Origin of the sequence: Agrobacterium sp. CFBP 3001 (genome assembly GCF_027871605.1) — a bacterium.
Lineage (GTDB): Bacteria > Pseudomonadota > Alphaproteobacteria > Rhizobiales > Rhizobiaceae > Agrobacterium > Agrobacterium leguminum.
On the sequence record NZ_JAQAHD010000004.1, the window covers coordinates 1 to 57,671 of the forward strand.

The 57,671-nt window shown below is 60.3% G+C and carries 44 protein-coding genes and 1 riboswitch (1 of these 45 running past the window's edge); of the genes, 21 read left to right on the forward strand and 23 right to left on the reverse strand.

Annotation, left to right across the window (positions count from 1 at the left end; translation table 11 throughout):
• The first annotated feature begins 541 nt into the window (after window positions 1-541).
• The 5 genes from bcsN (at window position 542) to PH605_RS07040 (ending at window position 9,614) form a co-directional block, all read left to right on the forward strand.
• Entirely contained in the window at window positions 542-1,444 is a 903-nt protein-coding gene (bcsN, locus tag PH605_RS07020; protein WP_065655645.1) for a cellulose biosynthesis protein BcsN, read from the forward strand.
• A 94-nt stretch (window positions 1,445-1,538) separates the two neighbouring features.
• Entirely contained in the window at window positions 1,539-3,728 is a 2,190-nt protein-coding gene (bcsA, locus tag PH605_RS07025; RefSeq protein WP_271040140.1) for a UDP-forming cellulose synthase catalytic subunit, read from the forward strand.
• A complete protein-coding gene (locus PH605_RS07030; RefSeq protein ID WP_142844621.1) occupies window positions 3,725-6,238 on the forward strand; it encodes a cellulose biosynthesis cyclic di-GMP-binding regulatory protein BcsB in 2,514 nt (837 codons plus the stop codon). Before bcsA ends, PH605_RS07030 begins: the two co-directional genes overlap by 4 nt.
• Window positions 6,235-7,290 (forward strand): glycosyl hydrolase family 8, encoded by a 1,056-nt coding sequence (locus PH605_RS07035; protein WP_065655598.1) that lies wholly within the window; start codon window positions 6,235-6,237, stop codon window positions 7,288-7,290. The genes PH605_RS07030 and PH605_RS07035 overlap by 4 nt, the downstream gene beginning before the upstream one ends.
• Complete coding sequence (locus tag PH605_RS07040) at window positions 7,281-9,614, forward strand: cellulose synthase (RefSeq protein WP_271040141.1); 2,334 nt, start codon at window positions 7,281-7,283, stop codon at window positions 9,612-9,614. Before PH605_RS07035 ends, PH605_RS07040 begins: the two co-directional genes overlap by 10 nt.
• A 39-nt stretch (window positions 9,615-9,653) precedes the next feature.
• Here the strand turns inward: PH605_RS07040 and PH605_RS07045 are convergent, their stop codons facing one another.
• Complete coding sequence (locus PH605_RS07045; RefSeq protein ID WP_142844620.1) at window positions 9,654-10,808, reverse strand: amidohydrolase; 1,155 nt, start codon at window positions 10,806-10,808, stop codon at window positions 9,654-9,656.
• Between the two features lie 60 nt (window positions 10,809-10,868).
• Window positions 10,869-12,515 (reverse strand): GNAT family N-acetyltransferase, encoded by a 1,647-nt coding sequence (locus tag PH605_RS07050; RefSeq protein ID WP_142844619.1) that lies wholly within the window; start codon window positions 12,513-12,515, stop codon window positions 10,869-10,871.
• 234 nt (window positions 12,516-12,749) lie between these two features.
• Here PH605_RS07050 and PH605_RS07055 point away from each other — a divergent pair, with 234 nt between their 5' ends.
• Together PH605_RS07055 and PH605_RS07060 are read left to right on the forward strand one after the other, a co-directional pair.
• Entirely contained in the window at window positions 12,750-13,484 is a 735-nt protein-coding gene (locus tag PH605_RS07055) for an SDR family NAD(P)-dependent oxidoreductase (protein WP_065655602.1), read from the forward strand.
• Window positions 13,485-13,520: 36 nt separating this feature from the next.
• Window positions 13,521-14,873, forward strand: coding sequence for an aspartate aminotransferase family protein (locus PH605_RS07060; protein ID WP_142844618.1), 1,353 nt, complete (start codon window positions 13,521-13,523; stop codon window positions 14,871-14,873).
• A gap of 39 nt (window positions 14,874-14,912) precedes the next feature.
• Here PH605_RS07060 and PH605_RS07065 read toward each other — a convergent pair whose 3' ends face one another.
• Window positions 14,913-15,350 carry an EamA family transporter gene (locus PH605_RS07065; protein WP_065655604.1) on the reverse strand — a complete coding sequence of 146 codons (438 nt, stop codon included), beginning with the start codon at window positions 15,348-15,350 and terminating at the stop codon, window positions 14,913-14,915.
• Window positions 15,351-15,533: 183 nt separating this feature from the next.
• A complete protein-coding gene (locus PH605_RS07070; RefSeq protein WP_003519920.1) occupies window positions 15,534-16,880 on the reverse strand; it encodes a dicarboxylate/amino acid:cation symporter in 1,347 nt (448 codons plus the stop codon).
• Window positions 16,881-17,116: 236 nt separating this feature from the next.
• Between PH605_RS07070 and PH605_RS07075 the strand changes: the two genes are divergently transcribed.
• Together PH605_RS07075 and PH605_RS07080 are read left to right on the forward strand one after the other, a co-directional pair.
• Window positions 17,117-18,958: a sensor histidine kinase gene (locus PH605_RS07075; RefSeq protein WP_142844617.1), complete on the forward strand. Its 1,842-nt coding sequence runs from the start codon at window positions 17,117-17,119 to the stop codon at window positions 18,956-18,958.
• A 1-nt stretch (window position 18,959) separates the two neighbouring features.
• On the forward strand, window positions 18,960-20,324 hold the full coding sequence (locus PH605_RS07080; protein WP_142844616.1) for a sigma-54-dependent transcriptional regulator: 1,365 nt from the start codon (window positions 18,960-18,962) through the stop codon (window positions 20,322-20,324).
• 89 nt (window positions 20,325-20,413) lie between these two features.
• Here the strand turns inward: PH605_RS07080 and PH605_RS07085 are convergent, their stop codons facing one another.
• Window positions 20,414-20,890, reverse strand: coding sequence for a BA14K family protein (locus PH605_RS07085; protein ID WP_078052553.1), 477 nt, complete (start codon window positions 20,888-20,890; stop codon window positions 20,414-20,416).
• A gap of 179 nt (window positions 20,891-21,069) precedes the next feature.
• Here PH605_RS07085 and PH605_RS07090 point away from each other — a divergent pair, with 179 nt between their 5' ends.
• A complete protein-coding gene (locus PH605_RS07090) occupies window positions 21,070-21,780 on the forward strand; it encodes a GntR family transcriptional regulator (protein ID WP_142844615.1) in 711 nt (236 codons plus the stop codon).
• Between the two features lie 48 nt (window positions 21,781-21,828).
• Here the strand turns inward: PH605_RS07090 and PH605_RS07095 are convergent, their stop codons facing one another.
• Both PH605_RS07095 and alr read right to left on the reverse strand, forming a co-directional pair.
• Window positions 21,829-23,085 (reverse strand): D-amino acid dehydrogenase, encoded by a 1,257-nt coding sequence (locus PH605_RS07095; RefSeq protein WP_142844614.1) that lies wholly within the window; start codon window positions 23,083-23,085, stop codon window positions 21,829-21,831.
• A 7-nt stretch (window positions 23,086-23,092) separates the two neighbouring features.
• On the reverse strand, window positions 23,093-24,259 hold the full coding sequence (alr, locus tag PH605_RS07100) for an alanine racemase (protein ID WP_142844613.1): 1,167 nt from the start codon (window positions 24,257-24,259) through the stop codon (window positions 23,093-23,095).
• A gap of 127 nt (window positions 24,260-24,386) precedes the next feature.
• Between alr and PH605_RS07105 the strand changes: the two genes are divergently transcribed.
• Entirely contained in the window at window positions 24,387-24,845 is a 459-nt protein-coding gene (locus PH605_RS07105) for an Lrp/AsnC family transcriptional regulator (protein WP_003500727.1), read from the forward strand.
• A 217-nt stretch (window positions 24,846-25,062) separates the two neighbouring features.
• On the opposite strand, the gene thiD is transcribed toward PH605_RS07105, so the two are convergent.
• The 5 genes from thiD to PH605_RS07130 are packed head-to-tail and all read right to left on the reverse strand — an operon-like array spanning window position 25,063 to window position 28,975.
• On the reverse strand, window positions 25,063-25,860 hold the full coding sequence (gene thiD / locus PH605_RS07110) for a bifunctional hydroxymethylpyrimidine kinase/phosphomethylpyrimidine kinase (RefSeq protein WP_142844612.1): 798 nt from the start codon (window positions 25,858-25,860) through the stop codon (window positions 25,063-25,065).
• Complete coding sequence (thiE, locus tag PH605_RS07115) at window positions 25,857-26,519, reverse strand: thiamine phosphate synthase (RefSeq protein ID WP_078052557.1); 663 nt, start codon at window positions 26,517-26,519, stop codon at window positions 25,857-25,859. Before thiE ends, thiD begins: the two co-directional genes overlap by 4 nt.
• Window positions 26,506-27,246: a hydroxyethylthiazole kinase gene (locus PH605_RS07120; RefSeq protein WP_078052558.1), complete on the reverse strand. Its 741-nt coding sequence runs from the start codon at window positions 27,244-27,246 to the stop codon at window positions 26,506-26,508. Before PH605_RS07120 ends, thiE begins: the two co-directional genes overlap by 14 nt.
• Window positions 27,243-28,193 carry an ABC transporter substrate-binding protein gene (locus PH605_RS07125; RefSeq protein ID WP_161987809.1) on the reverse strand — a complete coding sequence of 317 codons (951 nt, stop codon included), beginning with the start codon at window positions 28,191-28,193 and terminating at the stop codon, window positions 27,243-27,245. The genes PH605_RS07120 and PH605_RS07125 overlap by 4 nt, the downstream gene beginning before the upstream one ends.
• Complete coding sequence (locus tag PH605_RS07130; RefSeq protein WP_065655614.1) at window positions 28,190-28,975, reverse strand: ABC transporter permease; 786 nt, start codon at window positions 28,973-28,975, stop codon at window positions 28,190-28,192. Before PH605_RS07130 ends, PH605_RS07125 begins: the two co-directional genes overlap by 4 nt.
• Window positions 28,976-29,099: 124 nt before the next feature.
• A riboswitch (TPP riboswitch) is annotated at window positions 29,100-29,202 on the reverse strand.
• 219 nt (window positions 29,203-29,421) lie between these two features.
• On the opposite strand from PH605_RS07130, the gene PH605_RS07135 reads away from it, so the two are divergent.
• Window positions 29,422-30,711 carry a pilus assembly protein TadG-related protein gene (locus PH605_RS07135; RefSeq protein ID WP_080857262.1) on the forward strand — a complete coding sequence of 430 codons (1,290 nt, stop codon included), beginning with the start codon at window positions 29,422-29,424 and terminating at the stop codon, window positions 30,709-30,711.
• Window positions 30,712-30,736: 25 nt separating this feature from the next.
• Here PH605_RS07135 and PH605_RS07140 read toward each other — a convergent pair whose 3' ends face one another.
• The 6 genes from PH605_RS07140 to PH605_RS07165 form a co-directional block, all read right to left on the reverse strand.
• Complete coding sequence (locus PH605_RS07140) at window positions 30,737-32,731, reverse strand: alpha-glucosidase (protein ID WP_142844611.1); 1,995 nt, start codon at window positions 32,729-32,731, stop codon at window positions 30,737-30,739.
• A 12-nt stretch (window positions 32,732-32,743) separates the two neighbouring features.
• Entirely contained in the window at window positions 32,744-33,598 is an 855-nt protein-coding gene (locus PH605_RS07145; RefSeq protein WP_065655617.1) for a carbohydrate ABC transporter permease, read from the reverse strand.
• 4 nt (window positions 33,599-33,602) lie between these two features.
• A complete protein-coding gene (locus PH605_RS07150) occupies window positions 33,603-34,514 on the reverse strand; it encodes a carbohydrate ABC transporter permease (protein WP_020810525.1) in 912 nt (303 codons plus the stop codon).
• Window positions 34,515-34,688: 174 nt separating this feature from the next.
• Window positions 34,689-35,939 (reverse strand): ABC transporter substrate-binding protein, encoded by a 1,251-nt coding sequence (locus tag PH605_RS07155; protein ID WP_142844610.1) that lies wholly within the window; start codon window positions 35,937-35,939, stop codon window positions 34,689-34,691.
• Between the two features lie 52 nt (window positions 35,940-35,991).
• Window positions 35,992-37,068 carry an ABC transporter ATP-binding protein gene (locus PH605_RS07160; protein ID WP_080857259.1) on the reverse strand — a complete coding sequence of 359 codons (1,077 nt, stop codon included), beginning with the start codon at window positions 37,066-37,068 and terminating at the stop codon, window positions 35,992-35,994.
• A gap of 335 nt (window positions 37,069-37,403) precedes the next feature.
• Window positions 37,404-38,108, reverse strand: a complete 705-nt coding sequence (locus PH605_RS07165) for a GntR family transcriptional regulator (protein WP_065655620.1) — start codon at window positions 38,106-38,108, stop codon at window positions 37,404-37,406.
• Between the two features lie 100 nt (window positions 38,109-38,208).
• Between PH605_RS07165 and PH605_RS07170 the strand changes: the two genes are divergently transcribed.
• The 5 genes from PH605_RS07170 to PH605_RS07190 all read left to right on the forward strand — a co-directional run bounded on the left by PH605_RS07170 (window position 38,209) and on the right by PH605_RS07190 (window position 45,530).
• Window positions 38,209-39,366, forward strand: coding sequence for an LLM class flavin-dependent oxidoreductase (locus PH605_RS07170; protein ID WP_003519880.1), 1,158 nt, complete (start codon window positions 38,209-38,211; stop codon window positions 39,364-39,366).
• A complete protein-coding gene (locus PH605_RS07175) occupies window positions 39,366-40,259 on the forward strand; it encodes an aldo/keto reductase (protein ID WP_065655621.1) in 894 nt (297 codons plus the stop codon). The genes PH605_RS07170 and PH605_RS07175 overlap by 1 nt, the downstream gene beginning before the upstream one ends.
• The gene (locus tag PH605_RS07180; protein WP_065655622.1) at window positions 40,259-40,783 is read left to right on the forward strand and encodes a flavin reductase family protein; all 525 of its coding nucleotides are present in this window, start codon (window positions 40,259-40,261) and stop codon (window positions 40,781-40,783) included. The genes PH605_RS07175 and PH605_RS07180 overlap by 1 nt, the downstream gene beginning before the upstream one ends.
• A gap of 236 nt (window positions 40,784-41,019) precedes the next feature.
• Window positions 41,020-44,955, forward strand: coding sequence for an autotransporter domain-containing protein (locus PH605_RS07185; protein WP_142844609.1), 3,936 nt, complete (start codon window positions 41,020-41,022; stop codon window positions 44,953-44,955).
• Window positions 44,955-45,530, forward strand: coding sequence for an invasion associated locus B family protein (locus tag PH605_RS07190; RefSeq protein ID WP_142844608.1), 576 nt, complete (start codon window positions 44,955-44,957; stop codon window positions 45,528-45,530). The genes PH605_RS07185 and PH605_RS07190 overlap by 1 nt, the downstream gene beginning before the upstream one ends.
• Window positions 45,531-45,591: 61 nt before the next feature.
• Here PH605_RS07190 and PH605_RS07195 read toward each other — a convergent pair whose 3' ends face one another.
• From PH605_RS07195 to PH605_RS07215, 5 genes are all read right to left on the reverse strand, one after another.
• Window positions 45,592-48,732 carry an efflux RND transporter permease subunit gene (locus tag PH605_RS07195; RefSeq protein ID WP_142844607.1) on the reverse strand — a complete coding sequence of 1,047 codons (3,141 nt, stop codon included), beginning with the start codon at window positions 48,730-48,732 and terminating at the stop codon, window positions 45,592-45,594.
• Window positions 48,729-50,006 carry an efflux RND transporter periplasmic adaptor subunit gene (locus PH605_RS07200; RefSeq protein ID WP_142844606.1) on the reverse strand — a complete coding sequence of 426 codons (1,278 nt, stop codon included), beginning with the start codon at window positions 50,004-50,006 and terminating at the stop codon, window positions 48,729-48,731. The genes PH605_RS07195 and PH605_RS07200 overlap by 4 nt, the downstream gene beginning before the upstream one ends.
• A 289-nt stretch (window positions 50,007-50,295) precedes the next feature.
• Complete coding sequence (locus PH605_RS07205; RefSeq protein WP_003519875.1) at window positions 50,296-51,492, reverse strand: polysaccharide biosynthesis/export family protein; 1,197 nt, start codon at window positions 51,490-51,492, stop codon at window positions 50,296-50,298.
• 414 nt (window positions 51,493-51,906) lie between these two features.
• Window positions 51,907-53,031, reverse strand: coding sequence for a glycosyltransferase family 4 protein (locus tag PH605_RS07210; RefSeq protein ID WP_003519874.1), 1,125 nt, complete (start codon window positions 53,029-53,031; stop codon window positions 51,907-51,909).
• A gap of 179 nt (window positions 53,032-53,210) precedes the next feature.
• Window positions 53,211-53,423 carry a hypothetical protein gene (locus PH605_RS07215; RefSeq protein WP_125146320.1) on the reverse strand — a complete coding sequence of 71 codons (213 nt, stop codon included), beginning with the start codon at window positions 53,421-53,423 and terminating at the stop codon, window positions 53,211-53,213.
• 112 nt (window positions 53,424-53,535) lie between these two features.
• On the opposite strand from PH605_RS07215, the gene PH605_RS07220 reads away from it, so the two are divergent.
• The 4 genes from PH605_RS07220 to PH605_RS07235 all read left to right on the forward strand — a co-directional run.
• Entirely contained in the window at window positions 53,536-55,062 is a 1,527-nt protein-coding gene (locus tag PH605_RS07220) for an ABC transporter substrate-binding protein (protein ID WP_142844605.1), read from the forward strand.
• A gap of 208 nt (window positions 55,063-55,270) precedes the next feature.
• Window positions 55,271-56,212: an ABC transporter permease gene (locus tag PH605_RS07225; protein WP_161987808.1), complete on the forward strand. Its 942-nt coding sequence runs from the start codon at window positions 55,271-55,273 to the stop codon at window positions 56,210-56,212.
• Window positions 56,212-57,087, forward strand: coding sequence for an ABC transporter permease (locus tag PH605_RS07230; RefSeq protein ID WP_125146319.1), 876 nt, complete (start codon window positions 56,212-56,214; stop codon window positions 57,085-57,087). Before PH605_RS07225 ends, PH605_RS07230 begins: the two co-directional genes overlap by 1 nt.
• 1 nt (window position 57,088) lies before the next feature.
• Window positions 57,089-57,671 carry the beginning of an amidohydrolase/deacetylase family metallohydrolase gene (locus PH605_RS07235; protein WP_142844604.1) on the forward strand. Its footprint extends 641 nt past the window's final position, so 583 of the gene's 1,224 nt are visible here — the first part of the coding sequence; its start codon is at window positions 57,089-57,091; the stop codon falls past the right edge of the window.

Consider the following 57,671-nt stretch of genomic DNA (forward strand, 5'->3'; position numbering starts at 1 on the left):
CCGAACCCGCCTCCCACCACAGGGGCAGGGCGTCCTCATCCAGCCATTTGCGTAATCTTCCGATCTCTTCGGCAAGCGTCTGCGCGATGCTCGGAAATTGCAATGTCATGCGTCAACTCTCTGTTTTTACAGTTGAATAAAAAGCGGACCAATAAAAATACGTCATTATGCAGGCAAGTAGACCATGGGACATATTGCGCTGCAACCGTAAAATTATCGACCTGACAGAAAGCCAACCCCCGGCAGCGCGATTGGTTCCACCTTGTTCCATGGCGAACATGGGCGGCAATGGCGATTCGCCAGCCATAAAGTGTCAGAAATTACAACGCAAATTTGAGATTGCTTATTCGTAGTCCTCACGTATTTCGTAACAATGGTCTGCTCATTAGTGATTCGGTCTCCTTGTAACCTGGGCGGCGTTGGGGAAATAAAGGGGCGTAAGGCAGTGAATTTTTCTGCCTATACTTTATTGCTGTTCTCCATTGCGGTTCTATCGGGCTGCAATACTCCCGCGGGCGTTCGGTCCTTCGGGGGATCCCAGATGCTGTCTCCTTCCGAGGCGCTGGTTTTCCCGCCGCCCGGTGGTCCTGAAATCGTGACCGTGGTCAACCGCACCTATTCCAACGCCGTGGCGCAGCAGGTCATCTTGCGCTCCGAGGCCACCACCCCCGGGCAGAACTATATCAAGGCGGAGTTTTTCGGCCCGCAACAGGCCGGCGATACCGGTGGCGACGCTTTGGCTTTTTCCGGTTTCAGGGCATCTTCCGTCGCGCGGGAAATCCGCGCCGAGTTTCCGGGCGAAAATATCGCCATGTCGGCAAATTACCTGCAGAACGGTTATGGCGCGTTCTCCTATGCCGCCGGCAGCGGCCGTGGCGATGATACCTGCCTTTATGGCTGGCAGGACATACGCTCGCCGGAAAGCATGCGGCAGGATTTCCGCAATCTCGGGCGCATCAAGGTGAGGCTGCGCCTTTGCCAGTCGGGCGCCAGCGTCGAGCGGCTGCTGGCGGTCATGTATAATTACACGATCACCGGCACCTATGCCTCGCCCAGCTGGAACCCTTACGGCACGCCGCAGGCGGTGGATAAAAATCTCGGGCGTCCGGGCCATCCGGTCTATCCCATAAAGGCGGATGAGGTGCCGATGCGGCCCGGCAGCGAGGTGACCGCGAGCGTGCCGCCCCGGCCCGTTCGTCGCACGGCTGCCGTTGCACCGCCCGCCCAGCCGGAACCGCAGCCGCTTCCACCCGTTGCTGCAGTCAGTATCCCGTCGCCCGCATCGGCTGGCGCACCCCTCCAGCCTGCAAGGCCCACGGTGGCGGGCAGGCGCCTGGATGGTGTGCCGGCAGATAGTGGCCGGCAACCGTCGCAGGTCCCGCAGGTTTCCATTCCGTCGCCCGCATGTCTGTCCGGTTCGGGGGTGGCGTCAGGATGCAGGTGATTGCCGGAACCAGCGGGAAAGAGCACGCCAAGGCGCAGATCGCAAAAATTCCGGACCAAAATTCCGGGTGGGGAAGACAACGGAAAGTTTCTGGATGAGCAAGGCCATCACAATCATTGTCTGGTTACTTGTGTCGCTTTGCGTTCTGGCCATCGTCACGATGCCGGTCAGCCTGCAGACGCATCTGGTCGCTACGGCGATTTCGCTCATCCTGCTGGCGACGATCAAGAGCTTCAATGGGCAGGGGGCCTGGCGTCTGGTAGCGCTCGGTTTCGGCACGGCCATCGTGCTGCGCTATGTCTACTGGCGCACCACCAGCACGTTGCCGCCCGTCAACCAGCTCGAGAACTTCATTCCCGGTTTTCTGCTCTATCTGGCGGAAATGTACAGCGTTGTGATGCTGGCGCTCAGTCTCGTCATCGTGTCGATGCCGCTGCCGTCGCGCAAGACGAGGCCCGGTTCACCCGATTACCGGCCGACGGTCGACGTCTTCGTGCCGAGCTATAACGAGGACGCTGAGCTTCTCGCCAACACGCTCGCAGCGGCCAAGAACATGGATTATCCGGCCGACCGGTTCACCGTCTGGCTGCTGGACGATGGCGGCTCGGTGCAGAAGCGCAACGCCAGCAATATCGTCGAGGCGCAGGCAGCGCAGCGCCGCCACGAGGAGTTGAAGAAGCTCTGCGAGGACCTCGACGTGCGCTATCTGACGCGCGAGCGTAACGTCCACGCCAAGGCCGGAAATCTCAATAACGGTCTCGCCCATTCGACCGGCGAGCTCGTGACCGTGTTCGACGCCGACCACGCGCCTGCCCGCGACTTCCTTCTGGAAACGGTTGGTTATTTCGAAGAGGATCCACGGCTCTTTTTGGTGCAGACACCACATTTCTTCGTCAATCCCGATCCCATCGAGCGCAATTTGCGCACCTTCGAGACGATGCCGAGCGAAAACGAGATGTTTTACGGTATCATCCAGCGCGGCCTCGACAAGTGGAACGGTGCATTCTTCTGCGGTTCGGCCGCCGTGCTGCGGCGTGAGGCATTGCAGGATACCGAAGGTTTCAGCGGCGTCAGCATCACGGAAGATTGCGAAACGGCGCTGGCGCTGCATTCGCGCGGCTGGAACAGTATCTATGTCGACAAGCCGCTGATCGCCGGGTTGCAGCCGGCCACCTTCGCAAGCTTCATCGGCCAGCGCAGCCGTTGGGCGCAGGGCATGATGCAGATCCTGATCTTCCGCCAGCCCCTTTTCCGGCGCGGTCTCTCGTTTACGCAGCGTCTCTGCTACATGTCGTCGACGCTGTTCTGGCTGTTTCCGTTCCCGCGCACCATCTTCCTGTTCGCACCGCTGTTCTACCTGTTCTTCGACCTTCAGATTTTCGTGGCCTCGGGCGGCGAGTTTTTGGCCTATACGGCGGCCTATATGCTCGTGAACCTGATGATGCAGAACTATCTCTATGGCAGCTTCCGCTGGCCGTGGATTTCGGAACTTTACGAATATGTGCAGACGGTTCACCTCCTGCCTGCCGTCGTTTCGGTGATTTTCAATCCCAGCAAGCCCACCTTCAAGGTGACGGCGAAGGATGAATCCATTGCCGAGGCACGGCTTTCGGAAATCAGCCGGCCGTTCTTCGTCATTTTCGCGCTGCTGCTGGTGGCGATGGCCTTTGCCGCCTGGCGCATCTACAGCGAGCCCTACAAGGCGGATGTCACGCTTGTGGTCGGCGGCTGGAACCTACTCAATCTGATCTTTGCGGGCTGTGCGCTCGGTGTCGTTTCCGAGCGTGGCGACAAATCCGCGTCGCGGCGCATCACGGTTAAACGGCGTTGCGAAGTCAAGCTCGAGGGTAGCGACGCCTGGGTGCCGGCTTCCATCGATAACGTCTCGGTGCATGGCCTGCTGATCAATCTCTTCGACAACGCGACAACCATCGAAAAAGGCGCGACGGCCATCGTGAAGGTCAAGCCGCATAGCGAGGGCGTGCCGGAAACCATGCCTGTCAACGTGGTGCGAACGGTGAAGGGCGAGGGTCTCGTCTCGATCGGCTGTACCTTCTCGCCGCAACGCGCCGTCGATCACCGCCTGATTGCGGACCTGATCTTCGCCAATTCGGAACAGTGGAGCGAATTCCAGCGGGTGCGCCGCAAGAACCCCGGCCTGATCCGTGGTACGGCCATCTTCCTGGCCATATCGCTCTTCCAGACGCAGCGCGGCCTTTATTATCTGGTCCGAACGCTTCGGCCTGCTCCCAGAGACGCCAAACCTGTCGGAGCGGTAAAATGACCGGCCGTAAACCCATCCGGGATACTCTGGCAATGTTGGTATGGGGGGCCGTCGCCACGGGCGCGATGGCGCAGTCCTCGCCCTTCGACATGTCGCCGGAACGGCCCGCCCAGACGGCTCCGACACCCGTGCCGCCGTCCGCCGTCGCGCCTGCCGCGCCGCGTCAGCAGCCACCTGCACAGATTCCGGCCCAAATTCCGGCCCAGACGCCGTCTCAGCCATCCGCCTCGCCGCCATTTGCGGTTCAGCCCGCGCCGCAGTCGCAACAGCGCCCAGCCGTTCCGTTGCCGCCGCCGGTTGCGGCTCCTCCGCGTCAGGAAGGTGCGAGACCCGTTCCCGTAACGGCCCCGTCGCTCGACGCCGACAGCCGCCGCCGATACATCCTGCCCTATGAAAAGCTCAGCCTTTCCGGGGAGATGGACCGGCGGCAATGGAGCATCTATCTGACGCCGGAGCAGGTGAACGCCGCCGTTTCGCTCAATATCGGCTATCAAAACGCCATCGTGGTTGCGCCGGAAAGCTCGAATTTTCAGGTCAGCCTGAACAATGTCGCGCTGGATCCGGCGCGTATCGAAGCGCCCGACAGCGAGGGCAATGTCTCCTTGAAGATACCGCCAGGCGTCTTGCAGGTCGGCTCAAATGTCGTGAGACTGGGCGTGCAGCAGCGCCACAGAACCGATTGCACGATCCAGTCCACCTACGATCTGTGGACCGATATAGACCCTGCCAATACCTATATCGGCTTTAATGCGGATGTCGCCGGAAGCTTTGCCAATATCGATGATATTCAGGCAACGGGGCCGGATGGCAAGGCGATGACGTCTATCGAAGTGGTCGCACCGGCGCTCGGCAATCCGGCATTTGCGGATTCTCTCCTGCGTCTTTCACAGGCGCTGGCGCTCAGAACCCAGATGCCGAACCAGACGATCCGTTTTGTGGCCGCTCCTTCCGGTGAACGCAAGGCAGGCACGCTGACGGTCTTCGTCGGAACGGCCCGCGAGATTGCCGGAATTGCCGGAACGCTGCCACCCGAGGCTTCGGCGGGCGCTTTCGCCGGCTTTGGCGTCCCCGCGCCGGGTGGTCTTTCGCCGCTTTTCGTCAGCGGCCCCACCCCGCAGGCGGTTCAGGCGGCAATTGAGACGCTGTTTTCGTCGATATCGCGCACACCCGGTGCGCAGAGAACGACTTTTTCGACCCGCAGCTGGCATGCGCCGGATGTGCCGCTCGTCATGTCGGATCGCCGTATCGCGCTTTCCGAACTTGGTCTCGAAAGCACCGAATTTGGCGGCCGGCGTTTCCGCAACGAATTTTACGTCGGCATGCCAGCCGATTTTTATGCGTCCGCTTATGGTGAGGCGTCGCTTCTTCTCGATGCCGCCTATTCGTCGCAGGTATTGCCGGGCAGCCATGTCGATATCTACGTCAATGACCAGATCGCCTCGACCGTACCGATTTCCAACAATGGCGGCGGCATTTTCCGGCATCTGCCGATCAATGTGACGATGCGTCATTTCAAGCCCGGGCCGAACAAGGTCACCATCGAGGCAGTTTTGATGACGGCGCAGGATCAGGCCTGCGCGCCGGGCGCCCCTGCCAGCACGACGCCGCGTTTTGCATTGTTCGACACGTCTGAACTTCATATTCCGGACTATGCGCAGATCGGCCGCAAGCCGGATCTTGCCGCGATGGCCGGGGCCGGACAGCCCTATCGGACCGGCGGAGCGCCTGTTGCCCTGTCGCTCGACCGTTTCGACACCGATACCATGTCTGCGGCAGCCACGCTGATCAGCCGGCTGGCAAGCGTGGCGGGGCATCCCATCGACATCGAGACTGTCGCCTCGCCGCTGGTGATCGGCGATCGCGACGCGCTGTTCGTCGGTACGATTTCGCAATTCCCGCAGGCATTGATCGGCCAGTTCAATCTTGTTCCCTCCAGCCAGATATCCTGGAAAATGGGAACCGGCGTCCAGCCGCCCGCCCAGAGCAGCGAAACCCTTTTCAACGACTGGCGAGAGCGGGTGGACGGCGGTGTATGGGAGGGGCAGGTGTCTTCTCTCGAGGAATGGATGAAGCGGAATTTCGACCTGAGTTCGGATACGCTACGCTTCCTGCCGGCAGCCGAACAGCTCTATGCGCCGCCAAGCAATGTTTCTTTCATGCTGGCGCAGGGACTGAGCCCCTCCGGCGAAGGGGTGTGGACGCTTGCCACTGCGCCAACGTCCGCGGAACTTCTTGACGGGATGGCGGCGATGACGCGGGAAAACCGCTGGCGCGGTGTCACTGGACGTGTTGCCGCTTACGATGCCGCTGCCGAAAAACTTGAAACGGTGGAGGTGGAACGGCCGTATTTTTACGTCACGCGGGCGTTTTCCTTTTCCAACTGGAGGCTGGTCGCGGCCAACTGGCTTTCTTCCAACGTTCTTTCCTATTCGCTGGCGTTCATCGGCTTCGTATCTCTCCTCGGCCTCGCCACTTTCACGATGCTGCGCATGATGGGACGGCATCGATGAAGAACGGAATCTCGAAACTGGCCGGCATTCTCTTCCTGTCCATGATGACGGTGATTGCAGGTATTTCCGTCAGCCGCGCCGCTTCGGTTTCGCCGGAGGCGTGGTCTGCCTATAAAGGCGCGTTTCTCGATCCCGGCGGCCGCGTCATCGATACCGGCAACGGCAATATCAGCCATAGCGAAGGCCAGGGCTACGGCATGTGGCTTGCCGTGCTTGCCGACAACCTGTCCGACTTCGAGCTGATCTGGAGTTTCACGCGCACCGAGCTTTTGGTGCGTGACGACGGGCTTTCCGCCTGGAAATGGGATCCGCGCACCAGACCGCATGTAACCGATATCAACAACGCTACGGATGGCGATATCCTGATCGCCTATGCGCTGGCGCTGGCGGCAGGGCAATGGAACCGGCAGGATTATGCCGAAGCATCCGCGGCCATCGCATCCGCCATTCTCAGGAAGACGGTGGTGCAACGCGGCGGGCGAACGCTGCTTCTGCCGGCGGCCAGCGGTTTCGACGAGGATGACCGGGAGGATGGGCCAGTGGTCAATCCTTCCTATCTGATTTTCGAGGCCTTTCCGGTGCTCAATCTTGTTGCGCCATCGCCGCTTTGGAAAGCGCTTGCCGATGACGGTGTGGCGCAGATCGGCACATTCGCTTTCAGCGACAGAAAACTGCCGGCTGACTGGGTATCGGTGAAGACGAAGCCGCAGCCGGCATCGGGCTTCCCGCCGGAATTCGGCTATAATGCGGTGCGCATACCACTTTATCTCGCAAGGGCGAATATGGGATCGCCGGAGCTGCTCGCCCGGCTGAAAGGCGGCATGACGCTGGAAAGCGGCGCTGCCGGAACCTTCGACCTGAAGAGCGGAGCGGTCAAGGATGTCCTGTCCGATCCCGGCTATCGCATCATTCCGGCGCTTGCGGCCTGTGTCGGCGGCGGGCCGGCCGTTTCCGCCGAACTCAAAAACTTCCAGCCAACACTTTATTATCCTTCCACATTGCATCTTCTGGCATTGTCGTTTCTGGCAAGGAATAACGGGGAATGCCGATGAACAAGCCACTGTCGACCTCGGCTCTCATTCTGCTTCTGATAGCGCTCGCCGCCTTTCACTGGCGCGATAACATTCTGGGGCGGGTGTCGGACGTGCATACCTCGGCGGTCGGCGACAACCGGGCGGTACAGCGTGTTTTGCCGACGGCGGCCAATCCGGCGCAGATCAACGCTTTCGTCAAGAACCGTGAAATGGCGCAGGTAACGCAGCCCGCGACACCGCCGGTCACGGTGCCGGCGACCGACCCCTTGCCGGTGACACAGGTTGGCGGGCAGGCGCCGCAAACACAGACGGCGCAGGCGCCGGGCCCTCGCGCCACCCAGCCTGCATCGGCTGATATGCCCGAGGTCGATCTGAGTGCGTTGCGCTATTTCGCGGCGAGGGGCGATACGCAGCGTCTTCAGGCCGAAATCGCGCGCCTGCGCGCGCTATATCCCAACTGGACGCCGCCTGCCGATCCTCTCGCCATTCCCGAAAATGGCGATCCACGGCTCGACGCCATGTGGCAGCTTTATACCGACGGCCGTTATGCCGAAGTGAGGAAGGCGATTGCCGACCGCCAGCAGGCGGAACCCGGCTGGCAGCCACCCGACAATCTGACGGGCATGCTTTCCCTTGCCGAAGCGCGCCAACGGCTCGTCAATGCTTCCGATCTCAAGCAATATACGACAGTGGTGGATACAGCCGCCAATAATCCCAGCCTGCTGACATGCGGCGAGGTCGATGTGCTGTGGCGGGTTGCCGATGCCTTCGCCAATACCGACCGGATGGGACGGGCGCGGGACGCCTATCTCTACATCCTCAACAATTGCACGGTCGCCAGCGACAGGCTCGCCACCGTGCAGAAGGCATCCGCGCTTTTGCCGGCGGAAATGATGGACGAACTGCTGGCCAAGGAAAAACCGGGCGCCGACGGTCAGCTGGAATTTGAACCGGTCAAGAACGATCTCGCCCGCCAGTTCGTTGCCAAGGCAGGGGAGAAGGAGGGCATTGCCGTTCCTTCGGCCTATGTGATGCGGCTTCAGCGGCTTGCCGAGACCGATAAGCTTGCAAGCGACGCCCTGCTGCTCGGCTGGTACAATATCCGGCAGAAGAACATGGCGGAGGCGGAAAAATGGTTCCGCAAGGCGCGGGAAGAGGAAGACAGCGCATCGGCTTCGCAGGGGCTGGCGCTGGCGCTGATCGACCGTAACGAGCCGCGTGAGGCCGAGGACGTCATGTATAATTGGCGCAAGGCATCCGACGATGCGCTTGGGACCTATCTCGCCGCAACGGCCAATCTTCTGGCGCTGGAGCCGCCGGTCGTCCTGCCGCCGGAGGTGCTGCAACGTATCGCCGCCGAAACGGTGGCGCAGAAGGATGCAGCGACGGCGCAGCAATTCGGCTGGTATTCGCTTGCCTTCCGGCAGACGCCGCTTGCTTTGCAATGGTTCAGCACGGCCCTTGGCTGGAAACCGGATGATGAGCCGTCGGCCTACGGCATGGCCGTCAGCTATCACGATCTTCGCAATCTCGCCGGCCTGCGTGGCATCCAGCAGGAATGGGGAGGCCGTTCGCAACGTATCGCCGATGTCGGAACGGCGCGCATGGTGGACCAGCCCGGGCAGGCGGTTGCTCCCATAACCGCGCCGCCGGTTGTCGCACAGGTAACGGCGCCGCCCGTGCAGACCAGTGCACCGCAGGGTGAGACGGCGGTGGTTTATAACCCGCCTGTCGTCCAGCAGCTTGAACCTTCGCGCAAGCAGGCGCGCCGCCCCGCGCAGGTGCAAAGGGAAGCCGGTGCTGCATCGCGCCCGCGTTCCTGCGCGGCCTATCCCGATCCGCAACGTCTGCCGCCACAGCAGGCGCTCGATCTCGGCTGGTGCCTGATGGAGACGAACCGGCCGGCGGAGGCTCTGAAAGCTTTCGAATCCGCAATTGAAAGCGGTCAATCCAATGTCAAAAGCGACGCAGCCTACGGCCAGAGCCTTGCCTATCTGCGCATGGGCTTGACGGACCATGCAGCCGTCTCGGCGACGAAATCGCGTATGGATCGCCCACGCGCGACGGAGCTGCAGGTTTCGATCCTTGCCGATCGAGCGGTCTCCGCATTCGGGTCGAAGCGATATGCCGAAACGCTTCTCCTGCTCGACCAGCGGGCGCGGCTGGCGGATGAGCGCACGGACCTGATGGTGCTGCGCGGTTATTCCTACCTCGCCATGCGCCGTTATGGTGAGGCCGCCCAGATTTTCGAAAGCCTCACAGCTATCGGAAACAAGGATGGCATCCGGGGCCTGGCTGCGGTGCGCGCCGCCCGGCCCAGCAACGGTCCACAGGGCGGCTGACGGGCGGCTGATCGCGGCTGGATATAGCAGCAGTCGCTGCTATCTCGCGTCGGTGAGGTTGCGGATGATGCGCATGAAGATGCGCGCGCCGGTGCCGATCAGCGCATCGGGAAAGTCGTAATCCGGATTGTGCAGGTTGGGATAGTCCCGGCCTGCGCCGAGAAAGAACATCGCCGATGACGAAACGGCGCGAAAGCGGCCGAAATCCTCCGAAGCCCGCATGGGCAGCCCCTCCGAACCGTGGGAGATTTTTTCCTCGTCCAGCGCGCGCCGGATATGCCCGACCGCGTCAGGCGCATTTTCGCAATGCAGGAAAATATCGTCATAGGTGATGTCGAGGGTCAGCTGCTGTTCGTCCGCCACCTTTTTAGCCAGAGTTTCCGCAGCCTCGCAGAGTTTTTCCATCCGGTCGTCGGTCAGTGTCCGCAGTGTCGCCCAGATTTCAGCATCGGCCGGGGAAATTCCGAAGGCGGCTTCGCCCATTACGGCATGGGTGATCGTCACCATCGAAAAATCGGGCTCTGGCGGAAAACCGGAGCCCAGTTCGGCCAAGGCCGGCATCAGCCGGGATATTGCCCGCATCGGGGAAATGCCATGTTCAGGTGAAGACGCATGCGCCGTCTTGCCGGAAAGGTGGATTTTGACCCCGCGCGACGCGCAGTTGACCGGTCCTTCCACCACGCTGACATGGCCGAAAGGCAGGCCGGGCAGGTTATGGAGCGAAAAGGAATAATCCGGCTTTATCTGCCCAAAACGCGGGTCGGCGAGGACGGCGGTGGCGCCCGCGCCGGTTTCTTCCGCCGGCTGGTACAGAAGGATGACGCGACCTGTCGCGGGCCGCTGCCGGGAAAGGCCGAGCGCCAGCGCCGTCAGAATGGTGGAGTGGCCGTCATGGCCGCAAAGATGGCCTTTGCCATCAGTGCCGGAGCGGTATTCGGCGTCACTCTTTTCCTGAATGGGCAGGGCATCGAGTTCCGAACGGATGAGGATCGCCGGGCCGCTTTTACCGCTGTCATAGACCGCAGCCACGCCATGGCCGCCGAGATCGGCGAAAAGCCGGTCGGGCTGCGCCTGCTCGAGGAAAGCGCGGATGCGCCGCGCCGTTTCCTTCTCCTCGCCGGAGATTTCCGGATGACGGTGAAGATCATGGCGAAGCTCAATGAGATCGAGCATGTCCTTGTTGGTCAAAAACATCAAAAATCCTTGTAAGTCGTCCGGCCGGTTTTTCCTGCCGCAACTTACAGGGCGTTGCCTTTAATGCAAAACCTTTGGCGGGTGCCAGCGTTTGCCCGTCGCTTTCGGCTTGATGGCGAGCGTGACGACATCGGGTGGCAGCGGAACCTTGGCTTTTGCCAGTTCCAGCCGGGCAAGAGCTGCACGGGCCTTTTCCGCATATTCCAGATGTGCCGCATCGTCCGAATGATAGTGCTGCAGCCTGTCGAGGATTTCCGCACCTTCCATCGTTCTTTCGGCGGCAATCAGCGCCACGGCGCATTTGTAAAGCGCTTCCCGGTGGAAGGGCGCGCGATTGGTCACCTGGCGGAAGGCCTCGGACGCCTCGTGGTAGTGCTGCTGCGCCAGCCGGGCCTCGCCGATACGCAGCCAAAGGACGACGGGTTCCTGCCCGGCGGCCAGAAGGCTGAGAAAGGCGATTTCGGCCTCGCGGAATTCACCCCGGTCGAACAACAGATTGGCGAGCCCGAATTGCGCGCCGAGATGGTCCGGTGCCGCAGTCAGCACCTGGGCGAAGGCAATATTGGCGGCCGCCTTCTGGCCGGTCTTATAGAGTTTGAGGGCTTGTTCGTAGACAAAACGGATGCTGCGCGGGTGAAGCGTGCCGCCGAGATTGTCGCCCGAGCGGGTGCGGAACAGCGTGCAGCTCAGCTTCTGCTCCTCCGGCCCGAAGAAATATTTGTAAGGCTCGTTGCCGCGCAGGAAATCATAGGTTTTGAAACCCTGCTCGATTGCCCTGCGAATGCAATGGCCATGCAGCACGAGCCCGGGGGAAGGGGTCTTCCAGTTCTCGTCGCGGCCGGTAATGTAGAACAGGACCGATTTCTTCTGGCGGTCGATGATATTGGCGAGCGCGCCGAGCGGCTGGTCGCCGAACCACAGTACCGGCACTTCCAGATCGCCACGGATATAGACATCCATCAGCATCTGCCGTGTCGCACCGATCAGGAGTTCCGTGCGTTCCTTGCCCTTGTGCGGCGCCCAGCGGATACGCCAGAAATCGAACAGGATGTCCATGTCCCGCTTGATTGTTTCCCTCGTTGCAAAGGTGATGCGATATTCGTCGCCGCCTTCCACTTTTCTCAGGAAACGCCTCAGCTTCTGCCGGGTCTGGCTGCTCATATGACTGTCGAGATAGCCGTCGAACGTGTCCGGCAGCGTCACCACCGGGCAGATGCAATTGTTGATGTTGTAGGGGTTGGTCGGCATGTTGTCGCGAAACATGACGAGCGGGCCCTGAAGTGCGCGGATCATCGCGTCGCGGCGTTCCGGCGGGCCGGAAAGATAATCGAGCTTCAGCTCGGTCCAGTTCTGCTGGCGGATATAGGAACAGAAACCGGCGACTGCGTGATTTTCATAGTCCGGCAGGGTGATGAAACCGGTGTAATCGGCCGCAGCATTGCCGGCCATGACGATGCTGTCGTGGAAGCGTCCGGTTTTTTTGTCCGGTTCGGTGACGATGCGCAGCGGGAAAAACGCCACATAGGGCGAGCCTTCCGCCCGTTCGCGCAGCGCAAGAATGAACCAGCGCCTGCGGCGCGGCATATAGTCCCTCAGCCACCCCCAGGAGAGGAAATGCCGGGCATGGGGATCGGCCATGAACACCGCATCCCAGTTTTCGCGGATGGCCTCGAAGCCGGCGTCCGTGTCGATGATATCGATACGCATTCGTCCCCCTCCCAATACTGATCACACATTCGGGAGGCTTCATTTTATGGGTAAACGGTCGGCTTCAAATATTCCCTTCGGGTGAAAGCCGTGCATCAAATGGGATTAGCCCGTCGCCGATCCGCCATCGCTGCGCCGCGACAAAAAAGACCTTGTCAGCCGGTGGCAGCGCTCTAACATGTGGGGCTGAATGCGCGGCCGGCTCAACGGTCCGCATGGCACAGGAGTTCTCATATGGCTGTTCCTTATATGCTTCTTACCGGCGCAAGCCGTGGAATAGGGCACGCCACCGTCAAGCTGTTTCAGGAAAAGGGCTGGAGAATTCTCACCGTATCGCGGCAACCCTTCTCCGAGGAATGCCGTTGGCCGTCAGCGCGGGAGAGCCACATTCAGGCCGATCTGGAGGACCTGTCCCGCATTGACGATCTGGCGGACGAGGTGCGTTCACGCCTGCCGGAGGGAAAGCTTGCGGCGCTTGTCAACAATGCCGGAATTTCGCCGAAGGGCGAGGGTGGCAGCCGTCTCGGTGTCATGGATACGACGGCGGAAATCTGGACGCGGGTGCTGAACGTCAATCTTGTTTCGACGGCGCTGCTCGCCCGCGCGCTTTTGCCGGAACTAGAAGCGGCAAAAGGCTCAATCGTCAACGTCACGTCGATTGTCGGCTCACGGGTGCATCCTTTTGCCGGCGTGGCCTATGCCACATCGAAGGCGGCGCTTGCGGCGCTGACGCGCGAGCTGGCGCATGAGTTCGGTCCGCGCGGCGTGCGCGCCAATGCGATTGCGCCGGGCGAGATCAACACCGCCATCCTCTCCCCCGGAACGGCCGAGCTGGTGGAAGCCCAGGTGCCGCTCGGGCGGCTCGGCACCACGGCCGAGGTGGCGCAGACCATCTATTTCCTGTGCTCGGAACAGTCGAGCTACATCAACGGCGCGGAAATTCACATCAATGGCGGACAGCACGTCTGACACGCCGAGCATCAACCGAAAATGGAGCCTTCATCGATGACCATCCTGCCGAATTCCGTCGAGGCACGCGATATCGCCTATCAGATGCATCCGAACGTCAATCTGCGCAAATTCGAAAAGACCGGCGGTCTGGTGATCGAGAGCGGCGAAGGCATCTATGTAACCGACAGCAGCGGCAAGCGCTATATCGAGGCGATGGCGGGGCTGTGGTCGGTGGCGCTCGGCTTCGGTGAACAGCGGCTGGTGGACGCGGCGACGAAGCAGATGCAGAAGCTGCCCTATTACCACACCTTTTCCTACAAGACGCACGGCCCGTCGGTTGATCTCGCCGAGCTGCTGATCGAGCTTTCACCGGTGCCGATGTCCAAGGTGCATTTCACCTCCTCCGGCTCCGAGGCCAACGATCTGGTCGCCAAGATGGTCTGGTATCGCTCGAACGCGCTGGGCAGACGAGACAAGAAGAAGATCATCGGCCGCATCAAGGGGTATCATGGTGTGACGATTGCCTCGGCCTCAATCACCGGCCTGCCGCGTAACCATGAAAGCTTCGACCTGCCGCTGGACCGCATGTTGCATACGGCCTGCCCCTCCTATGTGCATTTTGGAAAGGAAGGGGAAAGCGAGGCGGATTTCACCGCGCGTATCCTGAAAGAGCTGGAGGATTTGATTCTTCGCGAAGGCCCGGAAACCATCGCCGCTTTCTGGGGCGAGCCGGTAATGGGCGCCGGCGGCGTTCTTTTGCCGCCTGAAGGGTATTGGGCAGGCGTACAGGCGATCCTGAAGAAATACGATATTCTGCTTGTGGTGGATGAGGTGATCTGCGGTTTCGGCCGAACCGGCAAGATGTTCGCCTGCGAGACCTATGGCATAAAGCCGGATGTGCTTGTCGTCTCCAAGCAGATTTCGTCGTCCTATATGCCGCTTTCGGCTATCATCATGAATGACAGTTTCTACCAGCCGATTGCCGATGAATCCGACCGTATCGGCTCCTTCGGCCATGGTTACACCGCCTCCGGCCATCCCGTCGCAACAGCTGTGGGACTGGAAAACCTGAAGATCATTCAGGAGCGCGATCTGGTCGGTAACGTCGCCCGGCTGGAAGGCAAGTTTCTCGATCATCTTAAGGCGCTCGCCGATCACCCGCTTATTCATTCCTCGCGCGGTATCGGCCTGATCGGCGCGCTGGAGGTGAAGCCATGGGAGGGCATGAAGCCCGGCGATACGACGCTGGCCCTTGCCGCGGCCATCGAGGAGGAGGGTGTCATCACGCGGCCTATCGGCGAGTCCATCTGCTTCTGCCCGCCGCTCATCATTACGGCCGAACAGCTGGACGAGCTGTTTGCCGGTGTGAAGCGTGGTCTCGACAAGGTTGCGGCTGCCCGAGGCTGATAACTTCAGCGATTGTGCCGGCCGGTTTATCCGGCTGGCCTATCCCCGATAGGCCACAAGCACCGCGCCGCAGGCGATCAGCACCACGCCGAGCCAGTTGGGCAAAGACAGCCTTTCGCCCAGAAACAGCACCGCAAAGATGGCGACAAACACGACGCTCAGCTTGTCGATGGGCGCGACGCGGGCGGCGTCTCCGAGTTTAAGCGCCCGGAAATAACATATCCACGATGCGCCGGTGGCCAGTCCCGAAAGCACGAGGAACAGCCAGGTTTTACCCGAGATGGTGGAAGGCTGCTGCCAGTTGCCGGTGATGTAAACCATCAGGCCGGCGGCGGCGAGAATGACGACGGTGCGGATGAGAGTGGCGAAATCGGAATTGACGTTCTCGATGCCGACCTTCGCAAAGATGGCGGTGAGCGCCGCAAAGGCTGCCGATAGCAGCGCCCAGAATTGCCAGGCCAGAAACAGGTTCTTCATGCCGCCACTCCGCTTATCGCATTTGTTCCGCTTCGGCTCTACCGCATCTTCCGGCCGATAAAAACCCCGTTTAGTGGGCGCGAGCCTGAACAAAGAAAGCCCGGCGCATCCTGTCGATGCGCCGGGCTCTCCATATGTGCCTGCCCGGAGAAACCGGGACAGGCCGGACCTTGGGAGGTCTTATTATTCGGCGGGCTGCACCGAAGCCGGAAGCTGATCCACATCGGCGATGCCGGTGAATTCTTCCTGGCCGCTCAGAACGCGGGCAAGCTGATCCTGATCCAGTTCGCCTTCCCAGCGGGCGACGACGATGGTGGCGACCGCATTGCCGACGAAGTTGGTGAGTGCACGGCATTCCGACATAAAACGGTCGATGCCGAGGATCAGCGCCATGCCGGCGACGGGAACCGAAGGCACAACGGAGAGGGTTGCCGCGAGCGTGATGAAGCCCGCGCCGGTGATGCCGGCGGCACCCTTGGAGGAGAGCATGGCCACCAGCAACAGCAGGATCTGTTCGCCGAAGGAGAGGTGGATACCGGTCGCCTGCGCGATGAAGAGGGCCGCCAGCGTCATGTAGATGTTGGTGCCATCAAGGTTGAAGGAATAACCGGTGGGGATGACGAGACCGACGACGGAGCGCTTGCAGCCGGCCTTTTCCATCTTGCTCATCAGGCCCGGCAGGGCAGCTTCGGAAGAAGAGGTGCCGAGAACCAGAAGCAGTTCTTCCTTGATGTAGCGGATGAGCGCGACGATGGAGAAGCCGTTGTAACGGCATACCGCACCGAGAACCACGAACACGAACAGGAAGGACGTGACGTAGAAGGTACCGATCAGCATCGCAAGGTTGGTGACGGACGAGATGCCGTATTTGCCGATGGTGAAGGCCATCGCGCCGAAAGCGCCGATGGGGGCGGCCTTCATCAGGATCGCGACCAGTTTGAAGATCGGATACATCAGGGCGTGCATGAAATCGGTGACGGGCTTGCCCTTTTCGCCGACGATGCCGAGCGCGATACCGAACAGAACCGAGAAGAACAGCACCTGCAGAATGTCACCGCTGGCGAAAGCGCCGACGATGGTGGTCGGGATGATGTTCATCAGGAAGCCGGTGATGGTCTGCTCATGGGCCTTGTCGGCGTAGGTCGCGACTGCCTTGGCATCCAGCGTGGCGGGATCGATATTCATGCCCGCGCCCGGCTGCACGGTGTTGGCGACGATGAGGCCAACGATGAGCGCGAGCGTGGAGAATACGAGGAAGTAGATCATGGCCTTGCCGGCCACGCGACCCACCTTTTTCATGTCGTTCATGCCGGCGATGCCGGTTGCGACAGTGAGGAAGATGACGGGCGCGATGATCATCTTGACGAGGCGGATGAAGCCGTCGCCAAGCGGCTTCAGCTGTTCGCCGAAGGCCGGATAGAAATGGCCGAGCGCGATACCGGCGATGATGGCCACCAGAACCTGAAAATACAGGTGCTTGTAGAATGGCTGCTTGGCGTGGCCTGCGGCCACGGCTGTCGTATCGATCATGTTTTTTCCTCCTCGGCCTCACCCTGCCTTTATTGGCCTCCCGGGATCGCCGTGACGTTGACGGCTTCGCGCCGATTGCGGAGTCATGTGCAATACGCATGCCAGACTTGCTTATTTGGCGTAACTGGCTGATTTCAAAAGTAGTTTTTATTGGCGCTTCATCGGCCCACATGTATTTGTGCGGAATTCCGGACAAGATCTCTTGCGGTCTGTGTGTAAATCCGCACAATTGCCGCATGACTTATCAGGATCAGGCATCTCATTCCCATGCGACGCGGCGGGCGCAATGGCTGGCGCTGGCGGGCCTGTGGCTGCTCGTCAGTCTTGGCGTTCTGCTGGTGGCCGATGAGTTCGCCCGCAATCAGGCGATGCGCATGGCCGGTTCCGAGGCCGCCACGGATGCGGAACTGAAGATCGCGCTCCTGAATGTCGCGCTGGAGCGGCCGCGCGCCATTCCGCTTGTCCTGTCCGGAGATCCTGATCTTGCCGCCGCGCTGGATGGCGGCGGTGCTCCTGCCCTCGACCGGTTGAACCGCAAGCTGGAGGGGCTGATTGAAGGCACACAATCCTCGGTGATTTATGTGACCGGGCCGACCGGATTGACCATCGCGTCGAGCAACTGGCGGCAGGATGACAGCTTTGTTGGCTCCAATTATGCTTTCCGCGAATATTTCCAGGCGGCGATGAAGACCGGCATGTCCGAACATTATGCTCTCGGCAATGTCAGCCGTCGGCCGGGTCTTTATATATCCCGCCGCATCGATGCCGCCGATGGGCGGCCGCTTGGCGTCGTCATTGCCAAGGTCGAGTTCAACCGGCTGGAGACAGACTGGAACATCGGCGGCAAGCCGGTCTATGTGGTCGACAGAAACGGCGTCGTGCTGATGACCAGTGTGCCGGAGTGGCGCTTCAGGACCGTCGCGCCGATCGATGAGGCGCGGCGGAAAATCATCTCCGAGAGCCTGCAATTCGGCAATGAGGCGCTTTCAACGCTGCCGTTTCGCGCGGCGCGGCGCGCGAGCGAGGATGTTCCGCTCATTCATGTCGATGAGCCGGGGAGGGAACGCGGCGATTATCTGCGGCTGGAAGTGCCGGTGCCGACCACGTCATGGACGCTGCACTATCTCCAACCGGTCGCGCCGGCGCTGAATGCCGCCATCCGCGAGGGCAGGGTGGTGGCGCTGGCGACGCTGATGCCGCTGATGGCGCTTTCGGCCCTGTGGCTCTGGCGCAGGCACAAGGCGCTCAAGGAAAAGGAAGAGGAGCAGCGTGCCCGCGCCGAGCTGGAAATGAAGGTGCAGGAGCGGACCCGCGACCTGACGAAGACCCGCGATCATCTGCAGGCCGAAATCGCCCTGCATGAAAAGACCTCGGGCGAGTTGCGCAATGTGCAGCACGAACTGGTGCAGGCCAACCGCCTTTCCATTCTGGGGCAGGTGGCGGCGGGCGTGGCGCACGAGATCAACCAGCCGGTCGCGACGATCCGCGCCTTTGCCGACAATGCCCGCACCCTGCTGAAACGCGACCGCATGTCCGAGGCCAACGAAAATCTCGAAAACATCGCGGCGCTGACCGAGCGTATCGGCACCATTACCGGCGACCTGAAGATATTGGCGCGCAAGGGCCGCACCGCCGCCGAGCCTGTCAGTGTTCGACTGGTCATCGAAGGTGCAGTCATGCTTTTGCGCAGCCGCTTCTCTGGGCAGATGGATGCGCTTGATATCGTGTTGCCGGATCAGGACCTGAAAGTGCTCGGCAGCCGTATCCGGCTCGAGCAAATTCTCATCAACCTTCTGCAAAACGCGCTGGAAGCCACTGAAGAGACTGGGGCGGCGCGTGTCGAAGTTCGTGTGCGCGAGGAAGGCGACATGGTCGTGCTTTCCGTCAGCGACAATGGCACTGGCATTCCCGAAGCCATTCGCGCCCAGCTTTTTTCGCCCTTCAACACCTCAAAGGAAAGCGGCCTCGGCCTCGGTCTTGTCATCTCCAACGATATTGCCTCGGACTATGGCGGGCGCATCGAGGTGGCGAGCAGCAAGGCGGGCACATGTTTTTCCGTATTTCTGAAGCGAGCATGACATGACGGCGGATGGAACCATATTCCTGGTGGACGACGACTCCCAGCTGCGCAAGGCGATGGTGCAGACGCTGGAACTCGATGGATTGCCGGTCACGTCGTTTTCACGCGCAGAACAGGCGCTTGCGGCTTTGAACGAGGATTTCGACGGCGTCGTCATCACCGATGTACGTATGCCCGGCATGACCGGGCTCGAATTTTTCGACCATGTTCGCAAGATCGATGCCGATCTGCCGGTCATTCTCATCACCGGTCATGGCGATGTGCCGATGGCGGTCGATGCGCTTCACAATGGCGCTTATGATTTCATCGCCAAGCCATTTCCCGCTGAACGCATGGTGGAAAGCGCCCGCCGGGCGCTGGAAAAGCGCCGCCTCGTGCTGGAAAACCGGGCGCTTCGCCGGGCGGCGGGACAGGCTGAGGATGATTTACCGCTGATCGGCCAGACGCCCGCCATGGAGCGCCTGCGCACCACGCTCAGGCACATTGCCGATACGGATGTGGATGTGCTGGTGGCGGGCGAGACCGGCAGCGGCAAGGAAGTGGTGGCGACGGCCCTTCACCGCTGGAGCAAGAAACGCTCAAAGGGCAATTTCGTGGCGCTGAATTGCGGGGCGCTGCCGGAAACGGTGATCGAGAGCGAGCTCTTCGGCCATGAGCCGGGGGCTTTCACCGGCGCGCAGAAAAAGCGCGTCGGCCGCATCGAACATTCGAGTGGCGGCACCCTGTTTCTGGACGAGATCGAAAGCATGCCGCTTGCGGTGCAGGTGAAGATGCTGCGTGTGCTGGAAATGCGTGAGGTCTCGCCGCTGGGGTCGAATGAGGAGCGGCCGGTCGATATTCGCGTGGTCGCGGCGGCCAAGGTCGATCTCGGCGATCCGTCCGAGCGCGGCACGTTTCGTGAGGATCTCTATTACCGGCTGAATGTGGTGACGCTGTCCATTCCGCCGCTGCGCGAACGCAAGGCGGATATTCCGCTGTTGTTTTCCCACTTCGTCACCAAGGCCGCCAACCGTTTCAATATGTCGGTGCCGCAGATCAGCGCCGGTATTTCCCGCCGCCTCAATGAGCATGACTGGCCGGGCAATGTGCGCGAACTCGGACATTTCGCTGAAAGGGTGGTGCTGGGGCTGGAGACGGAACCGGCGACCGCGCCTGCGTTGCAATCCACAATCCCCGCTTCCGGAACGCTGCCGGAGCGCATGGATGAGATCGAGGCGCGCATCATCCGCGAAACGCTGGAACAATCGAATGGCGACGTGGCGGAAACCATCGCCACGCTCGGCATCGCCCGCAAGACCTTTTACGACAAGCTGCAGCGCCACGGCATCAACCGGGCGGATTATGTGAGGAGCGGCACGGCGTAAGATGGCGCGAAGCGCGCATGAAAAAGCCGCGGACGTTTCCATCTGCGGCCTGACAATAACGGTAGTAACCGTGTTGAAGGTCTTCCCGATCAACCTGCTACGCAGAAATGGCGCTGGCCGTCATAATCCGTATAGGTGCCGGTGCGAGTGTTGAAGCTCCGGTAACGCTGCGAGCAATAATCGTACCAGGCGTTGGTCCAGGGCTCGATGGTGCGATAGGTGCGGCGCTGGTTGTAGACCGGGCGGCTGTCGTAAACCGGCTGGGCGCGATAGACGGGTGCCGGGCGGTAAACCGGCTGGGGTGCTGCGCGATAATAACGGTAATCCGGCTCTTCATCGATATAGCTCGGCTCGTCGACATAGACGCGCTCTTCGTAAGCTGGCGCCGGACGCGACATTGCGGAGCCCACGGCGACACCGGCGGCAAGGCCGAGCACGCCACCGAGAATGGCGGCATCGCGACGGTCGCGGCGGTCCCAGTCGCCAGCGGATGCGCTGCTCAAGGGAACAATGGTGGCGGCGGCGACGGCGACGGCCAGAACGGTTTTAGCTGCAAAGGACGACATGGTGTGTTCTTCCATACAGGTGGCAGGGCGCTGCCAGTTGCAAATTCGATGGTTAAGGAAATACAGCCCGGCTGCTGAACGGGCGCTGAATGAATTGTGGCAGACCGGCGGCGGCCCGCAATTCCTGTTTGCGCGCGACGCACTTCGCGCTAGAACTCAAGAACAAACAGGACGCACCGATGAGCCTTTCCCAGATAACCGTCAATTCCGACACCTCGCATGAAGACCGTGCCAAGGCCATTCGCGATACGCTGCGTGACGCCATTGTCGACCGGCGGCTGGCGCCGGGAACCAAACTGTCGGAATCGGAAGTGGGAACGCTGTTCGATGTCAGCCGCACGGTGGTGCGCGCCGCACTTCAGATGCTGGCCTATGAGGGGCTGGTGAAGGCCGAGCGCAACCGGGGCGCCTTCGTCTCCAATCCAACGCCGGATGAAGCGCGGCAGGTGTTCGCGTCGCGACGGTTGATCGAACCCGGCGTCGTGGATGCCGCGATCGAAAAAATCACGCCTGCGGCGGTGAAGCGGCTGCGTGAGCATCTGGTGCAGGAAAGCCGCCACCAGCATGAGCGCGGCCCGAGCGCCAGACGCGCGGAAATCAAGGCATCGGGCGATTTCCACCTGATGCTGGCCTCGCTTGCCGGCAACGCCATTCTGGAAAAATTCATGGACGAGCTGGTCGCCCGCTCGTCGCTGGTCATTGCGCTTTACGGGCGCTCGGGTGTTTCAAGCTGCGGCCACAATGATCACGCCGATCTCCTGGACGCGCTTGAGGCGAAAGATACGGCAAAGGCGCGTGCGCTGATGTTGCAGCATCTCGACCACATCGAAGCCGATCTAGACCTGCGCATGATGGAAGGTCTGGCGCTGAAGGATGCGCTGGCGCTCTGATTGACCGCCATCCCCGTCGCGGGACGGGAATGGCGGGTTGATTGCGCGTCAGGCGGCGTAACGGCTGATCGCCAGATCGTGCGTGTCGATCTCCGGCTTGTTGCCGCTGATGAGATCGGCAAGCACCCGGGCGGAGCCGCAGGACATGGTCCAGCCAAGCGTGCCGTGGCCGGTGTTGAGATATAGATTGCTGTAGCGGGTGGCGCCGATGACAGGCGTGCCGTCCGGCGTCATCGGACGCAGGCCGCACCAGAATTTCGCCTGGGTCTGGTCGCCCGCGCCGCCGAACAGGTCTTCCACCGAGTGGGCCAGCGTTTCCTGCCGGGCCGCTGGCAAATCCTTGCTGAAACCGGCGATTTCCGCCATGCCGCCGGCACGGATGCGTGAGCCGAGGCGGGTAATCGCCACCTTGAACGTCTCGTCCATGACCGTGGAAACGGGCGCGCGCTCCTCATTTACGATCGGAACTGTGATGGAGTAACCCTTGACCGGGTAAACCGGCAGGGTAAGGCCAAGCTGGCGCACGAACTGCGGCGAATAGCTGCCCAGTGCCGCCACGAAAATATCGGCCTCCACCAGCCCGCGGGTGGTCTCCACAGCCTTGACGCGCCCTGCCTCGACGATGGGGCGCATGATGCCGGTATCGTAAAGGAAGGTAACGCCCGCCGCTTCGGCCATGCGGGCAAGTTCTGTCGTGAACATGAAGCAATCGCCGGTCTCGTCGCCGGGCAGGCGCAGGCCGCCGACGATCTTCTCCTTCGAAGGGGAAAGACCGGGTTCGATGGCGGCGCAGCCGTCGCGGTCGAGAATCTCGAAAGGCACGCCGCCCGCCGTCAGCACGTCGACATCCTTGCCGATGGCGTCGAACTGCTTCTGGGTGCGGAACACCTCCAGCGTGCCCTGCATGCGCTGGTCATATTCGATGCCGGTCTCTTCGCGCAGCGCCATCAGACAATCGCGGCTATATTCGGCAACGCGCACCATGCGGCTCTTGTTGATGGCGTAACGCGCCGAGGTGCAGTTGCGCAGCATCTGGCTCATCCAGCGCCAGGCCGCCGGATCGGCCGTCGGGCGAATGATCAGCGGCGCATGTTTCATGAACAGCCATTTCATCGCCTTCACCGGAATGCCGGGGGCAGCCCAGGGCGAGGAATAGCCGGGCGAAACCTCGCCGGCATTGGCGAAGCTGGTTTCGAGCGCTGCGGCCGGCTGGCGGTCGATCACCGTCACCTTGTGTCCGGCTTTGGCCAGATACCAGGCGGATGTCACGCCGACAACGCCGGCTCCGAGGATAGTGACGTTCATGATCGTCTCACTTGTGATTGACTGATGTTGAAGCGGCTGCCGGGGTTTCTCCCGGCTGAATATAAAGGCGTCGATAGCGGCGTCCGAGGCCGGTCAGGATTTCATAGGCGATCGTGCCCGCATCCTCGGCGATGTCTTCCAGCGTCTGGTCCGGACCGATCATCTGCACAAGGCCGCCCTGGGTCAATGTTCCTTCGGGCAGGGCGGATATGTCGAGAATGATGCTGTCCATGGAAACGCGTCCCGCAATCGGCAGACGCACGCCGTTATACCACGCCGCGCCACGATTGCTGAGCGAACGCGGCAGGCCGTCAGCGTAACCGGCGGCGATGGTTGCCAGACGCGTCGGCCCGGCCGCTTCGAACGAGCCGCCGTAACCGACCAGTGAACCGGCGGGAACGGTGCGGGTCTGAATGACGGCGAGATCAAGGCGAACGACCGGCTTCATCGGGTTGGGGCGTGCAACGGAGGGCGCGCCGCCATAAAGCGCGATGCCGGGCCGCAGCAGGTGGCTGTGGTAATCATTGCCCAGAAAGATGCCGCCGGAATTCGAAAAGCAGACGGGCGCTGCAGGAAAGGCAATGGCGGCTCTGCGCATCACCGCAAGCTGCGCGGCATTGGAGGCATGCTCCGGTTCGTCGGCGCAGGCGAGGTGGCTCATGACAAAGGCGATGTCGATACCATCCAGCAATTGCGGCCGGGAGGCTAGGATTTCAAGCTCTTCGGGAGAGAGGCCGAGACGGCACATGCCGGTATCGATCTGCACGGCGGCGGTGAGCGTCTTGCCAAGCTTTTTGGCGTGGGCCGACCATTGGGCGATCTGCTCCAGCGAATTCAGGACCGGGGTGATGGCCATAGCGGCGCAAGAGGTCTCATTGCCGGGCTGAAGACCGTTAAGGACGAAAATCCGCGCTTCTGCCGAAAGCCGCAGTCGCAACGCCAGCGCTTCATCGATATGGGCGACGAAGAAATTGCGGCAGCCCGCCTCCAACAGGACCTGCGAGACGATATCCGCGCCGAGACCATATGCATCGGCCTTGACGACCGCTGCCGTCTGCGATGCGGGCGCCATGGCCGCAAGGGTCAGATAATTGTCGCGCAATGCGCCGAGATCGATGGTCAGATGACCGCTTGCACCACCGGCGGCCTGCTGGCGGCTGATCTGCATGTCCATGGTCGTTCACCCTCATTTTTATCCCATGAAGGTATTGCAACGATTGTCGAATTTCTTGGCGATTGTTCGAAGAAAATGCGATAGAATTCGCGATGGCGCAATTTTCTTTTGCTGATTGGAATCTTCTATGTCGTCACTCGATGCGACCGACCGCCACATTATCCGCCTGCTTCGGCTCAATGCCCGCATCAGCAATGCGAAACTGGCAGCAGAAGTCGGGCTTTCCGCATCCGCCTGCCTTCGCCGGGTCGATATTCTCGAGCGGGAAGGGATTATCCGCGGATATACGGCGCTGACCAGCGGCCTTGCCGGCGGCGAGGTGATTTCGGTTATCGTCCAGATCACCCTCGACCGCCAGACGGAGGATTTTCTCAACCGTTTCGAAAATGCGGTGCGGCGCTATCCGGAAATCCGCGAATGTTATCTGATGACGGGCGGTTCGGATTATTTCCTGCGCTGCGAGGCGGAAAGTGCTGGGGATTTCGAGCGGATTCACAAGGAAATTCTGTCGAAGTTGCCTGGGGTTTCGCGCATTCATTCGAGTTTTGCGATCCGGAATGTGTTGGCGACGCCGAAGGCGCGGTAGCGTCGGAGCTCGCGGCCACCCCCCTCTGTCCTGCCGGACATCTCCCCCTCAAGGGGGGAGATCGGATGGAGCGCCCGCTCGTTCCCTCGCAACTGCCTTGCTATCGATACAGTGGCTTACTCAATGCGGTGGGCAAGCCACTTGTCGATCTCCCCCCTTGAGGGGGAAATGTCCGGCAGGACAGAGGGGGGTAAGCCCACACTCCGCCCTCTCATCGCTAACCCCACCACCGATAAAAATGATGCACCGGCCCCCGCCCATGCCCAACAGCAAGACCCCACCCGGCATCCAGCGCCCCATTCAGATACTCCTTCGCAAGCTCCACCGCCTCCCGCAACTCACGACCCTTTGCAAGATGAGCCGTAATCGCCGCAGCCAATGTGCAGCCGGTGCCATGGTCGTTCTTCGTCTCCACCCGTGGCGCGGAAAGCGCCTGCATGGCGCCATCCGCAAACAGATAATCCGTACTCTCAGGCCCATCACCATGGCCGCCCTTGATGAGCACGGCTTTTGCGCCCGCCTTCAGGATCGCCTCGGCCTGGCGAGCGATCTCCGTCTCCGTTTTCGCCATCGAAGACCCGGTCAGCAGCGCCGCTTCCGGCAGGTTCGGCGTAACGATGGTTGCGAGCGGCAGCAAATCGCGCCGCAATGTCTCGATGGCGTCTTCATGCAGCAGCCTGTCACCCGAGGTCGCTACCATGACCGGGTCCAGCACCACCGGCTGCGATTGCCGCCGGAGCCGTTCCGCGATGGCGGCGATGGTTTCAATCCGCGAGACCATGCCGATCTTCACCGCATTGACGGCGAGATCGGAGAATACCGCATCCATTTGCGCGATAATGGTGGCGACCGAAATATCCTCAACCGCCGTTACGCCTTTGGTGTTCTGGGCGGTGATGGCGGTGATGACGCTGGCGGCGTAGGCGCCGAGCGCGGAGAAGGTCTTGATATCCGCCTGAATACCCGCGCCGCCGCCGCTGTCGGAGCCGGCAATGGTCAATGCAATGGCTGTCATGGCTGTCTCGCTTTCAGCGCCGCGTCAATCTTGGAGCGGAAGTCCTTGGTCGCACTGGCAATATCGCCCGCGCGGAAAATGGCGGAAATGACCGCGACACCATCCGCACCGGCGGCAATGACGGGTGGCACGCGGACAAGATCGATGCCGGCGATAGCGCCGACCGGCATATCCGGTTTCCACTCCTTCAGAAGGGCGCGCAGCGTGGTAAAACCGTCGATACCGACCGGCTTGTCCGGATTGATCTTGGAAACGGTTTCGAACACGCCACCAATACAGGCATAGTCGGCGGGCATGGAAGCTGCCCGTTCGGCATCGGACCGGTTCTTGACGGTAAGGCCGATGATCGCCTTTTCGCCGAGAATGCGCCTTGCGGTTTTGGCGTCCATGTCATCGACGCCGAGATGCACGCCATCCGCGCCCGAGGCGAGGGCCACATCCACCCGGTCGTTGATGACCAGCGGCACGCCTGTGCCGGCGATAGCCTCGTGAATGGCGCGGGCGTTTTCGATCATCTCGCGCGTCGAGCCGTGCTTGTCGCGATATTGCAGAATGGTCGCGCCATTCAGCGCAGCGGCGAGAGCAAGCTCCGGCAGCGGCGCGACATCGCCAAGGCTCGCATCGACCAGCGCGTTGAGGCGGTAATCAACCTTGTTCATGCTCTATCCTTGCGTGATTTGTGATGTCTTCACCGGAAATTTCGGAAAGCGCATCCAAAAATGCCGGTTCGAAGCTGCCGGGGCCTCTGGCGTGCTTGGCCGCAAGTTCGGCGGAAACGCCGGTGACGGCAAGGGCGGAGGCCGCCGCCGTCAGCGCGTCTTTTTCGACAGCCATGAAGGCGGCGATGACGCCGCCCGAAAGGCACCCCGTTCCCGTCACCTTCGCCATCCACGGATGACCGTTGACGATCCTGACGCTGCGGGCGGCATCGCGCAGATGATCGACCGGCCCGGTCTCAATCCGCACAGCATCCGGCACATCGCCGATCAGGCTCATTTCGGCGCGGTTGCCGCGTACGACGGTGGGGGAAAGTGCAATCAGTTCGCGCGCGAATTCCAGCCGCGACGGGGAATAATCGCAATGCACGGGGTCGACGATCCATGGCTTGCCGGATGCATTGGCGATTTTGATCGCCAGCCGGATGACCTTTCGCCGCTCGGCGTCCAGCGTGCCGAGATTGACGGTCAGCGCATCCGCCTTGGTGACAAAACTCTCGATTTCCTCGAGCGAGGTGGTCATGGAGGGGATGCCGCCGACCACGGTGATGCCGTCTGCGGTGAATTTCTGCACCACCGTGTTCATCAGGCAATGCACGCGCGGGCGCGTCTGCCGCACGCGCTCCAGAATCTCGGCGGCCTTTGCCGCTGTCGGAAAAGTCGTCGTCATGGCTGCTGCAGCTCCACGGCGATGTCGTCCGCCGCCGGCGCCTGCTTGATCAGTTGCATTTCCTGCATGAAAGCGCCGAAACGGGCGTAGCGCGCGCGGTCGAGCGCGGCTGGGCGTTTGGCGAAACGCGGCAGCGTGTCGAAGAAGGCCTGCTTGTTCAGCGCATCGTCAAGGTTCGGATAGGCCTTGATGAAAAGCTGCCAGGATTCCTGCGGATGGTTGGTAATGAAGATAGCGGCCTGTTCAACGGCGGAGAGGAAACGCGGCAGGCGGTTGTCTTTTGCGAGATCGCGGTGCGTGACGAAGATCAGCTCGTCATAGGCCGGCACGCCGTGTTCCTCCGGGAAGAAAGAGCGGCCTTCATGTCCCTCGAGCTTCATCTGCGTCAGCTCGAAATTGCGGAAGCCGCCAAGCGTGGCGTCCACCTTGCCGGCGATCAGCGACGGCGAGAGCGAGAAGTTGACGTTGATGAGTTCGACATCATCCTTCGTCAGGCCGTCCTTTTCCAGCATGCGCTTCAGCATGGCATCCTCGAAGCCGGAAACGGAAAAGCCGACCTTCTTGCCCTTCAGGTCCTTCAGGCTCTTGATCGGCCCATCGGCCAGAACGGTGACGGTGTTGAGCGGGGTTTCGACCAGCGTGCCGAAACGCACGAGCGGCAGGCCGGCATCGTGATCGAGATAGAGGTTCGGCTGGTAGTGCACGCCTATATCGGCCTGTTTGGCCGAGACGAGACGCGGCACGGCGGAGGGGTCTGCGGGCGGAACCAGTTCCACCTCTAGCCCCGCATCGGCAAACAGGCCGCGTTCCCTGGCGATCACCATCGGCGCATGATCGGGGTTCACGAACCATTCGAGCAACACGGTCAGCTTGTCTGCCGCATGCGATTGCATGGGTGAAAGCACGCTTGCTGCCGCGACGACGAGGGAAAGAAGAGTTCGTTTCATGGTGCCGAAAGTCTCCGTAAAGATCTGAAAGGAATGGTGTGTTCTGTTTCCTTGGCCCAGGGGGCCAGATTGGCGGTCGCCCGGTCGACAATGAGCCGCAGCAGCACCGCCATGATGGCGAGAATGGCCATGGCGGCGAACATGGTGTCGGTCTGCATGCGGGCATTGGACTGGATCATCACGAACCCAAGCCCCGCCGAAGCGCCCACCCATTCGCCGATGACGGCGCCGAGCGGGGCAAGCGGCGCCGCGACCCTCAAGCCCGAAATCAACGATGGCAATGCCAGCGGCACGCGCAACCGGGTGAGGATCTGCCAGTGGCTCGCCTCAGTCAGCGAGGCGGCGTCGAGGATGGCGCGATCGGTGCGGTTGAGGCCATCCGTGAAAGCGGAGGCAACGGGGAAGAAGATGATGATCGCCGTCATCACTACTTTCGAAGCCATGCCGAAACCGAACCAGAGGACGAGGATGGGGGCGAGCACGAAGACCGGAAAGGCCTGCAACACCAGAACCATGGGCCAGACGAGGCGGCCGAGGCGCGGGATGGCGGCAATGGTGAAAGCGACGAGAATACCGGCGGTGATGCCCGCCGCAAGCCCGAGCGCCATTTCACCGAGCGTTATCAGCGCCTGCCCGAACAGGAAGCCCGGCTGGCGCCAGAAAGCGCCGGCAACATCGGCGGGCGATGGCAGGATGTAGCGGGGCGGTGAAAACAGCCACGTTCCCGCCTGCCAGAAAACCAGCAGAAGACCGACACCGTTCAGCGCATGGGTGGCACGCATGAGCCGGACCTCAGACGCAGACGCACCGTGTGCGAAGGGCGGAAGGGTTCAGCATCATCATTCGTCTCCAGATATGACAATCTCGGAGATCAGGCAAAGCGGAGAAGAGAAAGGGCAGCGCCTCCTGGCGCGGCAGTTCCGTTCCTACGCCGGCATGACCCGGATCAGGTTCAAGGGTCCGGCTCATCGCCATCTCAGCACCGTTCGGTGCTCCCCTCGGAAGAGTTTGTTTTTTAGGTCAAGTTTCATAAATGTCAACGTCCCGCCGGCGATCCGTCGTCAGGCGTGATCGTGAATGCCTGAACGGGCCTGCGCTGGTGCGCATCTCCCATTGGCGTATTAGTTATTAAGGAAATTAGATTTATCGAAAATTAGTTATCTCTTGAAACTGCCTTTCAATATTGTTCGGCTAATTTTCGCTCCGGGGAAAAGTTCCGGGGGCGAATTTGAAGAACATCTGGCAGGATAAATCGGGAAATTTCGGCATTCTCAGCGCCCTGTTGATGGTGCCGCTGATTGGGGCGGCCGGCGTGGCACTCGATGTGACGCATGGCATGGCCGTCAAATCGGACCTGCAGATGGCGGCGGATGCCGCGGCGCTTGCTGTGGTTGCCGATACGTCGGCGAGCGTTCAGAAGGCAAAGGAAATGTCGGGCGACGGTGTCATTTCGCTTGGCAGCAGCGAAGCCTCCGCATTCTTTGAAAGCAATGAGCGGGCCAATCCCGATTATAAACTCCTGTCTCTTGATGTGTCGGTGATCAAACACGGTAACGCCATCGAATCCTCGGTCAGCTTCAAGGCATCCGTCGGCACCACGCTTTCACGGATACTCGGAGAGGATCTCATCACCATTTCGGGCAAGGCGACGGCCAAATACGAGACGGAAACATTCAGCGACTTCTATGTCCTTCTGGATAACACCCCCTCGATGGGGGTTGGCGCGACGCCAACCGACGTTGCTAAGATGGTTGCGAATACGAGCGACAAATGTGCTTTCGCCTGTCACATCGTGAAAGACGGGGTGGTGGATAAGAACAGCTATTACTACAAAGCCAAAAGCCTCGGGGTCACAACGCGCATCAATGTGGTGGCGCAGGCCACGGCAAGCCTGATGGATACGGCGAAGTCCATGCGCAAAAGCAGCAATCAATATCGTATGGCGGTTTACTCCTTCGGAGAGAAAGCGGAAGATACGAAGCTGCTCGAAGTCGTGTCGTTGACATCTGATCTGGCGACCGCGAAGAAGAAAGCCGCGGAAGTCGACCTGATGTCGATCCCCAAGCAGGGTTTCAACAACGACCAGCAGACCGATTTTGACCGGGCACTGACCCAGATTGGAGACAGGATCGGCTCTTCGGGCACCGGTGCGAGTTCGGCGAGCCCGGAAAAGATCGTCTTCTTCGTGTCAGACGGCGTCGGCGACAGCTACAAGCCATCCTCCTGTACCAAAAAAACGACCAGCGGCCGCTGTCAGGAGCCGATCGATATCAAATATTGCACGAAGCTGAAGGAAAAAGGCTTCCGCATCGCCGTGCTTTATACCACCTATCTGCCGCTGCCGACCAATGGCTGGTACAATAGCTGGATCGCGCCATTTCAGCCGGAAATCGGTGCACGCATGCAGCAATGCGCTTCGCCGGGCCTGTTCTTCGAGGTCAGCCCGTCACAGGGCATAAGCGAGGCGATGACCGCCCTTTTCAAAAAGGCCATCACATCACCCCGCCTGACGGGGTGATGGCAGGGGCGAACTCGGCTATCGTTCAGTTGATGGTGCGAAGCTGTTCAAACAGCGGCCGATGGCTGCTATCTGCACGATAAAACACCGCCGGCTCGCCCAGCGGCGCTTCGACGGTGACGTCCTGTCCGCCGGGATACTGCGCGCCGCTCCACAGGTGCACCCATTCACCGTCGCCCGGAAGATAGAGCGAGCGTTGCGTTTCGCCCGCTTTCCAGACCGGTGCGACGAGCATGTCCGCCCCGTAGAGATAGCAGTCCTGAATGGTATAGGTCCGCCGGTCATTCTCGTAGTGAAGAAAGAGCGGACGCTGCACCGGCAGTCCCGTCCTGGCCGCTTCCGCCGAGAGCGATTTCAGATAGGGGGCCAGCGCGACATAGATGGATGTCATGCGGGCGAAATGGGCAAGAACCACCTCATCCTGATCGATCTGGAGATTGTCGCGCGGCCGGTTGCCCTCATGGGTACGCATGACCGGCGTGAAGGCGGCCATTTCCGTCCAGCGCATGATGAGTTCTGCCGTTCTGACATTGCCGAACAGGCTGGTGTAACCGCCAATATCGGAATGGTGATAGGCATTGCCCATGAGGCCGGAGGAGAGCGCCCCGCAGATGACGGTGACCAGACCGTCGTGACGGGAGAAGTCGACAGACTGGTCGCCGCCCCAGATCAGCGGGCAATGGGCCTGCACACCGGTGAAGCCGGCGCGCATGAAGAACAGCGCTTCCCCGGTCTTGCCGCGACTTTCGACGGCCTTGGCGTTGACCTCGGCCCAGAGCGTTGGCCAGGCATTGTGCATCAGCTTGGCGTCGACGCCGTTGGAAAGGGTAATGTCGATCGGCAGATATTCGCCGAAATCGGCCATCCAGCCGGAGAGGCCGAAATCGAGCATGTTCTTGCCGATGATTTCCTCGGCAAACCAGTCGGCGGCGGCCGGATTGGTGAAATCGACCACGCCGCAATCGAACTCGCCGAAATCCACCAGCGCCGTCTTGCCCTCGGCGTCAGTGGCGAAATAACCGGCTTTTTCGGCCACCGGGAACAGCGGGCCATCGACACACAGATAGGGGTTCACATAACCCAGAAAGCGGATGCCCTGATCGGAAAGCTCGGCGATCTTCTGGCGCAGATGCGGATAACGCGTGTCATTCGCCTGCCAGTCCCAGAAGAGGCGCGCGCCGAAGGATGTCTGGCGAAGACCCACCCAGTCTTCGCACCAGAGGCCGGACACCTTCGTTCCGGCCGCGCGGATTTTCTCCAGTCGCGCAAAGGAGTTGACGCCGTCCTTTAACCCGATGATCGCACCGTTATAGACCCACTCCGGCAGTTCCGGCTGGCGTCCGAACCGCAGCGACAGGGCGGAAACGATATCGGTGAAATGATCGCCGGCGAAGAATTCGATCTTTTCGGGTATGGCCCAGATTTCGATCTCGTGGAAATCGCCGTTGCGGAAATCGAAGACCGAATAGGCGCTTGTTTCCACATGGAGGGCGTATCTGCGCGACGACAGGTAAGTCGGCTGCGGGTAGTTGGTATTGTAATAATCACCGCCCGCCTTGCCGCTGACATCGGACTTGAAGGTGATCTCGGTGGTCTTGTCGCGGCCGACCCCCGGCTCGGAGGTCCACAGCGGAAAGCGGCGACCGCGCATGTCGAAATAGGACATCTGCTCGCCGCCGCCCCAGACGTGCTCATCCGTTTCCGCAACGACGCGCAGCCATAGGCGGTTGACGGTGTCATCCAGCGCCGTTAGCCGCATCGCGCTGCCATCGAGCGTCAGGCGAAGGCGCGGTGTCTGTCCCGGCGCGGATGAGAGCGTGATGCTCTCGCCGCTGACCTCGGCATGGCGCAGTGCGGTTCGTTCGATCAGGTAGTCCTCGATATCGAAATTGCCGCGATACATATCCATTCGCTCCTTGCCGAAACCGGCGAAGAAGGCCGGATTTTCGGGGGAATGGGAAAGTATGGTGCGATTGCAGATGGTGAGCGCGAAGCCGTCTTTGGTCTTTTCGAAATGCATGACTGTACCTGTTTAGCCCTTGAGACCGCCGGCGGTGAGGCCGGAGACAACCCGTTCCTGAAAGATGACGATCAGGATGGCGACCGGCACGATACCGACCACCAGCGCCGCCGAAATGACCGGCCAGGGGAAGGCGAATTCACCCTGATAAAGCTGGATGCCGACAGGAAGCGTGCGGAGCGCCGGATTGGAATTGAAGGAGAGCGCCAGCAGGAATTCGTCCCAGGCATTCACGAAGGCAAGAATACCAGCGGTGAAGACACCCGGTGCGCAAAGCGGTACGACGACCTTGAACAGCGCGCCGATGCGGGTGCAGCCGTCGATCATGGCGGCGTTTTCGAGATCGCGCGGAATGCTCTCGAAGAAGGAGACGAGCATCAGCGTGCAGACCGGCAGCGACAGCACCGTGTAGGGCAGGATCAGCGCTGTCCAGCTGTTGAGCAGGTTCAAGGCGCGCATGATTTCGAACAGCGGCACCAGAAGCGTGACGAGGGGGAACGTGGAAACGGCGATGATGAGCGAAAGGATCAGCGCGCGATATTTGAGGTTCAGCCGCGCCAGCGCGTAAGCCGCCAGCACCGAAATCAGGATGGTGAGGGCGGTGGAAAGCAGCGCCACCATGAAGCTGTTGAACAGGAAGAGATGCAGCGGCTGGTCGGAAAAGGCCTGCATGTAATTGGCCAGCGTCGGCGCGTGCGGAAACCAGGTGATTGGCTTGACCGTCAGTTCTGCTTCGGTCTTCAGCGAGGTGAAGAGGATCCAGATCGCTGGAAACAGGCCGTTGACCAGAAGAATGGAGGCCGCGATGAAGCGCAGCGGCTTGCCGGAAAAGAAGGATGACAGACCGGAATTCGCAACGATGCTCATGGGATCAGTCCTTCGTCCTGATAATGCGGAGATAAACGGCGGTGACGCACATGGAAAGCGCAAACATCATGACCGCCAGCGCCGAACCGTAACCCAGATCGAGGAAGGAGACGGTGTTCTGGTGGATATACATTGCAAGCGTCGTTGTGGATGTGCCGGGGCCGCCGCCGGTCATCATGTAAGGAATATCAAAGGTCTGCAGCGCTGTGATGGTGCGGAAGATGAGCGCGACGACAATCGAGGGCTTGAGAAGCGGCAGGGTGATTTCGAAGAACTGCCGGATTTTGCCGGCGCCATCCACATCCGCCGCCTCATAGAGCGAACGCGGAATGGTCTGCAGGCCGGCAAGGATCATCAGCGCCATGAAGGAGGATGTCTTCCAGATGATGGTCAGGCAGATCGCCGCAAAGGCCCAGTTCGGCGAATTGAACCAGATGATCCCTTCGAAGCCGAAACGGTTGAGCACATCATTGACCACGCCATATTCGTAATGGAAAAACCATGCGAAGATGAGGCCGGCAAAGGACAGCGGCAGCGCCCACGGGATCAGCAGCGAAAGCCGCATCGGCCATTGCATGGAAAAAGGCAGGTTGGCGAGCAGTGCGAGGCCAAGGCCCATGATGAGCGCGCCGGGCACGGTGATCAGCGTGATCAGCACCGTGTTCCAGGTCGTTTCCCAGAAGATCGGGTCGTCGAACATCGCCGTATAGTTTTCAAAGCCGATGAATTCCGCCGGCAGGCCCGATGTCAGCGAAAGGCTGAAAAACGATGTGTAGACGAGCCGTGCCACCGGATAGACGATGATGAGCGACAGCAAGATCGCCGCCGGCGCCAAGAGAAGCACGGCCAGCGGCCGGTCGCCGAGATCGAGCCACCGCGTCCAGCGCGGCTGCGGTTTCTCGTCCACCCGAACCATGGTTCTTTCCGGCATTGTCACGTCTGCCACTCCCGCAACTGGATTCACGTAATCGTCTCCCGATCGGGCCGGTTCTTATCCGGTCCGTCTGTCGCGCCGTTCGGGCGCACTTATTCCCGTTCAGTCGAAGCGGCCGAAAGGGCATGAAACTCATGCCGCTTTCCGGCCCCAAGCTTAGCGCAGAACGCGCCGCAGACGGCTTTCCATCTGCTTTGCGCCATCCTCCGGCGTCATGACGCCGGCAAGCACGCCGTTGACGGTTGTGCGGATGGTTTCGCTGACCTCGTTGTAACGCGGCGTCACGGGGCGGGCCTTGGCGGTCTCGACGACGGGCAGGGCATCCGCGAACCACGGGATCGTCTTGGTTACCTCAGCATCCTTGTAGAGTGCGGCATAGGTCGGCAGAAGCGCGGCGTTGATGGCCATGAACTTCGAAACATCCTGACCGGAGAGATATTCCACCAGCTTCTTGGCTTCCTCCTGCTGCTTGGAATAGGCGGAAACGCCGAATTCCCAGCCGCCGAGGCAGGTCGTCTGCTCGCCGCCCTTGACGGCCGGCAGGCGGGCGACGCCAACCTTGTCGTTCACCTGCGATTCCTTGCCCTGGAAATGGGTCCAGGCATAGGACCAGTTGACCGCGAAGAGCACTTTACCTGCCTGGAATTCCTTGCGGGTGTCGTCGGTCGCCACTTCCGAAATGTTCTTTTTGGAAATGCCTTCGTCCACGAAGCTCTTCCAGAGCTTCAGCGAATCCACCGCCGCCTTGTTGTCGAAATTCAGTTTGCCGTTTTCAACCAGCGACTTGCCTTCGCTCCAATAGGGCAGGAGGAAGGTGCAGACAGCGCCTTCGATCGCCTTGCCCTGGAAGGACAGGCCCTGAAGCTCGGGGTTCTTTTCACCCTCCATCACCTTCTTGGAGGCTTCCTTCAGCTCGTCCCAGGTGGTTGGCGGCTTGATGCCGTATTTTTCGAGCAGGTCCTTGCGGTAATAAAGGAACATGGAATCGGCAAAGGCGGGCAGCGCCACGATCTTGCCGTCCACCGTGTTGGCTTCGGCATAGGTCGGCAGATAGGCCGACATGTCCTTGCCGGAGAAATCGCTTGTCCAGCCGGCCGTGGCGAATTGTGCGGGGCGGATGACGTCGAGCATCAGCACGTCAAGGCTCGAATCCTTGGCCGACATCACGGTGTTGAGATATTGCGCCTGCATTTCCGAGGTGTTGCCGCCGGTCTCGATGACCACCTTCACGCCGGGCGTCTTGGCCTCATATTGATCGAGCGCCTTCCGCCACACATCGGGCTGATGCTGGCTGGAAACGAAGATCTTCAGTTCGGCATCGGCAAAGGCCTGTCCCGAAAAGGCGAGCATGGTTGCGCAGAGCGCGGCACCCATGAGGGCTTTGCCCTTGATGGTTTTAAATGTCATGTGTTCCTCCCGTTATTAAACCTGTTGGCCGCAGCGTTTCCTCGCCCGGCAATCAGTGGATAGAGCGTTCCGTCGCGGCGTCGAAAAGATGGACCTTGGACGGATCGACGCCGATCTTCAGTTCCTCATTCGGCGCAGGCCGCAGATGCGGCGGCATGCGTGCGGTCAGCGCCGCATCGCCAAGGCTGAAATGGACGAGCGTGTCCGAGCCCAGCGGCTCCACTACCTGCACCTTGACCGCAAGCTGCGTGTCGAAGCCCTCGACGGGGCCGAAATGTTCCGGGCGAATGCCGACAATGACTTCGCGCCCTTCGAGACCCGTTTCGCGGGATGGCCGGATGGCTGCCATCGGCAGGGAATTGCCGTCGGAAAATGCCAGCCGGTCGCCGCTCACCTTTGCGCGGGCGAAGTTCATCGCCGGCGCGCCGACGAAGCCGCCGACGAAGACGCTTTCCGGACGGTTATAGACCTCGTCCGGCGTGCCGACCTGCTCGATATCGCCGCCCCGCAGGATGACGATGCGGTCGGCCAGCGTCATGGCCTCCACCTGGTCATGGGTAACGTAGATGATGGTCGTGCCGAGCTGCTGGTGCAGCCGCTTGATTTCCGTGCGCACCTGTCCGCGCAGCTTGGCGTCGAGGTTGGAAAGCGGCTCGTCGAACAGAAACACCTGCGGGCGGCGCACGATGGCGCGACCCATGGCAACACGCTGGCGCTGGCCGCCGGAAAGCTGGCCGGGCCGACGGTCGAGGAGGTGCTCGATGCCGAGCATCTTCGCCGCTTCATCGATGCTGGCATTGGCCTGGGAGGCGCTGACACCACGCACCTTCAGGCTGAAACCCATGTTTTCGCGCACCGTCTTGTGCGGATAAAGCGCATAGTCCTGAAAGACCATGGCGATGTCACGCTCGCGCGGCGGCAGCCGATTGACGACACGGTCGCCGATCTTCACTTCGCCGCCGGTAATGCTTTCAAGCCCCGCGACCATGCGCAGCGTCGTCGATTTGCCGCAGCCGGAAGGGCCGACGAAAACGACGAATTCGCCATCGTTGATTTCAAGGTCTATGCCCTTGACGATGCGAAGCGCACCGTAACTCTTGTCCAGCTTGCGCAGGCTGACCGAAGCCATATTTTCCTCCTCACGACCGGCGCGTCCAGAATTCGAATGGACGCCATTGCCGGTATCAACCTTCAAGTTCCACGCATCGCATCGTCGAAAATCGATCCCGATTGTCTGGCGATATCGTGGGATGGCGAAACGCCTGTCTCCCTGAGGACGTGATATTACCTTTCAAAAAAAGGAAATCAATAGTGTATCAATTTTATTTCTGACAGAAATCAAAAACTATTAAGTCATTGATTTAAAGAAATATAGTCGCAAAACTGCCCGCAGGACAGGCCGCTGCTTGCTTGCCTCCCGTCAAATTTCTCCGTTCATCTGGATCACGCGAATTTTGTGCAGTCTCAACGTATGCGAGAAACGTATCGGGCAACGGTATGATCGAACCAGGTCCATGAAACTTCGGCCACCGCACCGTCCTGCGCTTGGCTCAGACGCAACACCCGCGGCACCAGCGCGCCTGATTTCTGGCCGAAGACCTCGGGTGTCCATTCGGGTACTTCGCCGAGATCGATGCGATCCTCCGCCTTCGATATCCAGAGGTTGAGGCGGGTGCGGTAATAGAGATAAAGGGACTCCGACATGTTCTCGATGGCGATGGTGTCGACGTAAGAGCCATCCAGCCAGATTTCTTCGATGGCCGCCGGTTTGCCGGCAATGCGCCGCAGGCGGCGAATCCTGTGTCCTTCGGTCGATGTGCCGAAGGCGGGTAGGTCGGCGGGCTTGGCAAGGCGGGCCACATCCAGAACCTCCGCCGTCGGCAGGCCGCCGCCCTCGATCAGTTCAAGCCGGAAGAAGGCGTAGACGCTTTGCGGATCGCTGACGGCGCGAATGTAATTGCCCGAACCCTGCACGCGCTCCAGCAGGCCGCGCTCCTGCAATTCGGCGAGCGACTTGCGAAGCGTGCCAACGGCGATGCCGAGGTCGGCCGCCATATCGCGCTCCGGCGCGAGCTTCTCGCCATCGATCAGCCGGCCCGCCGCCACTTCGCGCACCAGCATTTCCGCGATCTGCATATACATTGGCAGGCTGCCGCCAGTGTGTTTCATATGCCGTTTCCTCCCCCGAAACAAAAATTGATACATCATTGATTTACATATTTCTTGATGTTATGCAAGAAAAACGAGAGCGGCCCTGAGGAGGAATTGCATGACCGTCGTACCCGTTACATCCGCTGATCTCGATGCTGCCGAGGTCTCCTGGTTTTCCGCTTTGTGTTCCGATGACTACGCCTATCTTGGCGTGCCGGATGGCAGCCTGCGCTCCAGTTTCGAGCATTGTTCCGATATCGTCAAAAAGGCCGAAGAACTCGGTTTTCGCAACATTCTCTGCCCTTCGTCCTATCAGGTCGGGCAGGATACGCTGAGCTTCGTCGCCGGCTGCGCGCCGATCAGCGACCGCATCAATTTTCTTGCTGCTATCCGCTGCGGCGAGATGCAGCCGATCATGCTGGCGCGCACGGTGGCGACGCTGGACCACATGCTGAAAGGCCGCCTGACGCTCAACGTCATCAGCTCGGATTTCCCTGGCGAAGTGGCCGATAGCGCGTTTCGCTACAAGCGCAGCCATGAGGTCGTTGAGATTCTGCGCCAGGCCTGGACGCGCGACACCATCGACCATGACGGCGAAATATACCAGTTCAAGGGCGTCTCCACCGAGCCGGCAAGACCCTATCAGCAGAATGGCGGACCGCTCCTTTATTTCGGTGGCTACTCGCCGGATGCGCTCGAACTCTGCGGCGCGCAATGCGACGTCTATCTGATGTGGCCGGAAACGAAGGACCAGCTTGCAGACCGCATGCGTGCCGCAAATGAACGCGCCGCCGCCCATGGCCGCACGCTGGATTACGGTCTGCGTGTCCATATGGTGGTGCGCGATACCGAACAGGAAGCCCGCGAATATGCCGAACATCTTGTTTCGAAGCTCGATGACGAATATGGGCAACTGATCCGCAACCGCGCGCATGACAGCGGCTCGCTCGGCGTGTCGCATCAGGCGCGTGCCCGCGAACTCGCCGACAAGTTCGGTTATGTCGAACCCAATCTTTGGACCGGCATCGGCCGGGCGCGTTCGGGCTGCGGTGCGGCGCTGGTCGGTTCCACCGACAAGGTGCTTTCGGCGCTGGAGGAATACCAGAAGATGGGCATTCGCGCCTTCATCCTTTCCGGTTATCCGCATCTCGATGAGGCGGAGCACTTCGGCACCAAGGTTCTGCCGCAGATGAAAACCTGCTCCCTGCCGCATGCCTATGGCCGGGTGCCTTCTGAAACGCCGGCCACGCCGCTCGGCAACGGGGAACGCCACTGATGGAACGCATCGCTCTTTCCGACAAACTCGAACTCAGCCGCATCGTCTACGGCATGTGGCGCATCGGCGACGATGCCGATACCTCGCCCGCCCACGTGCAGGCCAAGATCGAGGCTTGCCTCGCGCAGGGCATCACCACCATGGATCAGGCCGATATTTACGGCGGATACACGGCGGAAGCCATTCTGGGTGCCGGCCTGAAAGCCGCTCCGGGGCTGCGTGACAGAATAGAAATCGTCACCAAATGCGGCATCGTTGCACCCGCAGGCCGTCACGCCGCCGCCCGTGTCAAACATTACGACACGACGGCCGGCCACATCAACGCCTCGGTCGAGGCGTCGCTTCGCGACATGGGTACGGATCACGTTGATCTGCTGCTCATTCATCGTCCCGATCCGTTGATCGATGCGGAAGAAACCGGCAAGGCGCTCGATGCGCTGGTGGCATCCGGCAAGGTCAAGGCCGTCGGCGTCTCCAACTTCCGCCCGTGGGATTTCTCCCTGCTGCAATCGGCGATGAGTAACCGGCTCGTGACCAACCAGATCGAAATGAGCCTTCTTGCCACGGATTGCTTCACCAATGGCGATCTGGCCTTCCTGCAGGAAAAGCGCGTTTCTCCAATGGCATGGTCGCCGCTTGGCGGCGGCTCGCTGTTCTCCGGTGCTCATGGCGGCACCATGGCCGCCTTGCAGCGCATCGGCAAGGAGCAGGGCGTGGATGCCACGGCAGTGGCGATCGCCTGGCTTTTGCGGCATCCGGCCAAAATCGTGCCTGTGCTCGGCACCAACAATATCGAGCGTATCAGAACGGCGGCCGATGCGCTCAACGTGACGATGGACCGCCAGACCTGGTTCGAACTCTACACCCTTGCGATTGGAAAAGAGGTGCCGTGATGACAGTGGCAGAGGCGATCAAAATGCCCAATGAGCATGTATTCGTTCCCGGCGGCGAAAACAGCCGCAGCTTCCGCAATGCGCTCGGCGCTTTCACGACAGGTGTGACGGTGGTGACCGCCACGACGCCGGAAGGGCCGATCGGCATGACGGTCAACAGCTTTGCGTCCGTGTCGCTCGATCCGCCGCTGGTGCTGTGGTCGCCGGCGAAAAGCTCGTCGCGTTATCAGGCCTTCAGCGGTGCAACCCATTTCGCCATCCACGTGCTGAGCGCCGATCAGGATGTGCTAAGCGCCCGCTTCACCCGCAATGGCCGCGCTTTCGACGATCTCGACTGGGAAATGAATGACGAGGGCGTTCCCGTCATTCCCGGCACGCTTGCCCGGTTCGAATGCCGTCAGGCAGCGTCCTACGATGCGGGCGACCACACCATCATCGTCGGCGAGGTGCTGCGCGCCGCCCATCGCGACGGGGACCCGCTGTGCTTTTCGGGCGGAGCCTTTGGAAGGTTTTCGCGGCAGTAACAGACGCTGCCGGTTTGCCTTCCGGCTTCCGGCGAGACAATGTTACTCCAGCCGCCTTCTGAAATATTTCACGGAGCGCGCCATCGCGCTCCGTTTATATTTATTCAGTCAGTAAAAACGACATTTTACGCTCTTCATACTGGAAAATATCTTCCAAACCGGCCTAGTTTACCTTTACGCGCGAACGGTGATTCGTCGGATCGAAGGCCGCCGTCTGTGCGGGTAAGGGAGAGTGAATGTCCGCTTGTTTCTGCCATGTCCTGGAAGGCGAAAGCCGTCCGATAGCGGGGACAGGTCAGGAGCCACCACGCAAAGTCGTCATTCTCGACGCAAAGGGTCTTCTTGTCCTGTTGCTTTCAATGGTCCCGGCACATGTCGCCGTGGCGGAAACGCTGCGCTGGACGGGGCCTGATGGAGGTGACTGGTTCACCGCCACGAATTGGGGGCCAACGCAGCGCGTGCCGAATGCGGGCGATGACGCCATCGTCGATAGTTTGGGGCCGGCGATAACGATCGGCAACAGCGGAAGCATTGGCGGATTGTCGGTCGGCCTCGGCGCCGGTGGCAACGGTACGCTTGTGGTCCGTGGTTCACTGGATACGAAATCGTTCTACCTTGGTCTAACGGATGGGGTCTCCGGTACGGCAACTTTTTCCAGCGCGACCTGGAGTAACAGCAATCTTCTTTCCATCGGTGGTAACGGCACGGGAACTCTTGTTCTGTCGAATGGTACGAGGGCGGCGTCGGGCGACATCCACATAGGCGGATTCGGGACAGGAAACGGCTCCCTCACGCTTGATAATTCATCCAGCCTCTCCAGTTCCAATACTATTATTGTCGGTTACGGCAACGGGACTTCGCTTGCGACCGGCCTCACAGGCAGCCTCAAGGTTTTGGCAGGCAGCACGCTGAAAAGCGTGAACAGCGTCATCGGCGACGATGTGGGCTCCCATGGCGTCGCTATTGTCTCCGGCGCCGACAGCCGCTGGGTGACATCGGACGAGATGGTGATCGGCGAAGCCGGTGTCGGCACTCTGACGATTTCGGGCGGCGGTACTGTTATCAATCGGACGACTGTCATCGCCAGTCTGGATTCAGCGGGCGGAAGTGGAGTGAGGGTCAGCGGTGGTGGTTCGTTATTGCAAAGCGATGGGGGGCTGAAGATCGGCGATGGCGGAGCGGGGACGCTTCTGGTTGAGGCCGCCGGAAAGGTCAAAAGCGGCGACGCCGTTATCGGCTTCCAATCGGCCAGTTCGGCAACGGTGACCGGGGATAGTTCCAGCTGGTCGACCGACGATCTGGAGATTGGCAACGGAACGCTTAACATTACGGCGGGCGGTTCCGTAGACAGCGCCAGAGCGCGTCTCGATGCCGCTGCCGGGGCAACCGGTGAGGCCGTCGTCGATGGTGCGCGTTCCCTGTGGTCCGTGAAGGATGACATGGTGGTAGGCGAGAACGGCGCGGGCTCCCTGGTTGTCACCGGCGGTGGCCGTGTCGATGCCGGATATGTCGTTCTCGGCGAAAATGCCGGCGCGACCGGCTCCCTCCGCATCGCTGGTGATGGAAGCATCTTGCGGAGCAAAAGCGATTTAGCCGTCGGTCATTCGGGCAACGGCTCGGCGGCGATCGAGGCTGGAGGTGCGGTTTTTAGCGACGATGGATATGTTGGGGAGCGAAATGGTTCCAATTCGACCGTCGCCGTGGCCGGCGACGGATCCCGCTGGACGATGACCGGAGAGTTTTTCGTCGGCTATGACAAAGGAGCAACCGGAAATGCAACGGTCAGTGCTGGCGGCGGTATCCGGGCGGCGAATATCGTGCTTGGCAATATCGACGGCTCCTCCGGCACGCTGACCGTCACCGGCACGGGCTCGACCGTTACAGCCGATTCCGCTGCGACCGGTTCCGGCGCGATTTATGTCGGCTTTGGCGGTTCCGGCAGCCTGACGGTGACGAATGGCGCGTCACTCGATGCACATAACCTTTATGTTGCCAGTAAAACCGGAGCGGACGGCACTGTTCTGGTAACCGGCGTCGGATCACGGGCTACGGTGGGCGCGGGGATGGTCATCGGCGGTTCCGGAACCGGGGCGCTGGAGGTGACAGGCGGCGCATCCATCGCCACGCCCACCATCATCATCGCCATGTCGGCTGGTTCCACGGGGGTTTTGAACATCGGGGCGGCGGCGGGTCAGACGGCGCGTTCGGCCGGTGCCGTGGATGCGCGGACCATAAGCTTTGGCGCCGGCAATGGCAGCATCGTCTTTAATCATTCCGAGACCGGCTATCTTCTAACCGCCGATATTTCGGGGACGGGCAGGGTGGTGGCAGAGGCCGGCGTCACAACACTTTCGGGCAATAACAGCTATTCCGGCGGCACCACAATTTCGAGTGGTACGCTGAGGGGCACGGCGGGAAGTTTCGGCTCCGGCGGCATTGCCAATGATGCGCAGCTCGTTATCGATGGCGCGGGCACGCTATTCAATAGCATCAGCGGCACCGGCACCCTTAAAAAAACGGGAGATGGCAATCTCGTCCTGACCGGAAACAGCACCTATTCGGGCGTAACCGAGGTTTCCTCGGGCAAGCTAAGCGTCAACGGCTCACTCGCAAGCATGGTGACCGTCGGCAGCGGTGCGGTGCTTGGCGGTTCCGGCACCATCGGCGGCCTGACCGTTGCTTCCGGCGGCACGCTTTCGCCTGGCAATTCCATCGGCACGCTCACCTCCACGGGCGATGTGACATTCGCCAGCGGCTCGGCCTATGCCGTCGAAATCGACGCATCAGGCAGTTCCGACAGGCTTGATATCAATGGCGCTATTACCATCGGTAACAATGTCAGTCTCGTCGTCACACCGCTGTCGAGCCCTTCGGCCTATAGTCTCGGCACCCCATATGCGATCCTGACGGCAACCGGCGGCATTAGCGGCGCATTTTCCAGCGTGGACGAAAATTTCGCCTACCTGATCGTCGGCGTCACAAAAAGCGCCGATAACAGCAAAGCCTATCTCTCTTTCAACCGTGTATCGCCCGAACCCGGGCTTCTTGCCGCGGCGACTTTGACGGAAAACGCACGCAGCGCCGCGAGGGCTGTTGAGGCGAGCGGGGATGCCTCACCGCTTTATCAGACGGCGGTGTTTCTCCAGTCAGGCGAAACCCAATCAGCCTTCTCACAGCTTGCCGGTGAACTGCATCCTTCACTTGCGATGGCATTGATAAATCGCAGTCAGTTGACCCGTGATGTCATTCTCAATCGGCTGCGTAGCGCCTTCAAGGGTATCGATGCGCGCCCGATCCTGCCGGCTGTCGAAAGGGCGGGGGTATCGGATCCGATGAATATCGATGAAGGCTCCCTCACTTTCTGGTCAAATGGTTTCGGGTCGCGCGGACATATCGATGGCGATGGCAACGGCTCGTCGGTCAGTATGAAGGGTGGCGGCGTCTTTTTTGGTCTCGATGGTGATTGGGGTGACGGTTGGCGCGCCGGTGTTGCCGCCGGTTATGGCCGTGATGTCATCAGCCAGAAGTCTTTTTTGGCGTCGGCAGATGTGGACAGCTATTATGCGGCTGCCTATGCGGGCGGGGCAATTGGCCCGGCCTCGCTGCGCCTTGGGGCTATTCACGCATTTCAGGACGTCGAAACCCTCCGGGCGGTATCGTTTTCGACATTGCAGCAAAATCTGGCCGCTGGCTATGACGCCGCCACCACGCAAGTCTTTGCCGAGGCCGCCTGGCGTTTCGATTTTGATCTCGGCCAGTTCGAACCCTACGCCAATATCAGTTATGTGAATACGAAGACGGATGCCTTCGGCGAGAAGGGCGGCATGGCCGCCGTTTCTTCCGGCTCTGCCAGCCATGACCAGCTTTATTCAACGCTTGGTGCGCGTTTCAGCCGTGATATCGCATTTGAGGGTATGGCTGGGCAGGCGATGTTCGATATCGGCTGGCGTCATGCCTATGGCGATCCGGCGGTTGAGAACACCTTGTTCTACACGGGTGGCCAAGGCTTTTCTGTTACAAGTGCGGCGATGGCGCAGGATGCGGCGTTGATCAATCTGGGACTGCGCTACGACCTCAATCCCGCCGCCACTTTGACATTCCGTTATGGCGCTGTTTTCGGAGCAGGCATGCTGGATCAATCCGCCTCTGCCGAACTGGGAGTCCGTTTTTGATGAGGCGTTGTCAAAACTTGGTTGGGAAGACAGCCCTCGCTGCCTTCCTTTCCGCCAATGTTGCAGCGAGTGCGCTTGCGCAGGAGGCAGCGAAGGTTGCTGGGCTCATGCACGAGGTTTATGGAAGCTGGCAACTCGCCTGCGCGGCGCCAGCAAAAAAGGACGAGGCCGACCCGAACGCGCCAGTGGCGGCGGAAAAGCCGGCCTGCGCCATAGCCCAGGTCCAGCTTGAGGAGAAAACCCGCAAGCTTGTCGTCTCTGTCGAATTCCGGATTGATGATCCGAAAATGCCTGACAAATTGTCCGGCACCATCGTCATGCCTTTCGGCCTTGCCGTCACAAAGTTGTTTTCGGTGAAATCCGGAACTGTGCGGCTGCAGGAAGTGCAGGTTAGCACCTGCCTGCCCGTCGGCTGCATCGTGTCCTTCACGCCCTTTGTCGAGCTTGTCTCGGCGCTTGAGGCGGGAAAGACATTGACGATCGAAGCCCCCGATCTGCAGGGCCGCACGGTGTCGTTCCAGTTGCAGGCGGCGGGTTTTTCCGAGGCGCTGAAGCGCCTCGGAAATCTGCGTTAGAGCGTTTCCAGTAAAAGTGGAACGCTTTTACGTCCGGACAAGGCGTAAAATCAAAAACGATCTAGGCAGCGACGGAATCAGGTTCGCCTTCGCCCTCCGGCTTTTGCGGCTCGGCGTGCTTCCCGGCTGATTTCTTGCGGGAAAACAGCCCGGTGAGGAAGTGGCCGAACCGGTCCATTTCCACGAAGATAACGGGGGTGATGAACAGCGTCAGCAATTGCGACACGATAAGGCCGCCGACCACGGCGACGCCGAGCGGCTGGCGCAGTTCCGAACTTGCGCCCGAGCCGAGTGCGATGGGAAGCGCCCCAAGCAGCGCGCAGAAGGTTGTCATCATGATCGGCCGGAACCGGCGCACGCAGGCCTCGTGAATGGCGGTTGTGGGCGGCTCGGCCTTTTCGCGTATCAGTTCCACCGCGACATCGATCATCATGATCGCGTTTTTCTTGACGATGCCGATCAGCATCAGCAGGCCGATCAGCGCGATGATCGAGAAATCCATGCCCATCACCTTCAGCGCCACCAGTGCGCCGAAGGCCGCCGCCGGCAGGCCGGAGAGGATGGTCAGCGGATGGATGAAGCTCTCGTAAAGCACGCCGAGAACCACATAAATGGTCAGCACCGCCGCCAGAATGAGGAGGCCGGTATTGCCCTGGCTCTGCTGGAAGATCGCCGCCGTGCCGCCATAGCTGGTGAAGACATCCTGCGGCAGGCCTATCGTGCTCTTGATCTGATCGATCCGGCTTGTGGCATCGGAAAGCGCCACGCCGTCCGGCAGGTTGAAGGAGATGGTGGTGGAGACGAGCTGGCCCGTCTGGTTGATGGTGACAGGCGCCTGCGTACGGGTGAGGCTGGCGAAGTTTGAAAGCGGAACCAGAACGCCCGATTTTGCCGAAAGAATGTTGATATCGCTGAGGAAATCATCATTCCACGGTTTCGAGCTGTCGAATTCCACAATCACGTCGTAACTGTCGCCGGTGGACTGGATCTGTGCCGCCGTATAACCGCCAAAGGACATTTCCAGCGTCTTGCGCAACTGGTCGTTGGTGATGCCGAAGGCAGCCGCCTTTTCCGGGTCGACGGAAATCGTCGCGGCGATCGCGCCGTTCTGGGCATCTGAGGTGACGGAGGTGAAGGTGTGGTCGCGGCGCATCGCTTCCATCAGCTTGTTCGACCATTCATTGGTCGTATCGGCATTCAGCCCCTGAACGACGAGCTGGTATTGGCTGGCGGAGCTGCGCCCGCCGAAACGCAGGCTCTGCTGTGGATTGATATAGGTGCGGATGCCCGCCACCTTCGATGTGGCCTGCCCCAGTTCCGCCAGCACCTGGCTGAGCGGCGCGCGCTCTTCCTTAGGCTTCAGCTCAACGAACATCGAGCCGTTGTTCAGCGGATTGCGGGAATTGCCGCCAACTATGGAGGTGACGTGCACCACGGCCGGATTCTTGCGGATCTGATCGGCGACCTGAGCCTGGAGATCGCGCATCGCCGTATAGGAAATATCCTCACGCGCCTGCGTCGAAACCGAAAGACGGCCGATATCTTCCTGGGGAAAGAAGCTGGAGGGCAGCGTTTCGAAGAGATAGAGCGATGCCGCGACCGAGGCGAGAAACGATGCCAAAACGATGCGGCGATGGGAAAGGCACCAGCCGACGGCGCTGCCATAGGCGCGCAGCGTGCGTTCGAAACCCGCATCGAACCAGCGGATGATCGCCGGTGGTCTGGAGGAGTGGCCGGAGAGGCGCGAAGCGAGCATAGGCGTCACCGTCAGCGAGACCAGCGCCGAGGCCATGATCGCGAGCGTGACGACCATGCCGAACTCGTTGAAGAGCCTGCCGATGACGCCGCCCATCAACAGGATGGGGATGAAGACGGCCACCAGCGAGATGGACATGGAGAGAATGGTGCTGCTGACCTCTGCCGCGCCCTGAAGGGCCGCTTCGCGCATGGGCAGGCCTTTTTCATGCAGGCGCAGGATGTTTTCCAGCATGACGATGGCATCGTCCACCACCAGCCCCACCGAAAGTGTCAGACCGAGCAGCGAGATATTGTCGATGCTGTAGCCCAGAACATACATCATGCCGAAGGCGGTGATGAGAGACAGGGGGACTGCAAGACCCGGAATGACGGTCGCCGTCAGGTGCCCGGTGAAGAGATAGATGACCGCAACCACCAGCCCGATGGTGAGAAACAGTGTGAACTGCACGTCCGAAATCGCGTCCTTGATGGCGGTCGAGGCGTCATTCATGACGTTGATATTGACCGAAGGCGGCAATTGCTGGTGAAGCGCCGGCAGCTTGGCTTTGATGGCGTCCACCACGTCGACCGTATTGGCGTCCGGTTGACGCTGGACGGCGAGAACGATGGCCTGTTCACCGTCGAACCAGCTGCCGGCATTGGTGTTGTCGATGCTGTCGGTGACATTGGCGATATCGCCGAGATGGATCGGCGCGCCATTGTTCGTCGAGACGACCAGCGAGCGGAAGGCGGCCGCATTGGTGCGCTGGGTATCGGCCTCGATCGTCAGGCGCTGATTGTCGTTCTGCAAAGCCCCGACGGGCACCTGATTATTCGCCTGGGCTATGGCCGTGGTGACGGTGTCGACGCCGAGCCCTCTTGCCTGAAGCTGGGTCGGATCGAGGCCGATACGCACCGCATAGGTCTGCGCGCCATAGATGCTCACCTGCGCGACGCCCGATATGGTGGAAAGAAGCGGAGAAATGATGTTCTCGGCGATTTCGTCCACCTTGCTGGTCGGCATCTCCTTGCTGTTGACGGCCAGCAGCAGCACCGGTGCATCGGCCGGGTTGGTCTTGCGATAGCTCGGTGTTGTCGTCATGTTGCTCGGCAATTGCCGTTGTGCGCGGGAAATCGCGGCCTGCACATCGGCCGCCGCTGCATCGATATCGCGGTTAAGATCGAACTGCAGCACGATCGAGCTGTTGCCGAGCGTATTCGTGGCGCTGATTTCGCTGACGCCGGGAATGGTCTCGAATTGCTTGACCAGCGGTGTGGTGACCGATGTGGCCATGGTTTGCGGCGAAGCGCCGGAAAGCGACGAGGAAACGTTGATCGTCGGGAAATCCACCTTCGGCAGGGCGGCGACGGGCAGCAGGCGGAAGCCGGCAAGCCCGGCCAGCACCAGCCCGATGGCGAGAAGCGTGGTGGCGACGGGCCGGTTGATGCAGAAATTCGGGATCATTGGCCGCCAACCTTTTCCTGCGGAATATTGGCGGCCAGATTGCCGGCCGCGCCGCCCTTGTCGGAAAATTGCTCGACCACGAACTGGCCGTCGGCAAGTTCGGATTGACCCTCGATAATCACATGCTCGCCGCCATTGAGACCGCTTGCGATGGCGGTAAGATCGCCATTCGAGCGGGCGACTTCCACCGGCGTCATATGGGCATGATGCTCGCTATCGACGGTATAGACGAAATTGCCCTTCGGTCCCGGCCGCACGGCAACCGTCGGTACGACGATCATTTCATCGTCCGAAACGAAGTGCGCGGTGACATTGACGGACTGGCCTGGCCATAAAAGACCGCGATCGTTCTTGAATTCCGCCTTGGCCAGCACCGTGCCGGAGGTCTGGTCCACCGTATTGTCATAGAACCGCAGCACGCCGCTCATCGGTTCGCCCCCCGTCGCCGCGGGGTCGACATCGACTGCGGTATTTTTCGCCACGCCTTCTCGCAATTGCGGTAGATAGCGCTGAGAGAGCCGGAAACTGACCGAAATCGGATCGTATTTGGTGATCGTCACGATATTGACGCCGGCGCTGAGATAGGCGCCGGGGCTGACACTGATATCACCGAGCCGCCCATCGAAGGGGGCACGGATTTCCATGTGCTCGAGCGTCACCTGGTCGGAGGCAAGCGTTGCCTTGTCGGCATCGATCTTGGCGCTGGCGCTATCCCGCGCCGCCCTTGCCTGATCCAGCACCTGCTGGGATTCCGCGCTCTGCTTGACGAGATTGGCGGCGCGCTGGAAGGCGGCCTCCGTCTGCTCCAGCGTTGCCTGATCGGCGGCGATATTGGCCTTGTCCTTGTCGACAGCGGCGCGGGCGATGCGGTCGTCCATCTTGAGGATAAGGTCGCCCGCCTTGATATGCTGACCGTCCTTCGCCTCGATTTCCATGACGAGGCCGGCCTGAAGCGGCGCGATATTGGTAATGTCGGCCGCAACCGCCCAGCCCGTCGCCGTTGCATCCATTGGCAACGTCGCCTTGCCGACGGCGATGGTGCTGACGGTGGGTGGCCCGCCATTGCGCCGCCCTCCACCCTGTTTTTGTCCCTGCTGCCGGGCTGGTTGGCTGCTTTGGGAGGACTGCGTCGCCGTTTCGGCGTCGGCCCTGGGAGACACGCTGGCAAATTGCTTGATATAGGGGACTTGATCGAGCGGCAGGCGATCCTTGAAATACCAGGCACCGGCGGCTGCGATGGCAAGAACGCTGAGAGCGGTCCAGAAACGTTTCATCTGACGATTCCGCGTAATGAGAGCGATACATGTTTCCCGAACATGTGCGGTAAGCCTTGGGAGCAGCTTTCCCCCACAAGACACCCAATGCGCTGCGAAATCACCTTAAACTTTTGTAATGGCGGCGACAATGACCGTCGCTATATCGCTTGCCTTTCAGGAGGCAGACGGTTTCGGTTCATGCCCCAGTCAATGCTTGACCATGTTTCTCTTCGCCGCTGGTTCCGGCCAAAGAAAAAGCCGCCTCGTTTCCGTGGCGGCTTTGGTATGAACGGCGAGAAGCCGCCGATTAGAAGGCCCGGATGGCGTTGCGGGTCGCCAGCACGTCCTCGGCGACATTGCCGGTCGTTGCCGGTACGGAGCCGACGAGATCCAGGAACTTGTAAAGTTCGGTGGCCTGCGAGTTGGTGACATAGATGATGTCGCGATCCTGCATCGGGAACTTCGTAGCGGCGAAGAAGGTCGACGGATCGCGCAGATTGGCGCGGAAAATGACCGGAACGTCCTGTCCGGGGAACTTCGACGTATTGATGCCGAGCTTCACGAGAAGATCGCGCTTGACGATACGATAAACATAGACCTGAGCCGGGTCGGCACGGGAATCGAGCAGTCCGCCCGCTTTGCCGAGTGCATCCGAAAGCTTGAGATCGGCATCCTCGAACTCGAAACGTCCGTTGAGGCCCGAAGCGCCGAAAGCAAGATAAGTGCGGCGCTCACGCTCCACCATGATCGTGTCGCCCGGAACCACATAGATGTTTTCGGACGGCGTGCTGACGAGGTGGTTGTAGTTGACGCGGGCGGTCTTGCCGCGACGGATCAACGTGACATAGGATTCGATATTCGGGGCGCTGAGGCCCTTTGCATAGGAGATGACGTCGAGAACCCGATCGCCCGCTTCCGAAAGCTGAACCTTCGTCGGTTCCTTGACATCGCCCAGCACGGAAGCCTGTGCGGAGCGGCTGGAAATCTTGGTGATAAGAACCTGCGGCTCGATGGCGCGGTTGGCGAGCCGTTCCTCGATTTCGCTCTGCACATCCTCGACGTTGCGGCCGGTGGCGCGAATCTTGCCCGCATAGGGAACGCTGATATTGCCTTCCCGGTCCACGGTCTGGTTCGGCAGGCTGATGAAGTTTCCGGGACGGCTGCCCGCGTCGTTCGGAATGAACAGGCCGCCGGCCTGGCTTTCAAAGATCGCGACTTGCACCACGTCGCCGACACCCATCGGCAGCGCCGGAACACCGCCCTTGCCGCCGCCGAAACTGCCGAGCAGGGTGGTGGTTGTGGTGTCGCCGACGTAATTGAGGACGGAGCTGTTGATGTCGAGCAGCGCGTAGTCGACACCGGCGGTTTTCTGCTTGTCCTTGGACGCGAATTTCACGGAAGCGTTAGATTCGATCGAGGCTGCATCGGGGCCGGAGGCCGCAGTAACCGTGCAACCCGCCAGTGCTGCAGAGGCAAGCAGAATCGAAACATTCAATAAACGCATTTGGTCCTCGAAATGAATGCCGTCCGAAAAGCAGAAATAATTCGGACATCGTATAAGTTTTTAAAAATAAGCACTTCATAAATGACACCGGTAAAGGAAATCCAAACCGGCATTACATCCGTTCAGCGGAATCGCATCCCCGGATGTTTACGTCCCCTGTCAGGCATATGCCCAATTTCAGACGATGCTTCAAGTTCATCATCGCTCAACTGCGCCGAAAAATTCCGGGCGAGGCACGATGTTTGAATCCCCTGATGGTGTCAGTATTGTTGCGCTTCAATATTCAGTTGGATGCCATAATCTCTTTGATTGCTGCATTGCGCTAGTGCAGTTTTGTCACGCTTGCACGGTTTCTTTTGTCGTTGACTGACGCGAAGAATAATCAATTGTTTTATAAATGTTTTTATGTGCCTGTCATGCCCGCTCAGCCAGTGCGAAATTCACCGTGTCCGCGAATTCACGCAGGAAACGCTCGCGTGAGAAGCGGGCGGCATTGTTGATGCAGGCGTTCTTGTCGAAGCGGTCGGAATTGTCGACGAATTCCTGCACGGCGGCGCAGATTGCCTCCGGTGTCTGCTCACCGAAATAAAGGCCGGTCGGATGGTTGGAGGCGCCAAGCGGAACAACGGTTTCCAGCACGCCGCCCTTGCCATAGGCGATGACCGGTGTGCCGAGCGCCTGGGATTCGACGGGTACGATGCCGAAATCGTCTTCCGCTGCAAAAACGAAGGCTTTCGCCTCGGCCATGTATTTGTGAAGCTCGTCATTGCCGACGAAACCGAGAATTTCGACATTCGGCGTGGCGATTTCGCGGATGCGTTTCATGTCCGGCCCGTCGCCGATGACGACCAGCCGTTTGTCGGGCATCTTTGCAAAGGCTTCCACGATCAGGTGAACCTTCTTGTAGGGCACCAGCCGCGATGCCGTGACGAAATAGTCACCCTTAAGCTCGGACGGGGAAAGATGGGACGTGTCCACCGGCGGATAGATCACGGTGGAATCGCGGCCATAACACTTGCGCACCCGGTTACGGATGAATTTGGAGTTGACCGTCATCAGGTCAACGCCGTTGGCGGTGCGGATGTCCCACATGCGGATATAGTGAAGAATGGCGCGCGCGATCCATGAGGTGAAGCCGCGCGTCAGTCTGGTTTCCTTGAGATACTGGTGCTGGAGGTCCCACGCGTAGCGGATGGGGCTATGGATATAAGAGACGTGAAACTGGCCCGGGCCGGTGATGACGCCCTTTGCGACCGCATAGCTCGAGGAAATCACCAGATCGTAGCCGCTCAGATCGAACTGCTCGATGGCGAGCGGCATCAGCGGCAGATAGGAGCGGTATTTTTTTCGGGCGAAAGGCAGCTTCTGGATGAAGGAGGTGTTGACGGGACGGCCGCCGAGAAACCCCCGGTCGCGCTCGCTCATGAAATCGACAAGGCAGTACAGATCCGCGTGAGGATAAATTTCAAGAAGGTTGTGAAGTACTTTTTCGGCCCCGCCTCTGTCGGTGAGCCAGTCATGCACGATTGCCGTCTTCATAATTTCCTCAACAATTTCAACGTAATAAAAATTTATGTTCCGCCCTGGAATGAAGTTGGGCGGTTTAGAATATCAGGTCTGTCTGCAGCCCTTGAAAATACGGCTGACGGCGTCAAATGGCGTAACGATTAATAAGAATATGCGGGTATGTCTGTGGTGGCCTAGCGTTAGTCCGCTCTTTAATAGCACTTTGTTCGCAAATGCGAAATATCCAACCTTCTTAATTCCCTTTCTTCCTTTGCAGTCAAACGCCAGTCGTCATTCCCTCTCTTCCAGCCGGAAAGAGATGGATACCACGGCACACCGGTTTTTTGGCGAAACTCCCGTTTTTTCACTGCCTTAAACGGTGCTGCCACCTCTCCTGAAGACTTGTCTTGCGTTTTGCCGATCATGGAAACCCATCATCGCGCCGCATTGTCATTGACAAGGCGTCTTATCGAGATATTCTGTTATAAAGATGCATATAACATAATAATGGAACACATAAGAGCTGGGAGCTTGACCATGAGACGTAAACTTGCATTTCTCGCCACCGCCGCTTTGATGTTGGCGCCGAGTGTAATGATGGCTGCGGAGAAGGGCGGCGTCATCAATGTCGCCACGATCGGCGAGCCGCCGACCCTCGATCCCATGGCGTCTACTGCCGATCTCGTCGGCATCGTCACGCAGCATATTTTCGAAACGCTCTATACCTTCGACAAGGGCTGGAAGGTGACACCGCTTCTGGCGGAAAGCCTGCCCGAGATCAGTGCGGACGGCAAAACCTACACGATCAAGCTCAGGCAGGGCATCAAGTTCCATGACGGCAGCGACATGACATCCGAAGATGTCGTCGCTTCGCTCGGCCGCTGGATGAAGATCGCCTCGCGCGGCAAACAGGCCGCCGGCTTTATCGAGAATATCTCCGCGCCGGATGCCGGAACGGTGACGATCGCCCTCAAGCAGCCCTATGCGCCGCTCGCTTCGCTTCTCGCTTTCAACAATTCCGCAGCCATCATCCTGCCCGCTGAAAAGCAGGCCGAGCCGATGGCCGAATTCATCGGCACCGGGCCCTATATGCTGAAGGAACGCAAGGCCGACCAGTATATCCAGCTCGTCCGTTTCGATGGCTACAAGTCCCGCGATGGCGAAAGCAACGGTTATGGTGGCGCTCGCCATCAATATCTCGATGAAATCCGCTTCGTTCCGGTGCCCGATCCGAATACTCGCGTCGAAGCCGCCGTTTCCGGGCAATATGATTACGTCGATTCCATTCCGGTGGAATCCTTCGACAAGGTGAAGTCGTCGTCTGCCTCGCAGCCTTTGATGCTGAAGCCTTTCGGTTATCCGGTCTTCGTGTTCAACACGAAGGAGGGGCTTTCTTCCAAGCTGGAGGTCCGCAAGGCGGTGACCGAAGCGCTGAATATGGAGGATATGCTGGCGGCCGCTTTCGGCAGCACGGATTTCTATGCGCTCGATGGCGCCTATTATCCCGATAATTTCTCCTGGCATTCGGAAGAGGGCGTCGAGGGCAATTACAATCTCGGCAATCCGGAAGCCGCCGCCGAAAAGCTGAAGGCGGCCGGTTACAACGGCGAACCGCTGCGCATCCTCACCAGCCGCCAGTATGAGTTCCACTATAAGATGGCGCAGGTCGCTGCAGAATATCTGAAGCTTGCCGGTTTCAAGGTGGATATGCAGGTTGTGGACTGGGCGACGCTGACGCAGCGCCGCGCCGACCCGAAGCTCTGGGATATCTACATCACCCATAGCCCCTTCCTGCCGGAGCCGGCGCTGATCGGTGCGCTCTCCACCGGCTCACCGGGTTGGTGGGATACGCCGGCGCGCAAGGCGGCGGTTGACGCCTTCACCTCGGAAGCCGATCCGGAGAAGCGCGTTTCGCTCTGGGCCAATGTGCAGAAGACGATCTATGCCGAGCTGCCGCTCATCAAGATCGGCGACTTCAATGCCGTGGCGGCCAAGTCCAACAAGCTGGAAGGCGTCGATCCGGCTCCATGGCCTTACTTCTGGAATGCATCGGTTACGAAATAAGGCCGGCACCGCACGTCGTCACCCCGGCCTCGAGCCGGGGTCCAGCGCGATCAAGTCCTTGATCGCAAGAGACCTTTTCACCACGCGGACGCGTGGTGGCTGGATGCCGGATCAAGTCCGGCATGACGGAAGTGAGCAGTCGATCTTTAAGCAACCCGATTCAACCGTCGCCTGATAGCGGCAATCACGCGCTTCGGAGCCTTCATACGTGATACGGTATATTTTCCAGAGACTTGCGGGAATGATCGTGGTGATGTTCCTCGTCGTCACCATCGTTTTCGTCATCCTGCGCGTCACGCCCGGAGATCCGGCGGCCGTGATGCTGGGGCCGGATGCCTCGGCGCAGGATATTGCGGAGCTGCGCGGCCGGCTCGGCCTAGATCAGTCGCTCGGCGTGCAATATGTCTATTATATCGGGCAATTGCTGAAGGGCGATCTCGGCCAGTCTATCTTCCTCAATATGCCGGTGGGATCAGCCCTGCTGGACCGGGCCGAACCGACCTTTTTCCTGACGATTTTTTCGCTGCTGATCGCCAGCGTCATCGCGCTTCCCATCGGTATCTATGCCGCGTACCGGCGTGGCTCTTTTGTCGATCAGGCAGCGACGACGGTGGCGATGCTGGCGGCGAGCATTCCGAGCTTCTGGCTCGGCCTCATCCTCATGCAGGTCTTCGCCGTGCGGCTCGATCTGTTCCCGGTATCGGGTTATGGCGGGCCAGGCGCGAGCTTCCTTGAGCGCATGTATCACCTGACCCTGCCGGCAATCGCGCTCGGCCTCGTTTCCTCCGCCCTCATTTTGCGCTTCACCCGCGCCTCGATGCTGGATGTTTTAGGTGACGACTATGTCCGCACCGCCCGTGCCAAAGGCGTCACGGAGCGCCGCGTGGTGATGAAACATGCGTTGAAAAACGCGCTTATCCCCATCCTCACCGTGCTTGGGCTCACCGCCGCCGTGCTTATTTCCGGCGCAGTGGTGACGGAAACCGTCTTCGGCCTGCCGGGGGTCGGCAATCTCGTCGTCTCGGCCGTTCTCAGGCGCGATTATCCGGTCATTCAGGGCGCGCTTCTCGTCATCGCCGGGCTTTACGTGCTCATCAATTTTGCAATCGACATGCTCTATCTGCTGGTCGATCCGAGGGTTCGTTACTGATGGCCGATATCGTTTCCACCGCTCCGCCGGCACGCAACCCGACCGTCCTGTTCATTCGGCGCCTCGTGAAGCGCAAGACGGTCGCTGCCGGTCTCATTGTGCTGCTCGTCTTCGTGCTGCTCGCGGTTTTCGCGCCGATGATTGCGCCCTATTCGCCGTCGAAACTGTCGATCGTGAACCGCCTGAAGCCGCCAAGCGAGCTTTACTGGTTCGGCACCGACGAGTTCGGTCGCGACGTCTTCTCGCGCACCATCTATGCCGGAAGGCTGTCGCTTCTGGTCGGCGCCGCCGTGGTGGCGCTTTCGGCGCTGATCGGCATCACCCTTGGCCTGCTCGCCGGCTTCTTCCAGAAATTGGATACGCCGATTGCGCGGCTGATCGACGCGATGATGGCCTTCCCGGATATTCTGCTGGCGATTGCGCTGGTTGCAGCACTCGGCCCGTCGCTGACGACGGTGATCATCGCACTTGCCGTGGTCTATTCGCCGCGCCTTGCCCGCATCGTGCGCGCCTCGACCCTGGTGATCCGCGAATTGCCCTATGTGGAGGCGGCGAAGGCGCTTGGCATTTCCACCTTCCACATCATGACGCGGCATGTGCTGCGCAATCTGGTCTCGCCGATCCTCGTTCAATGCACCTTCCTTTTTGCCAGCGCCATGCTGGCCGAGGCCGGCCTGTCGTTTCTGGGGCTTGGTGTCAGCCCGGAAATTCCGACCTGGGGAACTATGATCTCCGCCGGTCGCCAATATATCGGCCAAGCCGACTGGATGACCTATTTCCCCGGCTTTGCCATCATTCTTTCCGTGCTGTCGCTGCAAATGGTCGGTGACGGGCTGCGGGACATGCTCGACCCAAGACTGCGAAGGGATTTGTAATATGACGTCCGGTGAACAGGCGAAAACGCCTCTTCAAGCTCCCATTCTTCTCACCAATGTCAAACCCGTTGGTTTCGAAAAGGGCGCACCACAGGCTTCGACCGATATCCTGATCGGCGGCGATGGCAGGATTGCTGCGGTTGGGCTTGGCCTTCAAGTGCCTGCTGATGCGCAGCGCATTGATGCCAAGGGTGCCTTCATTTCGCCCGGCTGGGTCGATCTGCACGTGCATATCTGGCATGGCGGCACCGATATCTCCATCCGCCCCTCGGAATGCGGGGCCGAGCGCGGCGTGACCACGCTGGTGGATGCCGGTTCGGCGGGTGAGGCGAATTTCCACGGTTTCCGTGAATATATCATTGAGCCCTCGAGAGAGCGCATCAAGGCCTTCCTCAATCTCGGTTCCATCGGTCTCGTCGCCTGTAACCGCGTGCCGGAACTGCGCGACATCAAGGATATCGATCTCGATCGTATCATCGAATGTTACGCCGAAAACAGCGAACATATTGTCGGCCTCAAGGTGCGGGCGAGCCATGTTATCACCGGCTCCTGGGGTGTTACGCCGGTCAAGCTCGGCAAGAAGA

What these genes read in the sequence shown, in the direction of transcription:
- PH605_RS07165 (WP_065655620.1), bottom strand. Translation starts at nt 38,108, where the DNA reads ATGAAACACACTGGCGGCAGCCTGCCAATGTATATGCAGATCGCGGAA.
- PH605_RS07090 (WP_142844615.1), top strand. Translation starts at nt 21,070, where the DNA reads ATGAGCCTTTCCCAGATAACCGTCAATTCCGACACCTCGCATGAAGAC.
- PH605_RS07040 (WP_271040141.1), top strand. Translation starts at nt 7,281, where the DNA reads ATGCCGATGAACAAGCCACTGTCGACCTCGGCTCTCATTCTGCTTCTG.
- PH605_RS07075 (WP_142844617.1), top strand. Translation starts at nt 17,117, where the DNA reads ATGACTTATCAGGATCAGGCATCTCATTCCCATGCGACGCGGCGGGCG.
- PH605_RS07220 (WP_142844605.1), top strand. Translation starts at nt 53,536, where the DNA reads ATGAGACGTAAACTTGCATTTCTCGCCACCGCCGCTTTGATGTTGGCG.
- PH605_RS07065 (WP_065655604.1), bottom strand. Translation starts at nt 15,350, where the DNA reads ATGAAGAACCTGTTTCTGGCCTGGCAATTCTGGGCGCTGCTATCGGCA.
- PH605_RS07205 (WP_003519875.1), bottom strand. Translation starts at nt 51,492, where the DNA reads ATGCGTTTATTGAATGTTTCGATTCTGCTTGCCTCTGCAGCACTGGCG.
- PH605_RS07070 (WP_003519920.1), bottom strand. Translation starts at nt 16,880, where the DNA reads ATGATCGATACGACAGCCGTGGCCGCAGGCCACGCCAAGCAGCCATTC.
- PH605_RS07175 (WP_065655621.1), top strand. Translation starts at nt 39,366, where the DNA reads ATGGAACGCATCGCTCTTTCCGACAAACTCGAACTCAGCCGCATCGTC.
- thiE (WP_078052557.1), bottom strand. Translation starts at nt 26,519, where the DNA reads ATGAACAAGGTTGATTACCGCCTCAACGCGCTGGTCGATGCGAGCCTT.
- PH605_RS07045 (WP_142844620.1), bottom strand. Translation starts at nt 10,808, where the DNA reads ATGTTTTTGACCAACAAGGACATGCTCGATCTCATTGAGCTTCGCCAT.
- PH605_RS07215 (WP_125146320.1), bottom strand. Translation starts at nt 53,423, where the DNA reads ATGATCGGCAAAACGCAAGACAAGTCTTCAGGAGAGGTGGCAGCACCG.
- PH605_RS07105 (WP_003500727.1), top strand. Translation starts at nt 24,387, where the DNA reads ATGTCGTCACTCGATGCGACCGACCGCCACATTATCCGCCTGCTTCGG.
- PH605_RS07050 (WP_142844619.1), bottom strand. Translation starts at nt 12,515, where the DNA reads ATGCGTATCGATATCATCGACACGGACGCCGGCTTCGAGGCCATCCGC.
- PH605_RS07155 (WP_142844610.1), bottom strand. Translation starts at nt 35,939, where the DNA reads ATGACATTTAAAACCATCAAGGGCAAAGCCCTCATGGGTGCCGCGCTC.
- bcsA (WP_271040140.1), top strand. Translation starts at nt 1,539, where the DNA reads ATGAGCAAGGCCATCACAATCATTGTCTGGTTACTTGTGTCGCTTTGC.
- PH605_RS07150 (WP_020810525.1), bottom strand. Translation starts at nt 34,514, where the DNA reads ATGGTTCGGGTGGACGAGAAACCGCAGCCGCGCTGGACGCGGTGGCTC.
- PH605_RS07085 (WP_078052553.1), bottom strand. Translation starts at nt 20,890, where the DNA reads ATGTCGTCCTTTGCAGCTAAAACCGTTCTGGCCGTCGCCGTCGCCGCC.
- thiD (WP_142844612.1), bottom strand. Translation starts at nt 25,860, where the DNA reads ATGACAGCCATTGCATTGACCATTGCCGGCTCCGACAGCGGCGGCGGC.
- PH605_RS07185 (WP_142844609.1), top strand. Translation starts at nt 41,020, where the DNA reads ATGTCCGCTTGTTTCTGCCATGTCCTGGAAGGCGAAAGCCGTCCGATA.
- PH605_RS07060 (WP_142844618.1), top strand. Translation starts at nt 13,521, where the DNA reads ATGACCATCCTGCCGAATTCCGTCGAGGCACGCGATATCGCCTATCAG.
- PH605_RS07210 (WP_003519874.1), bottom strand. Translation starts at nt 53,031, where the DNA reads ATGAAGACGGCAATCGTGCATGACTGGCTCACCGACAGAGGCGGGGCC.
- bcsN (WP_065655645.1), top strand. Translation starts at nt 542, where the DNA reads ATGCTGTCTCCTTCCGAGGCGCTGGTTTTCCCGCCGCCCGGTGGTCCT.
- PH605_RS07230 (WP_125146319.1), top strand. Translation starts at nt 56,212, where the DNA reads ATGGCCGATATCGTTTCCACCGCTCCGCCGGCACGCAACCCGACCGTC.
- PH605_RS07120 (WP_078052558.1), bottom strand. Translation starts at nt 27,246, where the DNA reads ATGACGACGACTTTTCCGACAGCGGCAAAGGCCGCCGAGATTCTGGAG.
- PH605_RS07035 (WP_065655598.1), top strand. Translation starts at nt 6,235, where the DNA reads ATGAAGAACGGAATCTCGAAACTGGCCGGCATTCTCTTCCTGTCCATG.
- alr (WP_142844613.1), bottom strand. Translation starts at nt 24,259, where the DNA reads ATGGACATGCAGATCAGCCGCCAGCAGGCCGCCGGTGGTGCAAGCGGT.
- PH605_RS07195 (WP_142844607.1), bottom strand. Translation starts at nt 48,732, where the DNA reads ATGATCCCGAATTTCTGCATCAACCGGCCCGTCGCCACCACGCTTCTC.
- PH605_RS07190 (WP_142844608.1), top strand. Translation starts at nt 44,955, where the DNA reads ATGAGGCGTTGTCAAAACTTGGTTGGGAAGACAGCCCTCGCTGCCTTC.
- PH605_RS07170 (WP_003519880.1), top strand. Translation starts at nt 38,209, where the DNA reads ATGACCGTCGTACCCGTTACATCCGCTGATCTCGATGCTGCCGAGGTC.
- PH605_RS07200 (WP_142844606.1), bottom strand. Translation starts at nt 50,006, where the DNA reads ATGAAACGTTTCTGGACCGCTCTCAGCGTTCTTGCCATCGCAGCCGCC.
- PH605_RS07080 (WP_142844616.1), top strand. Translation starts at nt 18,960, where the DNA reads ATGACGGCGGATGGAACCATATTCCTGGTGGACGACGACTCCCAGCTG.
- PH605_RS07145 (WP_065655617.1), bottom strand. Translation starts at nt 33,598, where the DNA reads ATGAGCATCGTTGCGAATTCCGGTCTGTCATCCTTCTTTTCCGGCAAG.
- PH605_RS07160 (WP_080857259.1), bottom strand. Translation starts at nt 37,068, where the DNA reads ATGGCTTCGGTCAGCCTGCGCAAGCTGGACAAGAGTTACGGTGCGCTT.
- PH605_RS07125 (WP_161987809.1), bottom strand. Translation starts at nt 28,193, where the DNA reads ATGAAACGAACTCTTCTTTCCCTCGTCGTCGCGGCAGCAAGCGTGCTT.
- PH605_RS07055 (WP_065655602.1), top strand. Translation starts at nt 12,750, where the DNA reads ATGGCTGTTCCTTATATGCTTCTTACCGGCGCAAGCCGTGGAATAGGG.
- PH605_RS07140 (WP_142844611.1), bottom strand. Translation starts at nt 32,731, where the DNA reads ATGCATTTCGAAAAGACCAAAGACGGCTTCGCGCTCACCATCTGCAAT.
- PH605_RS07095 (WP_142844614.1), bottom strand. Translation starts at nt 23,085, where the DNA reads ATGAACGTCACTATCCTCGGAGCCGGCGTTGTCGGCGTGACATCCGCC.
- PH605_RS07030 (WP_142844621.1), top strand. Translation starts at nt 3,725, where the DNA reads ATGACCGGCCGTAAACCCATCCGGGATACTCTGGCAATGTTGGTATGG.
- PH605_RS07180 (WP_065655622.1), top strand. Translation starts at nt 40,259, where the DNA reads ATGACAGTGGCAGAGGCGATCAAAATGCCCAATGAGCATGTATTCGTT.
- PH605_RS07130 (WP_065655614.1), bottom strand. Translation starts at nt 28,975, where the DNA reads ATGCGTGCCACCCATGCGCTGAACGGTGTCGGTCTTCTGCTGGTTTTC.